The sequence below is a fragment of the Njordella calcicola genome (assembly GCF_056494125.1).
On record NZ_CM151396.1, the window covers coordinates 4,498,377 to 4,556,047 of the forward strand.

33 protein-coding genes (2 of these 33 cut by a window edge) are annotated in these 57,671 nt (G+C 53.5%); 10 read left to right on the forward strand and 23 right to left on the reverse strand.

Going from position 1 to position 57,671, the window contains the following annotated elements; all coding sequences use genetic code 11:
* The 5 genes from SH302x_RS17505 to SH302x_RS17525 all read right to left on the reverse strand — a co-directional run.
* Positions 1 to 9,916, reverse strand: the 5' portion of a protein-coding gene (locus SH302x_RS17505) for a PKD domain-containing protein (protein WP_479363729.1). 8,042 nt of this gene lie to the left of the window's left edge; 9,916 of the gene's 17,958 nt are visible here — the first part of the coding sequence; its start codon is at positions 9,914 to 9,916; its stop codon lies off the left edge, out of view.
* A gap of 202 nt (positions 9,917 to 10,118) precedes the next feature.
* On the reverse strand, positions 10,119 to 10,775 hold the full coding sequence (locus tag SH302x_RS17510) for a response regulator transcription factor (RefSeq protein WP_479363731.1): 657 nt from the start codon (positions 10,773 to 10,775) through the stop codon (positions 10,119 to 10,121).
* 124 nt (positions 10,776 to 10,899) lie between these two features.
* The gene (locus SH302x_RS17515) at positions 10,900 to 12,192 is read right to left on the reverse strand and encodes a serine/threonine protein kinase (RefSeq protein WP_479363733.1); all 1,293 of its coding nucleotides are present in this window, start codon (positions 12,190 to 12,192) and stop codon (positions 10,900 to 10,902) included.
* 620 nt (positions 12,193 to 12,812) lie between these two features.
* Positions 12,813 to 13,400, reverse strand: a complete 588-nt coding sequence (locus SH302x_RS17520; protein ID WP_479363734.1) for an RNA polymerase sigma factor — start codon at positions 13,398 to 13,400, stop codon at positions 12,813 to 12,815.
* 23 nt (positions 13,401 to 13,423) lie between these two features.
* Positions 13,424 to 14,641: a glycosyltransferase gene (locus SH302x_RS17525; RefSeq protein ID WP_479363735.1), complete on the reverse strand. Its 1,218-nt coding sequence runs from the start codon at positions 14,639 to 14,641 to the stop codon at positions 13,424 to 13,426.
* Positions 14,642 to 14,696: 55 nt separating this feature from the next.
* On the opposite strand from SH302x_RS17525, the gene SH302x_RS17530 reads away from it, so the two are divergent.
* Positions 14,697 to 17,336 carry a glycosyltransferase gene (locus SH302x_RS17530; protein ID WP_479363736.1) on the forward strand — a complete coding sequence of 880 codons (2,640 nt, stop codon included), beginning with the start codon at positions 14,697 to 14,699 and terminating at the stop codon, positions 17,334 to 17,336.
* Between the two features lie 198 nt (positions 17,337 to 17,534).
* A complete protein-coding gene (locus SH302x_RS17535) occupies positions 17,535 to 18,398 on the forward strand; it encodes a hypothetical protein (protein WP_479363737.1) in 864 nt (287 codons plus the stop codon).
* Positions 18,399 to 19,070: 672 nt separating this feature from the next.
* Here SH302x_RS17535 and SH302x_RS17540 read toward each other — a convergent pair.
* From SH302x_RS17540 to SH302x_RS17550, 3 genes are all read right to left on the reverse strand, one after another.
* Complete coding sequence (locus SH302x_RS17540) at positions 19,071 to 19,874, reverse strand: hypothetical protein (protein ID WP_479363739.1); 804 nt, start codon at positions 19,872 to 19,874, stop codon at positions 19,071 to 19,073.
* Between the two features lie 67 nt (positions 19,875 to 19,941).
* Positions 19,942 to 21,189 carry an LL-diaminopimelate aminotransferase gene (locus SH302x_RS17545; protein ID WP_479363741.1) on the reverse strand — a complete coding sequence of 416 codons (1,248 nt, stop codon included), beginning with the start codon at positions 21,187 to 21,189 and terminating at the stop codon, positions 19,942 to 19,944.
* 148 nt (positions 21,190 to 21,337) lie between these two features.
* Positions 21,338 to 22,366: an endonuclease/exonuclease/phosphatase family protein gene (locus tag SH302x_RS17550; RefSeq protein WP_479363742.1), complete on the reverse strand. Its 1,029-nt coding sequence runs from the start codon at positions 22,364 to 22,366 to the stop codon at positions 21,338 to 21,340.
* A 249-nt stretch (positions 22,367 to 22,615) separates the two neighbouring features.
* On the opposite strand from SH302x_RS17550, the gene SH302x_RS17555 reads away from it, so the two are divergent.
* Entirely contained in the window at positions 22,616 to 24,433 is a 1,818-nt protein-coding gene (locus tag SH302x_RS17555; protein ID WP_479363744.1) for a glycosyltransferase family 39 protein, read from the forward strand.
* Between the two features lie 151 nt (positions 24,434 to 24,584).
* On the opposite strand, the gene SH302x_RS17560 is transcribed toward SH302x_RS17555, so the two are convergent.
* A complete protein-coding gene (locus SH302x_RS17560; RefSeq protein WP_479363746.1) occupies positions 24,585 to 25,070 on the reverse strand; it encodes an ATP-dependent metallopeptidase FtsH/Yme1/Tma family protein in 486 nt (161 codons plus the stop codon).
* A 205-nt stretch (positions 25,071 to 25,275) separates the two neighbouring features.
* On the opposite strand from SH302x_RS17560, the gene SH302x_RS17565 reads away from it, so the two are divergent.
* On the forward strand, positions 25,276 to 25,611 hold the full coding sequence (locus SH302x_RS17565) for a DUF4870 domain-containing protein (RefSeq protein WP_479363748.1): 336 nt from the start codon (positions 25,276 to 25,278) through the stop codon (positions 25,609 to 25,611).
* A 213-nt stretch (positions 25,612 to 25,824) separates the two neighbouring features.
* A complete protein-coding gene (locus SH302x_RS17570) occupies positions 25,825 to 27,240 on the forward strand; it encodes a Gfo/Idh/MocA family protein (protein ID WP_479363749.1) in 1,416 nt (471 codons plus the stop codon).
* A 189-nt stretch (positions 27,241 to 27,429) separates the two neighbouring features.
* Here SH302x_RS17570 and SH302x_RS17575 read toward each other — a convergent pair whose 3' ends face one another.
* Genes SH302x_RS17575 through flgG form a run of 3 tightly spaced genes read right to left on the reverse strand, consistent with a single transcriptional unit; the run spans position 27,430 to position 30,252 of the window.
* Positions 27,430 to 28,257 (reverse strand): flagellar basal body L-ring protein FlgH, encoded by an 828-nt coding sequence (locus tag SH302x_RS17575; RefSeq protein ID WP_479363750.1) that lies wholly within the window; start codon positions 28,255 to 28,257, stop codon positions 27,430 to 27,432.
* A gap of 19 nt (positions 28,258 to 28,276) precedes the next feature.
* Positions 28,277 to 29,410 (reverse strand): flagellar basal body P-ring formation chaperone FlgA, encoded by a 1,134-nt coding sequence (flgA, locus tag SH302x_RS17580; RefSeq protein ID WP_479363751.1) that lies wholly within the window; start codon positions 29,408 to 29,410, stop codon positions 28,277 to 28,279.
* Positions 29,411 to 29,445: 35 nt separating this feature from the next.
* On the reverse strand, positions 29,446 to 30,252 hold the full coding sequence (flgG, locus tag SH302x_RS17585; protein ID WP_479363752.1) for a flagellar basal-body rod protein FlgG: 807 nt from the start codon (positions 30,250 to 30,252) through the stop codon (positions 29,446 to 29,448).
* Between the two features lie 178 nt (positions 30,253 to 30,430).
* On the opposite strand from flgG, the gene SH302x_RS17590 reads away from it, so the two are divergent.
* Positions 30,431 to 31,024 carry a hypothetical protein gene (locus tag SH302x_RS17590; protein WP_479363753.1) on the forward strand — a complete coding sequence of 198 codons (594 nt, stop codon included), beginning with the start codon at positions 30,431 to 30,433 and terminating at the stop codon, positions 31,022 to 31,024.
* A gap of 15 nt (positions 31,025 to 31,039) precedes the next feature.
* A complete protein-coding gene (locus tag SH302x_RS17595; RefSeq protein WP_479363755.1) occupies positions 31,040 to 32,008 on the forward strand; it encodes a hypothetical protein in 969 nt (322 codons plus the stop codon).
* Between the two features lie 233 nt (positions 32,009 to 32,241).
* Here SH302x_RS17595 and SH302x_RS17600 read toward each other — a convergent pair whose 3' ends face one another.
* Positions 32,242 to 35,079 (reverse strand): c-type cytochrome domain-containing protein, encoded by a 2,838-nt coding sequence (locus SH302x_RS17600; RefSeq protein WP_479363756.1) that lies wholly within the window; start codon positions 35,077 to 35,079, stop codon positions 32,242 to 32,244.
* A gap of 223 nt (positions 35,080 to 35,302) precedes the next feature.
* Between SH302x_RS17600 and SH302x_RS17605 the strand changes: the two genes are divergently transcribed.
* Entirely contained in the window at positions 35,303 to 36,019 is a 717-nt protein-coding gene (locus SH302x_RS17605; protein WP_479363758.1) for a hypothetical protein, read from the forward strand.
* Positions 36,020 to 36,276: 257 nt separating this feature from the next.
* On the opposite strand, the gene SH302x_RS17610 is transcribed toward SH302x_RS17605, so the two are convergent.
* From SH302x_RS17610 to SH302x_RS17620, 3 genes are all read right to left on the reverse strand, one after another.
* Positions 36,277 to 37,206, reverse strand: a complete 930-nt coding sequence (locus SH302x_RS17610) for a polysaccharide biosynthesis/export family protein (RefSeq protein WP_479363760.1) — start codon at positions 37,204 to 37,206, stop codon at positions 36,277 to 36,279.
* Positions 37,207 to 37,237: 31 nt separating this feature from the next.
* Positions 37,238 to 40,837 carry a translocation/assembly module TamB domain-containing protein gene (locus SH302x_RS17615; protein WP_479363761.1) on the reverse strand — a complete coding sequence of 1,200 codons (3,600 nt, stop codon included), beginning with the start codon at positions 40,835 to 40,837 and terminating at the stop codon, positions 37,238 to 37,240.
* An 881-nt stretch (positions 40,838 to 41,718) separates the two neighbouring features.
* Positions 41,719 to 43,395 carry a sigma-70 family RNA polymerase sigma factor gene (locus SH302x_RS17620; protein ID WP_479363762.1) on the reverse strand — a complete coding sequence of 559 codons (1,677 nt, stop codon included), beginning with the start codon at positions 43,393 to 43,395 and terminating at the stop codon, positions 41,719 to 41,721.
* An 813-nt stretch (positions 43,396 to 44,208) separates the two neighbouring features.
* Between SH302x_RS17620 and SH302x_RS17625 the strand changes: the two genes are divergently transcribed.
* Positions 44,209 to 45,633: a hypothetical protein gene (locus tag SH302x_RS17625; protein WP_479363763.1), complete on the forward strand. Its 1,425-nt coding sequence runs from the start codon at positions 44,209 to 44,211 to the stop codon at positions 45,631 to 45,633.
* A gap of 139 nt (positions 45,634 to 45,772) precedes the next feature.
* Here the strand turns inward: SH302x_RS17625 and SH302x_RS17630 are convergent, their stop codons facing one another.
* From SH302x_RS17630 to SH302x_RS17645, 4 genes are all read right to left on the reverse strand, one after another.
* Positions 45,773 to 48,100, reverse strand: a complete 2,328-nt coding sequence (locus SH302x_RS17630) for a VWA domain-containing protein (protein WP_479363764.1) — start codon at positions 48,098 to 48,100, stop codon at positions 45,773 to 45,775.
* On the reverse strand, positions 48,100 to 50,547 hold the full coding sequence (locus SH302x_RS17635) for a BatA domain-containing protein (RefSeq protein ID WP_479363765.1): 2,448 nt from the start codon (positions 50,545 to 50,547) through the stop codon (positions 48,100 to 48,102). Before SH302x_RS17635 ends, SH302x_RS17630 begins: the two co-directional genes overlap by 1 nt.
* A gap of 14 nt (positions 50,548 to 50,561) precedes the next feature.
* Positions 50,562 to 51,458, reverse strand: coding sequence for a DUF58 domain-containing protein (locus SH302x_RS17640; RefSeq protein WP_479363767.1), 897 nt, complete (start codon positions 51,456 to 51,458; stop codon positions 50,562 to 50,564).
* A 61-nt stretch (positions 51,459 to 51,519) separates the two neighbouring features.
* The gene (locus SH302x_RS17645; protein WP_479363769.1) at positions 51,520 to 52,209 is read right to left on the reverse strand and encodes a DUF6655 family protein; all 690 of its coding nucleotides are present in this window, start codon (positions 52,207 to 52,209) and stop codon (positions 51,520 to 51,522) included.
* Positions 52,210 to 52,455: 246 nt separating this feature from the next.
* Between SH302x_RS17645 and SH302x_RS17650 the strand changes: the two genes are divergently transcribed.
* On the forward strand, positions 52,456 to 56,232 hold the full coding sequence (locus SH302x_RS17650) for an AsmA family protein (protein ID WP_479363770.1): 3,777 nt from the start codon (positions 52,456 to 52,458) through the stop codon (positions 56,230 to 56,232).
* A gap of 35 nt (positions 56,233 to 56,267) precedes the next feature.
* On the opposite strand, the gene SH302x_RS17655 is transcribed toward SH302x_RS17650, so the two are convergent.
* The 3 genes from SH302x_RS17655 to SH302x_RS17665 all read right to left on the reverse strand — a co-directional run.
* Positions 56,268 to 56,951, reverse strand: coding sequence for a hypothetical protein (locus tag SH302x_RS17655; RefSeq protein ID WP_479363772.1), 684 nt, complete (start codon positions 56,949 to 56,951; stop codon positions 56,268 to 56,270).
* Entirely contained in the window at positions 56,939 to 57,100 is a 162-nt protein-coding gene (locus tag SH302x_RS17660) for a hypothetical protein (protein WP_479363774.1), read from the reverse strand. The genes SH302x_RS17655 and SH302x_RS17660 overlap by 13 nt, the downstream gene beginning before the upstream one ends.
* Before the next feature lie 86 nt (positions 57,101 to 57,186).
* A protein-coding gene (locus tag SH302x_RS17665; protein ID WP_479363776.1) for a phospholipase D-like domain-containing protein crosses the window boundary here: on the reverse strand, positions 57,187 to 57,671 show its 3' portion. 937 nt of this gene lie beyond the right edge of the window; the window shows 485 of its 1,422 coding nt (coding positions 938-1,422); the start codon falls outside the window, past its right edge; the stop codon is at positions 57,187 to 57,189.

The following is a 57,671-nucleotide window of genomic DNA, read 5'->3' on the forward strand; positions in this document are numbered from 1 at the left end:
TAGGATAATTCTGCAAACCGCTGGGTCCAATATCGCCGTCGCCACTGTCATTGGCGGTGACTCCATCGTTACCCAGATCGATGCCCAATCCAACGTTATCAAAGATCGCATTGCCGCGAATGGCCGCTCGACCGCTACCGGTCACAACCACCCCGGCGGAGTTGAACGCAATACGATTAGCTTGGTTAGCCGCCACGCCACCGACCACTGCCCAACCATTGGTAACACTGATCCCTGGCCCGCTATTGCCAAGATCAAACACGCCGGTAATGTCCGTGCCAATTCGATTGTTAAGGATTTCGTTGGAGTTTCCGCTACTGTGCAACACTCCACCAGTCGCATTACCGCTGATCAAATTCCCGCCATGGAGTACACTCAATCCGATTTGATTGCCCGCGGAGCTATTCTCGATGCTGATTCCGTAACCTTGATTGCCCATCGCCAAGGTGCCAGTCACATCTGTGCCGATGTAGTTGCCGGCAATGGTATTGCTAGTCGGGCTAATCCCGATGAAAGTTGAAAGACTGATCCCCGCTCCCGAATTGCCAGAGACTACATTCCGTTCAGATTCATCAGCAACGCCATCGCCGTTGGTTCCGATGATGTTAGATTGAACGCCGTTTTGCAGCAAAACGCCCTGTGCGGCCACGTTTGGGATAAGGCTGGTCCCTGTCGCATCAGTGCCAATCAGATTGCCATAAATCCAGTTATTGTCCGAGCCGACTTCACGTATCAAGACACCGCGTTGATTACCTGATATGACATTGTTGGAAGCGACATTTGATGCCGCCCCAAAGCCCAAAGTCAAGCCGTTCCCGCCATTTCCGATCGCAGACGTTCCTGCGGCATCTGTGCCAATAAAGTTGCCTTGAATTGTGTTTAGGGTAGCACCAGCGTTGCGAAGCTCAATACCTTGAATCCAGTTACCTGAAACGATGTTCCGAGAGCTCGAATCCACACCACCAATAACGTTACCTGCCCCCTGAATGAAAATCCCACGCCCTTGATTGGACAACGCTTGGTTTCCCTGTACGTTTACACCAACGTAATTACCCTGGACAACATTACTGTTTGAATCGATTTGGATACCTGAGCCTACATTACCGCTGATTAAGTTTCGATGACCAATCAAAGTCCCACCGATCACATTACTTGCAGCGCCAGTTCCAACAAATACCCCTGTACTACCATTGCCAATGGCAAGTGTTCCCGATATGTCCGTTCCCACATAGTTTCCGGAAATCGTATTGAGACTCGTACCGGTTCCCGACAGCGAGATACCGCTGGTCGTATTGCCGCTGACTACATTTCTTTCGTCTGCATTGGGACCGCCAATTGTATTACCAGTCGAACCACTGCTAATGTTGATTCCGAGTCCCGTGTTTGGAATTGCAAACTTGCCTGTTGGATCAAGTCCAACAATATTGCCTTGTACCAGATTGTTGTTGGATGGGCCTCCCGCACCGCCGAACTGTTGAATTGAGATTCCCAAGCTGGTATTTCCGGACACAACATTACCAATGGCAGTATTGCTTGTCGAAAAATCAACAAAGCCAATGCCGGCTACTTGATTGGGAACTGCGAACGTCCCGCTCGCATCCAAGCCAACCCAATTCCCTTGCGCCACGTTCTGCGTCACGTTGGCACCGGAAAACGCGATCCCCGCTAATGTATTGCCGCTGATATAATTCCGATGTTCAGGCAGTGGTCCACCAATAATATTCTGCTTAGCGGCATTCTGGATCAAGATCCCTGAGTTATCGTTGGTAATCGCCGCATTGCCCGCAGCATTCAAGCCGATAAAATTACCGATGACCGTATTGAATTGAGTCGCTGGACCACTCAACAAGACCCCTCTGGAAACGCCGGTATTCGAATTGCCGGAGATAACATTTCGGGCAGCAAGCGTTGTACCACCGATCGTGTTGTTGGTTGCTCCAGACAGCAACACAACTCCGCTCCCCCTGTTTCGAATGGCGGTACTGCCGGTAACATCGATACCGATGTAGTTGCCTGCAATGCGGTTTTCGGAAGTGCCAGCGCCACTTATCTCGATTCCATGGGAAATATTGCCTGAAATCAAATTACCTTCTACCGCATCGCCGACTCCATCACTATTCGTACCAATGATGTTTCTCGTTGAACCAGCTGCTATCAGTACTCCCCGGCTAGCGTTCCCCAACGCCTGCGTTCCCGTGATGTCCGTGCCAATGAAGTTCCCGGCGACGATGTTGTCTGATGGGACTGGACTACCGCTTTGCTGCCAAATCCAAACGCCAGATCCTAGGTTAGCTGAAATGATGTTGCGTTCGTGAAGATCTGATAATCCGTCAGCATTAGTGCCGATTCGGTTGAAACTGGCACCGTCTTTAATTTCGACTCCCATCCCACTATTCGGCAGCGGTAGAGTACCCGTGATGTCCGTTCCAACAAGATTTCCAGCAACCACGTTGTGATTGGAATTCACTCCATCAATCCATAATCCATTCCATCCATTGTTTCCAGAAATCAGATTTCCTTCGACCGCATCTCCAATTCCATCTCCATTGGTTCCAATCACGTTGTATTGTGAACCGGCCGAAATCAAGACACCACCCGATACAGTCCTACCATTGGCAACGGAGACTGTGCCGGTTATGTCTGTACCAATGAAATTGCCAGCAACCGTCGTATAAGTTGCATTCAACAACCACAAACCATAGTTGATATTCCCCGACAGGATATTTCGTTCAAGCTGATCACTGACACCGTCAGCGTTCGTCCCAATGCGATTGAAGGACGCGCCATCCTGAACCACAATACCATGATTGTTTTCGATGCTCTGCGTACCGGTAAGATCAGTGCCTATTAGATTCCCCGCCACGATATTGTTGTCCGTACCCGCGCCGAAAATCAAAACTCCGTTCTGGACATTAGCGGAGATCACGTTGCGTTCGCTCTGGTCTCCAATGCCATTTCCGTCTGTACCTACTCGGTTTTGACTTGCGCCTCCTGTAAATACGATCCCGGAGTGGCTGTTACCCATTGCGGTCGAGCCAGACACGTCGACTCCGATGTAGTTTCCGGCAATTACGTTGGAGTTGGTGCCGCTGCCGATTAAATACATGCCCGAATGTAAGTTACCAGAAATGACATTTCGCTCATTAGCGTTGTAGGCATCATTGCTTCCGTTTGTCCCAATGATGTTTCCGTTGGCACCAGCATTCATCCAAATGCCTGAATGACCATTTGGCAATGCGACCAGTCCCGTCACGTTGGTGCCAATGAAGTTTCCAGCGATGACATTACCAGTTGTACCTGCTCCAGAGAGCCACAATCCGTTCGTCCCGTTGCCGGAAATGATGTTTCGTTCCTGTGTATCATTGACTCCGTCTCCGTCTGTTCCAATGCGGTTTCCAGAAGCCCCTCCCGTAATCGCTATACCTTGCACTGCATTCGGAATCGCTGCTAAGCCAGTCGAATTGGTTCCAACAAAGTTTCCTTCAACTGCGTTGTTTGTGGAAAGCGAACCTGTAATCTCGATTCCAAAAGTACTGTGGCCACTAATTACATTTCGAGCCCCAGCAACATTCCCGCCTATAAGGTTGCCGTACGAGTTTTCGATCTTTACGCCAGCCCCAGCCGCTCCGAAATCGAGTGTACCTGTAATGTCGGTACCAATATAGTTACCTTGGATAGTGGTGTTATAGCCCGTGGGGAACGCACCGAACTGAATGACTAGGATGCCGTTCCCGGTACCACCAGCGATGATATTTCTTTCGGCGGCCAATAGTCCGCCGATACGATTGTCATGGGCGTCATTGCCAATGGCTATACCATGCAGTTGGCTGCCCAACAACGCGGTACCCAGCGGATTGGTTCCAATCAAATTCCCAGCAATCACATTGTCTTGAGCGCCTGGATCTGCGATCAAGATGCCACCTTGGTTGCCGCTGCCCACAACCACGTTCGCTTCCAACGCATCGGCGATTCCATCCGCGTTGGAACCGACCAGCGTGCGCTTGCTACCTGAAATTGAAATACCGTCCGCTCCATTGCCCAGCGCAGCATTCCCAGCAGCGTTCAACCCAACCCAATTGCCCGCGATCACATTATCATTGGAGTCACCTGCAATAAAAATTCCCGCCGAGCTATTGCCGGCCACCACATTGCGTTCGCCAGCATTGAAAGCGTCATTGGATCCGTCGGTTCCAATACGATTGAAGGCCGCTCCTCCGGCAATACGAATGCCGCGGCCTGGATTCACGAGGGACGCAGTTCCCGATGCGTTCAGGCCCGCGTAGTTTCCAGCGACCACGTTAAAGTTAGTACCAACGCCAAACAGATTGATGTTCGCCTCTTGGCTGATCGACCCGTTCCCAGAGACGACATTGCGTTCGGCGGCATCGTCGACACCATCTCCATCGGAACCAATGCGGTTGAACTGAGCTCCGCCATCAATAAATACACCGTAGTCTTGATTGGCGATGCGCAGATTCCCAGTGACATCTGTGCCAATGTAGTTGCCGACAACAACGTTATTGTCGGTGCCAGCACCCGAGATTTGCACGCCATAGGTCGTGTTACCGCTGATCAAATTCCGAGATGCGAGCGACGTACCACCGATGATGTTGTTCGAGGCCCCGTTATCGATCAAAACTCCTACATTGTTTGGAATCGCAGAAACACCGCTGGCATTCGTTCCAATAAAGTTACCCTCAACGGCGTTATTTGTTGTTCCAACGCCAAAGATAGCGATGCCTTGGCTCCGGCCGGAAATAACATTATTCCTGATTAATGCCCCTGATGTCGTATTGCCAACTAAGATGCCTCCTTGCCCTGCGGAGCCAACCTGTTGAGTACCAGTTCGATCGACACCGATATAATTGTTTTGTACAACAGCCCCATCGGCATTGTCTAAAAATATGTGACCTAAGTTGCCAGAAACAAGGTTTCGCAAATCGTCCGTTGAACCACCAATGAGAATGCCTGTACCGCTTGCACGGATGTCGTTGTAACCCAACCCGAGTGGTAGCGTACCTGTGATATCAGTTCCAATCATGTTGCCTTGAACAGTGGCGTTATTACTAACTCCGATAAGATTGAAGCCGCCGCCGCTACCAACAATGAGATTTCCGGCACCTTGTAATTCGCCGCTGGACCAATCGCTGGAACCGCCTATTGTCCAGTTCGATCCGGCAGATTGATGTATCGCTCGCTGGCCATTCACCAGGGCATCAGTGCCAGCCACATTCGTACCAATTCGATTTCCTTGTATCGTGACATTCACTGAGTCGTTCAAGGTAATTCCAGAGTGAACGTTACCAGAAATAACGTTGCCCTCTCCGGGCAGGCTACCACCAATAGTCAATGAGCCGCTCATGCCCGAACCGCCAATGCCCGCATCTGCGTTCGGCAGAGCGGCATTTCCGGTTATGTCAGTACCAATGAAATTGCCACGAATAATCGTACCGTTCGAATTCCCATCCACCGAAATTCCGTTTCCGTCGTTGAACCAGAATCCGATGTTTGTGGTCGCGGAAATCACGTTCCTTGCTGAGGCGGTTGAGCCGCCCACCACAGTATTATTGGAATCAGTGATCCAAATCCCGTTTGCTGAGTTCCCCAGCGCACTTAATCCATCCGCTGTCGTACCGATCAAGTTGCCTTGTATGTTTGTCGTGCCGGAGGATACCGAACTGATCGAAATGCCGTTGGTATTCCCAGATATCACGTTTCCATAGCCGACTACAGTTCCACCAATGGTTGTATTCGAAGCGGCGTTGACTTGAATACCATTGGCGTTTGGAATGGCCGTGCTTCCGGTCGAGTCCGTGCCAATGAAATTGCCACGCACCGAGTTGTTATTTGCAAAGAAACCAGCAATCTCAACTCCATTGCTTAGGTTACCTGAAATGATATTGCGGCCCAGCAACGTCCCGTCTCCAATCTGGTTGCCAACTCCTTCGCCGATATAAACACCTCTTTCGTTATTTCCCAAGGCGAATGTGCCCGTTGCATCCAACCCGATGATGTTTCCGACAACGACGTTATCCTCCGCGCCAGCATGGCCCATATGAATTCCGTGAAACTGATTGCTGCTGATGACGTTTCCACGAACGGTTGTTTCGCTGGAACCAGCGCTAATTTCAACCCCTGAGCCTTGATTGGCTAAAGATGCTAATCCTGACTGACTCACACCGATATAGTTTCCTTCGACAAGGTTACTTGCGGCAGCAAGCACTGATATCCCGCTAGCTAGGTTTCCACTAATGATGTTCCGATCGCTTGGGTTTGGCCCACCGATCGTATTGAAGTTACCTTGCAGCCGAATCCCTTGCAGCAAATTTCCTAATGCCAAAGTCCCGGTAACGTCGGTACCGATCAAATTCCCCAACACGGAATTGGATGCCCCAAGAATCCAGACGCCAATTCCATCATTGCCGCTAATCAGATTGCCAGCACCAGCCAAACTTCCGCCGATCGTATTGCCGGTCGCTGAAACACGGATGCCTTCTAAGTTAGGAATTGCGGTAATCCCTGCCACATCCGTTCCAATGAAGTTGCCGGCAACTGTATTTCCGACCGCGTTCACACCGCTGATCACGATACCGCGCTGGCCGTTGCCCGAGATAATGTTGCGTGCCAGCGGATCAGTGCCGCCGATGGTATTGCCTGCTGTCCGAATGTCGATTCCATCAAATTCATTACCCAGCGCTCCAGCGCCTGTCACGTCGACTCCGATGTAATTGCCAGCGATCAACGTCGAAGTCGGATCGGCTGTGAACGACTCGATCAACACTCCAGTGTCATTGCCTGAAATGACGTTGCCCGCGCCGGCGATGGCGCCACCAATGGTCGTTCCCACGGCAGAGATGATCTGAATACCAGTATCGTTGCCGCGATCCAGCAAGCCGGTGATATCGGTACCAATGAAGTTGCCCTGGATTGTGTTGGCGGTAGTGGTAGCGCCCGTAATTTGGATGCCTTCGTTGTTGCCGCTGATCACATTACGGGCACCAGGGGCGGTGCCACCGATTAAGTTATTCGAAGTTGTTATTTGAACTCCGAAACTGTTGCCCAAAATTGCATCACCGGCGGCGTCCAAGCCGATGATGTTGCCTTGCACTGTCGAAGCACCATTGACAAAGATATAGACGCCTTGTTGAGCGTTCGCGGAAATGAGATTGCCAGCCCCGGCGGTCGTTCCACCCACGGTTGTGCCAGGTGCGTTTCCAATAGCAATACCGGTATAGTTGCCGCGAGCCAGCGAACCGGTGATATCGGTGCCGATATAGTTGCCTTGAATCACCGTATTGAGATTCGATCCGCTGGCACTGAAGCCAATGCCCGCTTGGTTCGCAGCACCGAAGCCTGAAATGATGTTGCGAGCTTCTATCACACCGTCCACATTTCCATCCGCTCCGTCATCGCCACCGATTCGCGCACTGAGTCCGCCTTGCACGCGAATACCTTCGCCGGAAATGGTGATGTCGGTCGTCCCGTCGGCGGCAAGTCCAATGATGTTGCCGCGAATCAGCGTTGTATTGCCGGCCGAAGAAGCGAGTAGGATACCTCTGGAAGTTGTGCCGGCGATCACGTTCCCCGGGCCAGTTCCCGGCGTCGTCGTAAAACCACCGATCTGAGTGTTCGCGGCACCACTGGCGATGTTGATGCCGATAGCTCCGCCCAGTGGCAGTAGCCCAGTCACATCAGTCCCAATTCGATTCCCTTGAATGACAAAATCACTGGCATTGACGTCGATGTTGATTGCGTAGCCGGCAACCGTGTTGTCAACGATCTGCAAACCAGGACGCGAGCCAACGGTACTGGAGATGCCTGATGTTCCACCCGTGACGAGCTCATCTCCGGTAACGTTCAAACCGATGATGTTGCCTTGAATCAAGCCACCCGCCGCACCGTTGCTGCTGGTAATCTGAGAACTCGTATTGCCAGATATCAGGTTCCCTTGCCCCGCAAGCGGACCGCCGACGGTTCCGAAGGCACCGTTTTGGCTGAGCACTCCTCGCAGGTTGCCTCGAGCTTGCGTTCCGGTCGCATCGGTGCCGATAAAGTTGCCAACAATCAAAGAACCCGGCGCCGCATTCAATTGCACTCCGCTTCCCGTGTTACCGCTGATCACATTGCGACTGGCAACTGACGCTCCACCAACCGTGTTTTCTCCAACGAAGATATTGGTCAATTGCACTCCTACAGCGTTAGCAATTACCGTATCGCCATCTGCGGCCAGTCCGATGTAGTTGCCCGCGATCACATTGTTGATCGTGCCTGTACCAGAAAGTGCAATCCCATAACTATTTCCACTGGGGTTCGCGACGCTGCCGCCGATAATGTTTCGCTCTAGACTATCGGAAGTCCCGTTCGCATCCGTACCGATCCGCGTATTCGCTGTTCCTTCGCCCAACGAGATACCAGCTTGCCCACCAGCGATCGCCGCAGTACCTGCCGCATTGAGCCCGATGATGTTGCCAGCGATAATCGAATTGTCAGCTCCATCAATGCGAATGCCTATGTCGCTGTTACCCGAGATGATGTTTCGCTCGAGCGCATCGCTCACGCCGTCGCCGTCTGTACCGATGATAGTGCCCGTAACCAAGTTATCAAACAGCCAAATGCCATACTGCTGTGTCCCCACGGCCGCTGTACCACTTGGATTAAGACCAATGATGTTGCCCGCGATCGTGTTGTCTTCAGAGCCGCTTTGCAGATAAACGCCCACCGAGTTATTACTGCTAATGACGTTGCCTTCGTTGGCATCATTCACGCCATCGCCATCGGTACCGATAAAGTTGTTGTCGCCGATGTAGATCCAAACGCCGCCGCTGGCGTTCCCGCCGCTAGAACCGTCGGCTCGTACACCGATATAGTTCGATTGAATCCTGATATTGTTATTGTTGACAATGATCCCTGCAAACGACCAATCGACGATCGACAACCCTCGCACGATTGAGTTCGCAGCATTGATTTGGAGACCATTGGTCGGCGCGACAATGTTGCTTCCGTCCAGTTCAATCAACGGCGCCCCGCTGTAGCCAGGCTGTGTCCTGCCGTCAATAATGATCGTCTGGCTGATATCTGGCAGGGCACCCAGCGGTGCAATCACATGTGGCCCTGGACCACTGATTCCGAAAGTGATCACGTCGGGACCTGCACTTGAGTTCGCATCCTCGATCGCTTGGCGCAGCGATCCAGCGCCGCTATTGGCCACCGTTTCCACTTGACGCATGCCACTGATCGAAGTCAGCACCACATCGTTCCCCGTTCCACCGACATAACTGATCGTGAAGAAGTTGTTGTCGCCGATTTGAACCGTTGCGCCTTCTGGCAACCCCGCAAAATTGCCAACTACTGGATCGACCCCATCGTTGTTGATGATGATATAGCTTTCGCCGAACGAAAAGTCACTCCAGCGGATGACGTCCAAATCGCCCGCTAACGTCACTGTCCCAGTCACATTGACTTGGTCGTAATCTGTCCCAGGGTTCGCGCCTTGGCCGCCGATTTCAATCTCAAGCGTTGCCCCAAGAATGAGTTCGAAGTCGCCGGTGTTCAAGATACCAGGACTGTTTCCGGGACTAGCCCTACCGCCGCTTTGAATCGTGGTCGCGCCGACAATGGTGCCGGACCCCTTCAAGTTGGATCCCGAAGCGACAGTCACATTCGATGCCAACGTTCCGTTGACTACGAGCGTTCCTTCCTGACAGAAGCTTGACATATCATTGAGATGACCGACATCCGGCCCAACCGCCACAATATCGATTGCCAATAGTTTCCTAGCATCCAGCGGTTCGATCTGCAATGACCTCCAACTCTGGCGAAACAAACGTCGGAAGTTTCGTTGCCGACCGGCAGCCCTCAATCGTAATCGGCGAAGGTTTTCCAAAAGCGTGCGGCGGCGGGAGAGTTTTGGATACATGCGAGCGAACACTTGGTAGGTGGGAAGAACGAAGTCTGAGGGGCAACTTCAGAAATCAAGCCAAACGCTCCGCGGTTTTGACAATCCAACCGAAGTAGAGCATGAAGCGCAAACGCAACATGCGGTTTTCTGTAATCTGAGTCCAACTGTTCAGAAAGCCAACCCCCAATATTAGGGTAAGCTTGCATTTTTCATCTTGCGCTCACTTTAACTTCAAGAAACGCGCCGCTAACTCCGTCGCCGAGTTCACTTGATACTTCGAGTAGATGTTCTTGCAATAATCGTTGACAGTATGCGTGCTGATGCCCAAATCCGAAGCGATCTGCTTTCGTGTGTGTCCCCTTAGAATCAGGCTCAACACAGCGCGATGACGCCCCGACAACTCGGCACTCAATCGATCGGCATGTGAAATGCTCGCCTGCGGATGCAGCAAACCAATATGCTCTAACGCGGTGACGATTAAAGTCTGAGCATTTGAATCGCAGTTCTTATTTTCCGGTGCCCAAATCATCACCAGTTCCGCCCAGCGTTCCGGTTGCACTTGATGCACACACAGCAGCCATTCCCCCAGTCCCTGCTGCAACCAATCCTGCCCAACCGCGGAACCATTTGACCAGATTTGATCGTCCGACAAGTTCCATGAAGACGCGACTTTCAGCTTGCAGTCGTTGGGCAGTGGTGACAAAGTGCCGCGCATCGCAGCCCCAACAGGGCATTGGGTCAACAACCGCTCCATGCGCGAGCTGCTCGCTTCTGGCAAAACTAAACAGCGAGCCGATACCATGCCAGCTTCGTCAGGCGACCAGACTCCCGACCCACAACGCCACAACACCACGTTGGCCGCACACATGTCCACCATTGAATTCAGTAAGCTTCGACGCTGCTCTTCACATGGTAACTTGGCAAATTCAACCTTGGTTACCAGTGAAAGTAATCTCGAAGCACATGGATCGTTCACGGTACTCACAACTTTCTCGAAAGACTTATCGCATGGAAATACCATCAGGTTTCGTGAGCTTCATTGCTTGCAAGCTCGACTCGTGACATGTCGCAACACGATCGCTGGCCAATACCGCACCTTGCCCCCATTGGCTATCGATTACGCTGAAACTTCCGAACATCAGCGAAATCCGGAACAGCTTGCGCCACCACCGTGGTTTCGTTGGTTGGTTGTGCGGCGCAGCATCCGCGCTTCCTGCTTGCAATGTCTGCTGATATTTCTCAAGAATCACAATGGCGGCATCGATTGTCGCGAACCGGTCGCTGCGATCACTGGCCAGCATCCGTTGCAAAATCAGCAGCAAGTGAGTGGTAAGTTTCTTGCGTACTTCCAGCTCAAATGTTGGGCGTTGATCCTTGCTGGTCAAAACCGACCAAGGGTTTCTACAGTTTGGCGAGCGGCCGATGACCAAGTAGTAAAAAATGCAACCCAAGCTGTAGATGTCGGCTCGTTGATCGATCGCTTCTAACCCCAGCACTTGCTCTGGCGATGCAAACGAGCAACTGATCGGACTGAGCGGATCTTGCAGCGTGGCCGCATGTGCATAGCGTTCGCAGATGGCCGTTGCCAGCCCCAAACCCAACACGCGCACTACTCCTTGCTGGTCCAGCATGATGTTGGCAGGTTTCAGTTGCGCGTGCACGACGCAATGCGAATGAGCCAAACGCAGCCCATAAGCGACTTGCAAAATATACTCGCACGCGGTCTCAATCTGCATTGGCCCGTGGGTGGCGACCAGTTCCGCCAGCGAAACTCCTTCTATCCAATCGCTGGCCACAATCAGTACCCCGTCGACAATGTTGGCATCGCGAACCGCGACAATGCTAGGATGCGATAAAGCGGTTAAGGATAACACCTCTTGTTTGACCGCTCGCATCGAACCAGGCGCTGCATCTTCCACGGGTTCGATGATCTTCAGCGCGACGAAACTATTTTTCGATTTTCGAATCGCTTTAAAGACCGTGCCATTTCGGCTGGAGACCACGGGGAAGAGCACTTCATATTGGCTTTGAATTTTGATATTGCTCAGAAGCTCGTCGAACGAACGCCGCTGGCCCTTACCATCGCTGGCTCCTTTCAGAATCGATTCGGTCGACTCGCTACATGCCAGCTCTTCAAACGTGTCTGCACCGATGCTTTCCAGCAGGTTACAGCATTCGGGACATTGTTCGATATGTCGCTCGATGTCTTGGACGAGCCGAGGGTCAGCGAGCTTCCCGCGGATAAAATCACGCAGTTGGTCTAATTCCGGATGTACACAGTGCTCATTGCCCATTTTATAAGACTCAAGCTAGTTCATTGGATGAAGTTGAGTGTCATTGTTTGTCCTCTTCACCCTCCCGGTTCGGGAGGGTCGAAGTCGTAGGCCGGAACAAGCAAAGCCACTGCCAGTGCCGGAACTTCACCCTCCCGGTTCGGGAGGGTCGGCCGCGAGTTCCGCGAGCGTCCGGGGAGGGAGCATCATTTAAACGCCAACTCACCCGTTGATCTCGCATCGTTTTCGTTTAACCGTTAGCCGTAGGCGTACGCGATTCCTCTTCACCCTCCCGGTTCGGGAGGGTCGGCCGCGAGTTCCGCGAGCGTCCGGGGAGGGAGCATCATTTATAAATGCCAACTCACCCGTTGATCTCGCATCGTTTTCGTTTAACCGTTAGCCGTAGGCGTACGCGTTCCTCAGGGGGCCTGCCAGTGAACGCCTGCGCCTGCGAACTTACTTTGACTTGCTCCCCCCAAATGGCGGTACTACAAACAAAATTCCGCCTAAAGGCGGGACTACGAACCAGGACTTCTCGGAGCCACACGAGCTGCCCTGGTTCGGTTATTTCTTGCATTAAAAATACAGGGCAATCAAGTCCCCGGACCTTACAGATTAAATCTCAAACTTGCATAAAATATCTAAGAATCAGGAAAAATCTCTCGTGCCGCTTCGCGCAACCGCTTCAGAATTCGCGATTTCGTTGTCAAAACCGCCGGCACGGTCATGTTCAGGTCTTGGGCGACAACCGATGATGGCTTGCGCTCAATGGCAAAAGCGCGAAACGCAGCCCACGAACGAGGTTCGAAATCGCCTTCGATATAGCGCAGCAAACGCTGGAGCACAAAGCGATCGTGCTCGCGATCCCAAACCTGACTCAGCTCACTGGCACTGTCTTCCAGTTCCTTCAACCGCTCGTCGAACTGTTTGGGCCATCGAACCACGTTTCTTAAATAGCGGCGGCGCTCACGCAATCGGTTGACCACAATCCCGCGCAACCAAACGCGGAACGCTCCGGTGTGGCCATTGTGCCGAAAATGCGGCAACTGATGATAAAGAACTACGAGAACATCTTGAACAATATCATCCGCATCAGTCGCTTGAATCGACTCGGTCCGCAACCAAGCCAGCAGCCATGGTCTATAAATATCCAGAAGCTCTTGCCATGCATCTGCATCGCAAGGTTGCGTTTGAAATCTCGCTAGCAGACCCAATGGCGTGCTATCCATTCCGACCTCATAATCCCTGACACTCAGCTCGATGATCCGACCGCATGCTGTAATAACTGCCGAATCTTCTCGACAGCTTGTTGAATCTGATATCGTCTGACTACCGTTGCCCGTGCCGCTGTTGCAATTTCGGCTGACTTTTTTTGGTCATCCAGAACTTGCATGCAACGATCGACCCACTGCTGGACGTCAAAGAAATCGCACAGCCAACCGTTCACGCCATCTTGCACGACTTCGCGCACCGGAGCAGTATCACTGGCAATCACTTTACACTCGCAGCTTAACGCATTCAACAGAGACCAGCTTAGCACAAACGGTACAGTCCAGTACATATGGACATCAGAAATCGATAGCAAAGATACCAAATCGGAGGGGGGGACGCGGTCTACAAAATGGATCCGCGACAAGTCGGGGCGATATTTCTCGATCGCCCACTGCTTAAAGCTCTTCCCTTGCGTGAACCTTAAGTCGCCGCCATAAGCCACGCGGTCTTCTCCGACAACGATCACTGTGACATCGCTGCGTCGACGGCAAACTTGGTCGGCAACTTGCAAAAAAATATCGAATCCGCGAATCGACTCCAGACCACGACTGACATACGTCAGCACTTTGTGCCCCTCTGGAATCACAACGCTCTGACAGACACGATGCGACGAAGTTTGCTTGTGCCAAAACTGGGTATCGATCCCATCAAAGATCGTTTCAATCTTGCCTTGATACTCCAGCGGCAATTGCGACCGTTGAAAGTTAGTCGGCGAATAACCAACGTCGCAATTGTGCAAATCGAGCAAAATTTGAGCGTTCCGCCATCGCACTCGCAACAAATCTTGTTCGGGTGCCGGCGGCAAATCCCGACGAAAATCCATGTCACTGTGCTCAGCGTGATAAAAATATTCAAAGTAACCTACATGCGGCACGCGGGGATACAACTGACGCAACAGCAATGAGGACACAAACCCGCTGTGCGCCACGATCACGTCGGGGCGAATATCAGGTCGCGCTTTGAGCGATTCATACGCGGCTTGACTGCGCCAGGCTTGATTTTCAAAGCTTCGAATACCATAGTGAGTCTGCTGCGTGGCCCCACCCCTCGGCGAAAATGCGATATGCTGGATCTGGGCACAGTCTGGAATTTCCTTTTCACTTACAAATGTGCAACGGTCCTGGTACTGTTGGGCAAACTGCATCGCCAGTTGACCAAACTGAGCTGGAAAGTTCGTATGCAAGAACAGTACATGCATGGTGGTCAATGTTGGCAACGACGAATAGAACCGCAAATTTGCGCTTAGGTCGCTTATGTCGAAACAACCCATCGCGATTTATTACCATAGTGCGGCCTACTCGGAAACGAAAGCCCGATCGGTTGACAAACCGGTTGATTCACAACCCCAAGGACTGATGGGTCGCGAAGTCGCGGGAACTCAGTTCTTGTCGGCCCTCTTTCGCTACAGTTCTGCCGGTCGCATCGACGCGTTGCTAGCCAGCCACCAAGACCGCGCTTCCATCGCCAACTTCTGCGAAAACGCATTGCAGCACTGGCCAACACGCCGTCATGTCAGGCTCGTTCCGCCCGACGAACAAGCCGCTTGGATGCAACAACCCACGTCCCAAGTGCTCCATTTCCCCAACCCGCCAGACCCGCGGTGGGTCGTCAACCGCGGCGCGGACTCTCATCGATTTGCCTTCAGCGGGGTCACTCACACGTTGTGCACCGAGCGTGCGATCGCGACGTTGTGGAGCTTCCTGCATCTCCCTTGGCAACCCCACGACCGCCTCATTTGCACGTCAGCGGCAGTCAAACATATGATCCAAGCAACCTCCGAGGCGATGATTGAGCATGCTGCGGTTCAAATGCAGAAGTCTCTCCAGTGGACCTTGCCGCTGGAAACGATCCCGCTGGGCGTCGACACGCAGCTCTATCAACCGGCCACTTTAAATGATCGCCATACCGCGCGCCGGCGACTGGGCATTCCCGCCGAAGATATCGTGCTGCTGTTCGTTGGCCGTTTATCTCACCACTCCAAAGCTCACCCCGTGCCGATGTTCGCGGGTGCTCAAGCGGTTGCCCAAGCCACCGGCCGCCAACTTCATATCATCCTCTGCGGTTGGTTCAGCAACCAGGAAACGCGTGACGCATTCTTTGCCACTCAATCTCAAGTCGCCGGCGGCGTGCGGATGCACTTGTTCGATGGCCTAGATCCTTGGTGGCGTTTTCATGCAGCCGACGCTGCAGACATTTTTGTTTCATTGGCCGATAGCATTCAAGAGACCTTTGGGCTAACTCCACTGGAGGCAATGGCCTGCGGCTTGCCCGTCATCGCCAGCGATTGGAACGGCTATCGCGATCTGGTAGTGGACCAAGAGACCGGTTTTTTGGTCGACACTTGGCTGGTCCCAGGTGCGACTGGCAATGCCAGCGAACGTTTGATGACAACCGCGATCAACTATGACCACTTTCTTGCGTTGGCGAACCAGTCGGTGATTGTTTCCACCTCGAAGTTCACGCAAGTGCTGCTGCAACTGGTCCAATCGCCCGCTCTGCGACGCAAGCTGGGAAACGCCGGCCGCCAGCGAGCCTGTGCGATCTTTGAATGGAAACATATCATCGCGCGTTACGATCAACTGTGGCAGCAACAGCGTCAGCAGCTTGAATCCTCTCAGAAGGGGTCTGCAAATCGCCCTGCTCCACAAGTCGATCAGACGGATTGGCAGCGATGCGCCGATCACAATCACAGCGATATCCCCTACCCAGCAATCCACCGCGCGTTTGCAGGCTACCCTTCGCATGTCATGTCCGATGATTGTCTGCTGACGCGGTGCGATGATTTTTCCAATTGCTTTACTAGTAGAATCCATGATCGATTGTGCAACTACTGCATGGACTGGTTAGAACACGCCGATCGCATTCTGCACGTCATACAAAGTGTGGAAGCTTGCCACAGCTTCGCTCGCTGGCAGACAGTGCTGCAGCAAGCCCATGTCGCAAACGCTACCGCCCGATCCATCATCGCTTGGCTGGCCAAGTATGATTTGTTGCAACCAGCAGAACCTGATGCGAATCCCAACGATCGACTTTCCACGAACTCAGCAGCACGTGTTAACGTCAACATGGATAACGAAGTCACTTACGTGCTGACTTGTAAAGGTCGTCTCGACCAGTTGCAACGCTCGCTGCCTTCCATCGTAGGTCAACCGCACAGTCGCGTGATCGTTGTCGATTACGATTGCCCTCAACAAGCCGGGCGGTGGGTACAAGCGAACTTTCCGACCGTCCAAGTGATTCATATTCCTAACCGCCCTGAGTTCTTTCGTTCCGAGGCCAAGAACGCTGGTGGTTTCGCGGCGGTCACACCGTGGGTCTGCTTTTTGGATGCTGATATTGAGCTGTCGGATCAATTTGGCTCTTACGTTCAGGGTATGTTGAGCCCTAATGTTCTGATCCGTAATGCCGACGTCGGCGAAGGTACCGGTGGGACCTTCTGGTGTTCGACCGAAGCGTTTCGGCAGTGCGATGGCCACGATCTGGCGTTTCGTGGTTGGGGCGAAGAGGATGATGACTTGCTAGAAGCTCTGCGTTTTATCGGTTGTCGCCAGCTATTTTTTCCAGGCAACTTGGTCCGTCATATGGAACACGCTGACGATCGACGAATGGAGTTCCACGAGCACAAAGATCGCTCGCTGACCCACATGTATAATCGAGTCTATCGAGCGATCAAATGGGATCTGGCTCGCCTGGCGGGTGAAGTCCCACCCCTGCACCGCCGTCGCCAATTGTACGAACAAGTGATCCAAGCGATCGATGGTTGTATAGTAAGTAAGAACGCAACGCTTGAGTTTAATCTCGGCGAAATGTTATGGCGTCCGCTGCAGATGGATTGCAATCGCTTCCTACGTTACCGGCTCAGCGAAAGCGGCTCGGCGCATGCCGTCCGGTAAATCAATTCCCTGCCATGACGGCTTTTTATATTCCGCAGTAACCATTCACGCATGGATCATGCAAGCTACAAATCCACTGCCAATTAGCCGCAGGGCGATAGCCCCGATTATTAACCGCAGGGCGATAGCCCCGGTTATTAGCCGCAGGGCGATAGCCCCGGTTATCAGACGCCCCAACATGATGACAATGAGAACACCATGCAACGTATCCTGGTAACCATTCCACACTATTTTGGCCCGTCGCAAATTCCAACCACGCATGGCTCCAATCGAACGGATCGAAACGCCCGCGCGACCATCGTTCGTCGTACGATCATGACACTGCATCAAACGTTTGGACAAGAACAAGCGATGATGCAATTGGCTCGAAGACGAACAGAAGCTGCCAATCAAGAATTGCGTTATCAAGTCACCGTCAAACTTTGTACCGATGGCACACGGCATGTCCTGGACGATTTGAAGATCTCGACGCGTTACTATGAGCACGTTGCACTGGCGGTCCAAGGCCCGCAGCTTGGCTTTGCCTGCCATGATATACTGCTGGCCTGCCGGTCCGAATATGATTGGTTCGTATATCTTGAAGACGATTTGCTGGTCCAGGACCCCATTCTTTTTCAAAAGCTAGCTTGGTTCCAACAGTTCGCTGGTCCAAGAGCAGTTCTGCAACCTAATCGTTTTGAACGGGCCGACCATACAGCCGCCTTAAAGGCTTACATCGATGGCGATCTTTCACCGGAAGCAACTGCCAGCTACCAAGATGTCGCACAAGAGCCCGAGATCTCGGCGGATTGCATGGGCATGCACTTGCGATTCCAGCGACCACTGAATCCGCATTCTGGCTGCTTCTTTTTGACGAAATCGCAAATGCAACACTGGTATGATCAGCACGCTCGCATTCAGCGCGATGGTGAGTTTATTGGTCCTTTGGAGTCCGCTGCATCGTTGCGTCTGATGCAACTGTTTCGAGTCTATAAACCTGCGATTGAGAACGCAGCGCTGGCTGAAGTCGAGCATCAATCGGTTCAGTTTATTTCGCAACTGCGACCTGCAAATAGTGAGTAGGCCGGTAACGAGGTCGCTGTTCGTTCTTGCCGGAACTGCGCAAGGCCGATCGATCAATGTATGAGTGGGTTAGTGAGGATGATGAAGATAAAGCGACCGAAGTTCCGGCGTTGTAGGTGGCTTTGCTTGTTACCGGCCTACAGCGAGTCGTTTAACTGGTAGCCACTCACTTGGCGCCCCGCCGGGATGAACTCGAGCGGGAGCAAAACTCTGTCGAACAGCCGATGACGAAAACGCGTACGCCTGCGGCTGACGGTTAAACGAAAACGATGCGAGATCAACGGGTGAGTTGGCGTTTGTAAATGATGCTCCCTCCCCGGACGCTCGCGGAACTCGCGGCCGACCCTCCCGCGGGAGGGTGAAGAAGAAAACGCGTACGCCTGCGGCTGACGGTTAAACGAAAACGATGCGAGATCAACGGGTGAGTTGGCGTTTAAATGATGCTCCCTCCCCGGATGCTCGCGGAACTCGCGGCCGACCCTCCCGAACCGGGAGGGTGAAAGGGAATCGCGTACGCCTGCGGCTGACGGTTAAACGAAGACGATGCGAGATCAACGGGTGAGTTGGCGTTTAAATGATGCTCCCTCCCCGGACGCTCGCGGAACTCGCGGCCGACCCTCCCGAACCGGGAGGGTGAAGTTCCGGCAGTGGGTGGCTTTGCTTGTTACCGGCCTACCACGAAGAGAACTCGTCCAATATTTCATGGACAGATTTAGCGGAGGCCTGCTTGCCAGTAAGAAACTCAAACATCGCACTCAGCCGATAACACTCGTAATCTACCCGCGATAGCCACGGCAAACCTTCGATCAGTTCCGCATTCTTCTGCGGCTCGCTTAAGTCCACCGCCAATGCGCAAGAGTTTAACGAACCACGCAACAAGCTTACATCCAACGGCGTCAACGTCCGATCCACGATGAATATTCGACTGATAATCGGCTGATCCAACAAGCTGTGTCGGCCTACGCGGCGATACTCGGTCAGCGTATCAACATTCCCCTCGTCCGCCCCCGCAATCGCCGCTTCACTGGAAACGACGGCCACTCGTTCGACCAAATCCGTGTTCGCTAAACGCAACAAATCGAACATAGGCGTTCCGGTGTAAAGCAAAATATTACCATCGATTTGCCGATCCTTGAGTAAGGTCGCGATCGCCATACCATCGATATTATCAGCCAGCCAGCTTGCCTGCACACGCTTTGCGACATTGATAAAGCCCGATCGCAAAACCGCTTCGGAATAGGTCTCAAACACCACGCCGGAGTTCAGCGCAACATCCTGCAGGAACATCAAGCCATCGAAGTTCATCGCACGCACGCCTTCGACAGCGGTATTCAATTTCGCCGCTACAACCTCGGCCGTGAAAAACCGAAGATCGACTTGAGCTGCTTCAGCCAGTCGTTCCATGACGAATTGAGTCGGATTCCCAGTGACACACTGGCCGAGGCAACAAGCGATATGTTCAACAAGTTTGTTCATCCCAACTGAGTTCCATCCCAGGTTAGAAGTTTTATCAACAACCGTTTACGGCATCCATTTGGAGCAACTAAAAAACCAGCTTCTCGACACTCAAGCGTCGCACAGTTTCGGCAATCATCGCATCCTCAGCCGCTTCGTCTTCCGCCACAAAGGTAACGGAGAAACGCAAGAACGCTCCTGCGTCATCCCAAGGCACTGTCACAATCGAATGCTCAGTAATCAAGTACTGCGATGCAGCTTCCGCGTTTGCAAAAGTGGTTCCATCGGCCAAGCCCTTGGGGGCCGCCGTATATAAAAAGTAACTGCCGCCAGGTACATCGCAATCAAATCCAACGCTGCGGAGCGCCGCTACCAATTTTTCCAAACGACGATGATACTTGGCACGAATCCCATGCGGAATGGCCGGGGTATCCAGCGCCGTCACGGCCGCCTTTTGAATCGCCATGAACTGGCCACTGTCGCAGTTGTCTTTAACGTCGGAAAATGCAGATACAATCCGCTCGTTGCCGCACACCCATCCGATGCGCCAACCGATCATGTCAAAGCCTTTGCTCAATGAGTGCACTTCGACGCCAACATCCATCGCCCCGTCCACTTCCAAGAAGCTGAACGGCTCGCAATCAAAGCTCAGCATGATGTGAGCAGCATCTTGGACAACAACAAACTCGTGCTCTTTAGCCAGCTCGATCACTTGCTTGTAAAAATCGCGAGTGGCAGTCTTACCCGTTGGGCTGTTTGGGTAGTTTAACACCAACAGCTTGGTTCGCTTCCAAATGTCAGCAGGTACGCTATCAAAGTCAGGATAGAAATCGTTCTCTTTCAACAGCGGCAAACGGTGCACTTCACCACCGTAGTATTTGGTGTGTGTCCCCGCCACCGGATAGCCCGGCACCGTCATCATCGTGATGTCGCCCGGGTTGATAAAACAAGCGGGCAACATCGACAGAGCCGTCTTGCTGCCGATACAATGGTTGACTTGTTTGACGGGGTCCAACGTTACGCCAAAATTGCGATCCATGAATCGAGCGGCCGCTTGCTTGAATTCCGCAATGCCGTTATCCGCATAGCCTCGGTTTGCCGGTTGGTCGATCTCCAGTTTCATCTGTCGGCGGACGATTTCCGAGGCCATGTCGTCGTTTTCGCCGATACCAAAATCCAGCAACACACGGTCGGGATAATCGGCCAACGCCTTACGTTTCGCTCGTTTGATCTTTTCGAACTTGTAGATCTCGGTCCCTTTGCCATAGGAAATACCACCGATGCGGTCGGCAAAGAGCTTTTGGAAGTAAGGGTCAGCAATGGTAGCAGTCGACATATCAGTGAATTGTGTGGAAATCTAAGTGGAATAAAACAGCGGTCCACAATTGACCGGAAACTCGATTAAAACCGCAACCGCCAAATCCGACAAGCCAAAGCGGCAGTTTTCTGGTCACATCGCTCGCCCCGGGGACCGAATTCGCAGTTTACCTGAACTCAAATTCCGCCACCACCGGATAATGATCGCTGATATCCCGTTCTGCGATATCTTTGGTCCAACGGCTGTCCCAGTGGTCTTCATCGATCCCTTTTCCGACAATCGTCAAATCAGGGCGTACATCAGCCGATTTAAACACAAGGTCAATGCGATCGGGAGCATCTTCCAACAGCGATTTGGAAACAAAGATGCGATCAAACTGCTTGTCCAGGATCAAATGCGTTTTGCGTTTGGCATTTGGCACATACTGATGCAAATCATAAAGATCATCTTCGAGCTCGGGCGTGTGTTTGCCCATCAGCAGATCGACGCCGTCATCCTCTTCCATGGCATTGCCATACCGGCTTTCCAAATTGAAGTCCCCAAGGAGAATAACGTTCTCGCCTCTGGCAATCGCCGACTGCAGCCACGAGTGAGCGAGTCTCGCTTGTTTGCGACGCGGCTCTGCTGCTTCTGCCGTGGCGCGCAGGTGAGCTGTCATCAGCAGCAGCGATTCGACATGCCCGCTCTTGGTCTGCCATTCAAATCGAGCGATCAGGTGCTTGGATAAATTGTAGAATTCTTGGCTTTGGAACATGGCCTTGGTCTGTTCACGCCGCGAATACTCGACCAATCCGCTTTGGTAGATCACAGCCACATCTTGCTCGGTCCCCATATCGAAACCGTCGATAAAGGCGACGCGGTAAGTCTGCCTGTGTTTATTGCGCAGCACTTGCGTCAGCGCGAGGACTACATTGCGGTCCTCAACCTCTTGCAATGCCAGAATGGTAGGATTCAGCTTTGCAATCGAGTTTGCAACGGCGTTCAGTTTCCATTCCCAAGCAGCACGGTCGGGAGCCCCCTGCTCTTTGGCGATCTTGCTTTGGTTGTTGTCCGGATTGTCGTCAAAGAACCATTCGACATTCCAAGTAGCGATGGTGATACGATCAGGAGCTTCATCCGCTTGAGCAAATCCAGTAGATGCGAAGCCACCGGACAGCAACACGACGAACAAATAAATTTTTAGTAGCGATCTCAACACATGATTCCATACAGCGAAAGTTATCGGCATTCGTTCACAATCGAACGGAGTGCAAACGGGTCGAGCTCTATTCTCGTTAGATTAACCGTCAGCCGCAAGTCGTAAGCCCGCCTCGCTTAAACGCGTTGGGCATCGCCCCGCGTTTTGTTGCAATAGCGGTGAAAACGCGGCCCGATGGTCACGCGGTTAAACCATGCGTGCTGCTGCGGAGGTTCGCTTTTCATGTTACTCTAGTAATCTCACTTCATGTACCGCAACCTCTTCCTTGTAACGCCTCGCATGCTCGCTCGCCGAACTCACCAAATCCTGTGGCTTGTGGCCGCGATCGCGCTGCTGTTTGCCGCCCTTCCACAGGTCCACTTAAGCCTGCTCAATAGGATCGCCCCCAGCCCCCACTGGTCGACTTTCGCAGGCGGTCTGCCATACGCTTTTGCATTTTATGCACTACTCTGCTTGGCTGCAGCGAGCCTCTCGCATTCCGGCCTGATGCAAGCTCGCAGTGTACCAACCTTGTTGCTAGATCAGTTTCGCAGCACTTGGGATCAAACCTACCAAGCGACCGTCAGTGTTGGACGATGGTTGATTTGCCCCAAGCATATCTTGGTTTGGCTCATGCCAACGCTTGTTGGATTCGCGCTTCGCTATGTGTACTTGCACGAGCCGATGCGTTATGACGAAGCGTACTCGGTAAACCAGTATATCGATCAGTCATTCATCTACCTGTTCCACTACAGCGACCCCAACAATCATGTCCTGCATACATGGCTGGTCAAGCTATCGGTGATGGCCTTTGGGATTCACGAATGGTCAGTGCGATTGCCGGCACTGCTCGCAGGGATCGCGGCGATTCCATTGCTGACGTTCGTTGCCAGCAGACGCAGTCGTCGAACTGGCTTGCTGGCCGGCTTGCTGTTGGCTGTTTGGCCTTACCATATATTCTTCAGCGTCAATGCTCGCGGTTATACGTTGCAAGCGTTGCTGCTGCTTGCGATTGCCAGCCTGCTAATCCTCGCTCGGCCGGAAAGACGACGCTGGTTGCAAGCCATCAGTGCGCTGGCGGCGCTTTCGCTATTAACGATTCCAACCAGCATCTATGCAATTGTCGGCGCGGGCTTGTTTTGCATCATCGAAGCTTGGCTCGATCGCCGCAGCGTTCGTGGGACGTTGGCAGGGTTTGTCGTGCCGACTTGTGCTACGACAGCTTTGTTGACCGGCTTGCTTTATAGCCCTGTTGTCGCAGCCTCTGGAGGCCCTGGAGCGTTGCTGACCAATCGGTTTGTTCAGCCACTGACGTACGCTGAGTTTGGCGCTGCCCTGCCTCGTCATCTGTCCGGTACTTGGCGAGCGTATGTCATGGATATTTCCATCCCAATGCAAGTACTGCTTGTAGTCTCGATCGTGGCAACCAGCGTTTTGGCTTGGAATCGAAGGGCTCATCCGTCTCTGTTGCGAAGTGTGTTGTTGACAGCATGTGTGATGTTCAATGCTATTGGCCTATTGGCTCTGCAGCGAGTCGTCCCTTACCCGCGCACTTGGTTGTACATGCTCCCGTTGATCGCGTTGCTAGCCTCTTACACCCCCGAATTGCTTTGGGTTCGAGACACACGTGCTGGCGAAAATGAGGATGCAGATGCCTTGGGGGGGGGCGTCGATGGTTGGCAACGAAGTGCTCGGATTTTGCAATCGGCTTGGAGTATCGTCCTGGTGATTCAGGTTTTCGTGCTCATGCTGGTTCGCCCGATCGCCGGTTATGACGAGACGGGTCGATTTGCGGACGCATCGGCGATTGCTCGATATTGCGTGGAGCAACGGATGGCTCGAGCGGAGCTGGATATGAGCGTACCGGAGGGAGCGCCGTTCGATTATTATTATCGGAGGTGGTTAAGCCGGCTTGGGTCGGAGGTATCAGACGTCGGTTTAGCCGCAACGGATGGTTCGACAGAAGTAAGGTTTTGGATTGTGGATCGCACGGTGCGAGACGTTGAGTCGTTGACATCGCAGTCGGTAGTGTTAGTGAAGCGTATCGGGACGGCAGAGTTGTATGAGCGTAACAAAGGTCGCTAAAATGTAGGCCGGCAACAAGCAAAGCCATCGCCAAGCCGGAACTACAGGCGCTTTACCTCGATCAACGACAATAACCCAATCGGAGCTTAATCGATCGGCTTTGCGCAGTTCCGGCAAGAACAACAGCGACCTTGTTACCGGCCTACATTTTCTAACCCATGATCCAGCGGCGAACTACGTCATGGACTTCGTCACCGTCAATCGTTTCGTGAGCGAGCAGCAAATCGGCCACTTCGCTGATCGCTTGCCAACAACGATCTTGTTGCATCATTTCATACAAGGCAGCACATAACGCTTCAAGTAACCGCAAGCGTGCTTGTGGACTCGCGGCCATCGCTTCGGATAAACGGAACGCTGCCTGCCAATCGTCCGCCCACTGCGGGACAGCGGCCGGATGCAATCGCTCGTTGCGCCATATCATTTCAGCCACTGGCCCCGCCAACAGCACTTGGATCTGGAACTCCGCGGTCTTTGCCGCGGGCAATCCGGTGCGATGCCAAGCGACCGCGACGTGGCCCGCTTGCTCAGGACTGTTCAGCCAATCACGCAAAATAGTCGCCTCCACGATTACGCCGCCCAACAAGCAAGCCATGATGGCGTGTCCTGACTCGTGATATGCCGAAAGTTCTTCTTCCATTATCCAAGATTCCGTTGTGGCGAGCGAATTCGGTTATAATAGTTGGACAATGCTACCTACATGTATGGCACTGTGCCTATCCGAAAAGCGGCCTGACCCTTTAGGATGCCTGCCGATGCAAATGGTGATTTTGATTCCCGGAGAAGGGCCCCCCCTTGCTCGGATTTTAATACAACGAACACGACCTCAATCGGGAGACCTGACAATGAGTTTGAACACGAACAATTGGGCCATGCTGATTCACCTGTCGGTTTTGCTCGGCTTCTGTGTCCCCATACTTGGGTTAGCGGTCCCGATCGTGCTGTGGCAGTTGAAAAAGGCGGAGATGCCCGAGCTGGACGCTCATGGCAAAATGGTAGCCAACTTCATCATTTCCATGGTGATCTACTCCGTCGTTGCGATAGTTCTCTCCTTTGCGTTCATCGGTATTTTGTTATTCCCGATTCTGGGTTTAATCGGAGTGATTTTTCCAATCATTGGTGGTATCAAAGCGAACGACGGCGTGCTGTGGAATTATCCACTGACATTGAAGCTTGTTTAACGTTGCTGGCCGACAAGGCTCGACGTTTCTGAGCGGTTGTGTCATTTTACGGCCAGCGGTGGTTTTTCTTGCAAATGGTAGGCTACCAGTGCCACCTTGGTTGGCTACAATGAGGGAATCTGTCACGCAAGTGCCCTCGATGTCCAATTCTGTTGGAGTTTGGCCGAGGCTGCAGCTATGAACTTTTACCATTCATCAACTAAGGAATACGACATGTCGCTCAACGACTTTTCGTCTACATCTCGAAGGCCTACCAGTATTTCTCGACGCGCGTTTGTCGGTGCCTCGGCGGCCGCTGGTTTGGCAACTCCGATTATTTTGCCTCGATTGGCGTCCGCTCAAGGCAGCAACGACAAACTGACGGTTGCATCCATTGGAGTCGGCGGTCGTGGCAGTGATATTGCGAATCAAGCCTCTCAGATTGGCAAGATGGTCGCTTGCTGCGACGTAGACAGCCGAAACGCGGCGAACTTTGCAACCTCTCGCAAAGAGAAAGGTGATGACGTTCGCACTTATACCGACTACCGCGAGATGTTGGAAAAAGAGAAGGATGTCGACGCGGTCACGATTGGTACGCCAGACCATTGGCACGTGAAGATTGCGATTGAAGCTTTGCAAGCTGGCAAGCACGTGTACTGCGAAAAACCACTGACGTTGACCATTGAGGAAGGCGCTTTAGTCAAAGAAGCCGCCAAGAAGTACGGCAAGACCTTCCAAGTTGGTACGCAACAACGCAGCGAGTTCAATAGGAATTTCTTGACCGCAGTTGCGATGGTGCATTTGGGGCGATTGGGCGGTAACTTGAAGGCCGTGAGTTCTGTGGGACGTGCGGCGTCGCGAAGCCCCAATCGAGATGCTCCATTTGGGCCATTCCCAACTCAGACACCGCCAGAGTTTTTAAACTGGGATATGTGGCAAGGGCCAGCTCAAGCGACCGATTTCGTTTCGGAGCGAGTGGGTTGGAACTTCCGCTGGTGGTTCGAGTACTCGGGTGGTCAAGTGACCGACTGGGGCGTTCATCACACGGACATCGCATTTTGGGCGTTGGCGGGTGCTGACGGACAAGCGATAGCGGCCGAGGGGACTGCTGGCTGGATGGGTGTTGAACAAGAGCAAGTGTTGGCGTTCTTGTCTGGCAAAGCGCCGATCACAAGTTTGCCACAAGCCTGGAACGTCGCTTATTCGTTCGATGTCGATATCGCTCTTTCGACTGGCAACACCATCAAACTGGTCAGTGGTCAGAATGAATTAGTGATTGAAGGCGATGCTGGGAAGATTCGCGTGAACCGCGGCAACTTGACTGGCAAGCCTGTCGAGGACATGAAGAACGATGAAGCATCGATGAAGGAAGTTGAAGAGAAGATGGCTCAATTGTACGGTGGCGAGCTGCCGAAGCGCAATTTGGGTCACATGCAAAACTTCTTTGATTGTATTGCGTCGGGTAAGCAACCTGTGGCGAACGTTGACGATCATGTGCGAGCTGTGAACGCTTGCCATTTGGCGAACATTGCTTTGGTTGCGAATCGCAAAGTTGAATTTGATCCTGCTACCAACACGATCAAGAACGACGAAGAAGCCAACGCGATGGTCGCTCGTAAGCGTCGCAGCGAGTACGACATCACGGTGTGATAGTCGCGCGAGCGTCTTGAGATAAACCCTCCTTCGGGAGGGTTGTGGGCCGGTAACAAGGTCACTCTCGTTTGTAGTCCCGCCTTCAGGCGGAATGGTAGACAAACTTCCGCCTAAAGGCGGTACTACAAACACGACGGCGGCTTTGCTTGTTCCCGTCTAAGGGGCTGTCGTTTAACCGTTGCGTTTCTAAAACGGTTTGAACTTGCCAAACAATCGCGATACCCATCCACGGGAATATCCCTCGCGAACATGGCCCACTTCGTTCTTTTCAATCTGCAGTTCCGATATCGCACGACTTAATACAATGTTGTCCGGGCCAACGTCTTCCGGTCGACAGATACCACTTAATGCCAACTCCCAAGTGTTATCGTTGTCTTTGATCTGCTTGCGAGCGGATAAGACCAACAGACCATTGGGCCGAATGTCCGCTATTTCCGCCGCGATGTTGAACGTCACCGACTCGCGCGTTCGCAAGTTCGAATCCGCGCGGTACACTTCGTTGTTCTGACCCGCAATGCGAGGATCGCCATCAGCTTGCTCTGCTGGCTTCAGGGTCGTTAGCCCTTCCAGCTTCACCCAATCGGTCAATAGCATGTCCAACGTCACGTTCTTGCGCGACTGCATCGTTCCCATTTGCTGAGTTTGAGCGGTCTCGTCAACTCGAATGTTGATCAAATCATGGATACGCAAAATGCGAGGCGGAGGCACCGGCGTGTAGATCCAAGAGGCCGAAGCAAAGTCTTGACCGGTGGGGCCATGTTGCGGTAATTGTGAGTATGCGGGCATGCCCGCGATCACTTGACCGCCGTTCTGAGGCATAATGCTGCCAGGAGGCAGGTTCGTAGGCGCTTGCAATTGGACTCGTGCACCGGCTGGTTGGACGGGATTCAGGCTTCCGTCCAGCGCCCCAGGATTCGCATACAGGCTTGAACGCTGTGCCCAGCATGGCGAAGACAGCAGCAGTGCTGCGGCAACGAACGCGGCCAGCGTTGGTGAAGTTTGCTTTAGGATCATAGTTTTCTGTTTCTGAGTTTCAGTTGCTGATAACGCTCACGACGCCAGGGCCCGTGATACGCGCGGTGACTTTGGAACGTTGAGGAAGTACTTCCACGACAATCAGATCATTCAATCCGCCGCCCTGCAGCGCTTTAGCGTTTGTTTTGACCATCAAACCAGCCGCACTCACTTGGATCTCTACTTCCTCGTTCTGATTGACCAGCCGCGGCGAACCGATATGACTCATCTCGATCGCTTGTCCGGTAGCCAAAGTTCGCTTGAGTTGCTTGCCAACCAAATCCTGCATCGCTGTAAAGCAGACGCTGGGGTCGGTGCGCGACGATTTGGCCAGAACGACCAGCTTCAAATCGGATTCGGAAAGGATATGATCGCGAGCCAAGCTGCGAGTGGTCGCGAAGACTCGCAAAGGCAGTTCGACGCGAGCGCCCACTTCGACCATAACCACTTCATCGCGCTGCCGCGTCTGCAAAACGAAGCGTTGATTGCCCAGCCACGGCGGCTGGCCGCCAGTGACCGCGATGATGCTGTTGCGGTTTCGCAAAAACCCGATGCCTTCTGGCGGCAGGTCCACCGCCAGCTCGTAATCAAAATCGCTGTCGCTAACCGTGCGCAAGTATGCCTGAATCGCACTGATGGCGTTTCGTTCAGACAACGATAAGCTTTGGTTGGACTGAAGCACAGGGACTGCTGTTGGCACCGCGGCCACTGCAGATGCAGGGACGATGGCCGATCCCGTTTCAGTGGCTGCCATTGGCCTTGCCGCTGCGATTTCTGCCACGCGACGTAGTCGGCATTCTGCACTGCCATTCCAAGTAATCGCTTTGGGATCGATGCCTTTGTATTGCAGCAGCGTTTCAATCGTTTCGCGAGACCAAAGCTGCTCGGACTGCGTAGCCGGCGAAGGCGACAGTACCACTTCTAACAACTGTTGGGAGACGCCACGGGAATGACGCAAGTCGATCAAATCTCCTAATCGGACCAGGTTGGTCGCAACACTGGCAGAATCTTTTAGCGTCAGTTCCAACAAAGTTGGAGGGGCATAGGAGTTCTGCGCATGCAGCGTTGGGGCCAGGCCTGCGGAGCACAGCCACAGCAAGATGAAGAAAAGCTGCTGCTGGAGCGCACGATCGTGAGTTGTTGGCGATGGCATAGACATTCGCATGATAAATTTCCAGAGACGATCGGCTAGTAACGTCGCAAGTTTGCGATCTGCTGCATAACTTGGTCGCCTGCCTGGATGGCTTGCGAATTTAGTTCGAAACCGCGTTGCGTCGTAATCAAGTCGATCAACTCTTTGACAGGTTCGACGTTCGACGCTTCCAGGGAGCTTTGCCGCAAGATCCCAAAGCCTTCTTGTCCCGGCTGCCCTTGCAGGGGGGGGCCGGAGGCATCGGTGGCGGAGTACATGTTCTCGCCTTCTTTCAGCAGACCGTCTGGGTTGACGAAGTTTGCTAACTGCAGATCCCCTTGCTGTTGCAGATTGATTTCGCCCGCCAATCGTACGAAGACTTGGCCGTTGGGGTTGATCACAATGTCGGTCGCTTCTTGCGGAATCGTGATCGGCGGTTCTAAAAGTCGACCTGTCTGCGCCGAACCTATGACCAGTTGCCCGTTCGCGTTGATGTCGAGGTTACCGGCACGAGTGTAGAAGACTTGTTGTGTCGAAGGGTCAGTGACCTGCAAAAATCCGCGGCCTTCGATCGCCACGTCCAGATTGCGGCCAGTGTCTTGCAGCGTGCCTTGGCGAAAGTCGGATTGGGTCGACTGCACACGGGCCCCCAGACCGACGGCGACGCCGGTAGGGGTCGGATTTTGTTGCGCGTCCAAGATACCCGGCATAACGTGGTTACGGTACAGCAGATCTTCGAAGTTCGCGCGATCGCGTTTGAATGCCGTCGTATTGATGTTAGCTAAATTGTTGGCGATGACATCCAGCTTGGTCTGCATCGCATCCATGCCAGTGGCAGCGGTGTACAATGACTGTACGCTCATCCTAACGTTCCTTTCGAAGCCCAGTAGACCTTGTCGATGCTTGGGTTATTACGCTTTTCTACGTGTGGCCGCTAGGGCGATATCGACCTGATTTACAAATGTCAATCTGGGTAAGCCGTTCGATCTATCGTCGCCGTCGTCTGTTTGCTAGCCTCCGGGAACTATGCAAGATTTTACTGTGCAACGATGTACCAAACGCTGTCGCAAGTCGAACCGACCGCTCGCCCCAGGTGAATGGTTTTATTCAGTCATTGAGCAACGCAATGCGAACACCATTCGTTACGACATCGCCTTGAGCCAGTGGACTGGCCAGCCAGAAAACGCTATCGCGTGGTGGAAGTCTCGCATGCCAGAAGCGAAACTTGCCCAGCGAAAGCCGACTTCTAACGCCGTGCTGCTGCAGCGATTAGCCGAATTTTGCGATGACCCAATGCAGCAAACGTTAGCGTATCTGCTGGCTATGTTGCTGGTTCGACGCAAGGTCCTGGAGTACAGTTCGATCGAGAACGCCATTCACAATGACGTTTTGGGCGAGATTGCGGAAGAAGGCATCCTGCTGCGAACTCAATCCGATGGCACTGAGTTCCGGGTCTTCGAGCTAGATGGCTCCATATCGACCGACGAACTGGAAACGTATCAGCAAGCGCTGCAAGAGTTGCTGGTCACGCAAATCGACGACGTCGATCCAGATGCTGCTCCGCTGACGAACGAAGCTGATGAAGCTGATGATTTAAACATGGATGAAGAACAGTCCACAAGGACCCAGACATGACGCAAGGATGCCAGCGTGATCAACAACGATAACTCCACCCATCAGTCGCTCCAACGCTGGCTAATAATAGGTTTTTGTGCGATGCTGGTGGTCAGTTCAAGCGGTGCATCCTGTTTACCTCGCAATCGATCGGCCTTAAGCGAATTTCAGCCGCCGATTCTTTGGGAGACGCCGCCCAGCTTGCAACAAATTGCGGATGTATTGAACCGTACGAACCAAGTCCAACAACTGCAGTCATCAGCCGTTACCGTTCGTATGCAAGGCTTACCAGCTCTCTCAACCTCATTGCTCTGGCGGCGCGATCGTGACTTTCGTATGCAAGGCAGCGTCACGCGTCTGACCGGCGTTGATTTCGATATTGGTAGCAACCAAGAGATCTTCTGGATGTCATCGCGTCACGATATGTCACCGACACTATATTACGCGCGGCATGACCAGTTCGAATCGCAGCTCAATCGCCAAGTGCTTCCAGTTTCGCCGCTGTGGGTCATGGAGGCGTTGGGGTTTGTCAGTTTGAATCCAAGTTTCGTGACCGAGCCGCCGCAAGTGGGCCCGGATGGCTTATTGCGAGTGAATTCTATCGTGCCGTCTCCTGCCGGTAACTATTATCGCACGCTGCATGTGGATTCGCGTCAGGGCATCATCCGCGAGGTTCTGTTGCGTGATCCTAACGGTCGGTTACTTGCCAAAGCTCAGTTGTCTCAGCATCAATACTACGCAGCCATTGACACTTCATTGCCGCACAAGTCGGTTGTTGAATTTATTCCGGTGGGCAGCGAGCCGATGACGTTGCAAATTGAAATTGGTTTTTATCGCTTGAACGAAAATGCTGACGTCGACGCCTCGAAATTCGCGAATCCTCAGACCAATGGTTTTCAGGTCATTGATTTAGCGAGCTTGAACATGGGGTTGAATCCCAACGCGGCCGCTCCAGCCTATCAGCCCAACGTACCTGTTGCGCCAGCCTATCGCGGTGTACCGTAAGCATGCGGTGATCTGATCGACGTTGATCGTATTCGTAGGCCGGAACAAGCAAGGCCAATACCTAGCGCCGGAACTTCGGTCGCTTATTATGAGTAGAGTCAATAACCCAAGCGACATTGATCGATTGGCTTTGCGCAGTTCCGGCAAGAATGAGAGCGACCTTGTTGCCGGCCTACGTGACTTGACAACACGCGGGGCCAAGCCCGCGCGGTACTACGAACGAGGCGACTGCTTTATGGAACGACTCGCAATAACACGGGTTGGCTTGTTTCGTTTTGACCGTTCTTGTTTCGGATGTGAATCGGACGCGTTTGGGCCTGCACCCAAGGGGCTGCGGTAATAAAAAACTGGCGATTGGTCTGCCCGGCAGGAAGCAACAGACCGCTGAGCCCAATGTTGCTGATGATGATCCCGTGCGGAAAGTTACGATTGGAGTCTTCGGTTCCAAACGAATACTCGACATCGTTGCTACCACCTTCCAATACCACGTTGGCTGTGATCGTTTCCCCTGGGCGAATCACCAGTTCCCTTAGCGAATCGGACGCGTGATCGCCGCCGGATGCGACCAAACGCGGCGCGATCAACGACTGCTTCTTGATGTCGATCGCGATCGGCTGGTCCATTGCGACGCGGACTTCTTCTCCCTGGATCTTCGCTGTACCAGAAACGATGATGGACAACTTCTCGGGTAGCTGATCGACCAACGTTGGGTCCAGATTGCGATCCAAGTAAATCGTGGCCACCGCGCTGATTTGTTCGCGTTCCACAAACAATGGCTGGCTGTACGTAATCCCTTCAGGCAGTCCGTCGAGGTTCAATGCGATGGGGCCGTCAAAGTTGTCATACCGTTGGACATTGATTTGCACTTCCGTCCCGCTGCCCAAGTGCAGTGGCTTGCTGGCACTGGCGGACAGCTCGAACCGCGGCGCTGGCTCGCGCACTTCTAGCTGATAACGGAAGTCCTCGCCCTCCATGCCACGCGCGTCACGGATTCGAACGACGTAGTCGCCCGAAACGGGAGCCGTAAAGTACAACTGGCTGTCTTTGTCCAACATCCGATACGCATCATCATCATTCTCAAAGTAGATTGGAAAGACAGGCAGACCGTTGGGGGCTGGCGACTGTCCTGGCAACAGTTCGCGCACGATATACGCTGGCTCATTCAACGCGTGCGTCGATGCTGTAGTGTCGAAGTAAGTCCAACGGTTGCCGCTGCCAGGGTAGACCAGAAAACCAGAATCAGGCCCACGTGGATAAAGCCACAGCTTATTGACTTCGCCGCTGGCATAAATCAGCTCGTTCAGCTCCATGTCTTCCCAGCGATGCAAGCGGTAGTCGTCGGATTGCGTCGAGTTTTTGCCGCGAAACGTGAAATAGGTTTCACGAACCGCTTGCAGAAGTGTCCGCAACACAGGCTGGCCATCGGCAGTCAGGATCTCGATGCGACTATCCAGTGGTGAACCCGACTTTCGCGCAATCACAGTAAAGACCCATTGCTGGCCCTGCTGAGCGGAAAAGCGAAAGTAGTCGTTGTCCGCTTGCTCGGTCGCCGAAGACTCATTATCGAACTCTGCATTGCCAATTACGCCATTGATTAGCACTGGCAGCGTGACTACCTGGGCGGTATGCGGCGAGTGGTTTGGTTCTCGCTCTTGAAGCTGCTCTGTCGGTTTGCGCTGCTTGCTGACAACGGTATCAACCGACATCACGACATCCACCGTAGGAACTGACGCAGCTTGGCTGGCTGGTTCGGCCAAACGGACGGTCTGCCCATTGCTCAGAGAGACTAGTAGCGTCTTGTCCGCAGCGTGGCGGTTCAGCGACAAGGGCATCGCATCTAACTGACCTACGACGCCCAGTGGCATCAGGTCGCGCGTTTGCCATAGTTTGACTAATCGATCGTTACCAGCAGAAGCGATCGTTTCGCCGTTGGCATCGAAGCGAATTTGCATAACAGCCGCTTCGTGAGCGAATACGGCCAGAAGCATGGGATTCACTTCCGGCTTATCGCGATCGATAATCTTCCACGCTCGGATGCGTCGATCGCTGCCAGCGGCGTAGACGCGATCGCCTTGCGGCGTGAACCGGCAAGTATACTGTTCGCCTTCGCATTGACTGAAAGTATCCAAGCGCGTGCGCGTTGAAACATGCCACAGTTTAATAGTCTCGTCGGCCGACGCGCTGCAGAGCAGTTTACCAGCGGGATCAAAGTCTAGATCGTAGATCGCGCCATTATGCCCGCTCAGCTTGCCCACCATTTGGCGAGTCGTTGGGTCCCACAGCAAAATATCTCGGTCGTAGCCGCCGGTCGCTAGCACGCTGCCGTCGGAGCTCATAGTCGCCGCGTAGATTACATCGTTGTGAGCGTCCCACTGCCAGCTTATCTCGCCGGTAGAGACATTCGCAATGGTGACTTGACCGCCCACGCCGGGTACACCTGCCGCGATCACTACATCATTCCTGCCCGCTTGTCTTATGGAAGTCACGCGACCAACGATGCCTTCGATGCGATGCAGTAGTTCGCCGCTAGTCGATTGGACTTCCGCATATCCGTCGAACCCCAAGACGATGACGCCGCCGCTTTGGTCCGTGGTCAAACAATACGTCGATCGCTTGGTCTCTTTTGTGTTCTTGTTGGAAAACGGTTGAACGCGAGTGCGCAAATCCATGCTTTCGTTAGAGCCTATCGCACCAGCTAACACCCAGCGTGTGATGGTTTCAATTTCTTGAGGGGTGGGTTGCGGCTGATCCTCTGGTGGCATTTTGGGTTCGACCGAACCATCGATCAGGCCGATCAATTTGCTGTGTTTTAGGTTCTGGGGATCGATTACAGCGCCTTGTTCGCTGCCACGCAAGATGCCGTCGTACGAATCGACGCGAAAGCCAGCTTCGGATTCTGTCGCGTTGTGGCAGCCGCTGCAATATTTGGTGAAGAGAGGCGCGACCTGCTGCTGGAAATCATCGCCACGAAGGCTCGGGTATGGTAAAGCGAAACCGAGGATGACAAATGCGTAGGTTGCGAAACGAAAAATGCGGTGCGCATTTACCTGATGTATGGAGCATGTAAACATGGCGGCGGGGAGAGTTTTATGCAAGTTGGGAGGTGGGCGGGTCGGAGGGAGGACCGTTAGCCAGATTATAGCAGAAGGTGGGCTGGAAATGGCGGCTTGCGGCAAGTGCTAGCCATTTCATCGCATGGCAACCTGGGGCAGATACGCAAAAAGGGTAAAATGATCGCTGCAAAATTCCTTACGTGGGGTTGTGCCAGATTTTGCGAAGCGTTACTACCAATGTATGAATCTTCCCGCAAGAAAAACACTTGAAATCGAACTCCATGACAGTCGCAGTCGGCGATGGTTCTTGGGTTGCGCCTTGGTGCCGCTGGCTGTTGCCAGCGTTGGGTGCAGTCGATCCATGTTAAGCTCTTCGCCGGTCATCGACTTCAGCCACCGCTCCAAAAGCTCGACGGAGATCGTTTATCCCAATCCCATGCAATTGGGTAACATGGACACCGAGTTCTTGTGGACGCAGATTATCGATACCGTAGATGACTATTTCGACATCAAGAAAGAAACCCGCGTTCGGCGCGATCTGGACCAATGGTCCGATGGCTTTGTAGAGACCTTTCCGCAGAATGGTGCGTCAATCTTGGAACCATGGCGAAAGGACTCTTCGCCCGGTTTTGAGAAGTTGCAGAGCACTTTTCAAACTATTCGCCGCACAGCGTTCGTGAAGGTCACTCCACACTCTGGTGGTTATGAGATTGGGATTGAAGTGATCAAGGAGTTGGAGGATGTGGATCGTTCTCAAAGCTCTGGCGAAGGTTCCGCTTCGCTTCGTCATGATGGTGGCACAGCTCGCGTGGATCAGCAGCTCTTAAGTTTGCCGTTGACGATTGGTTGGATCAGGCAGGAAAACGATCGTCTGCTGGAGCAGCGGATACTGAAAGAGATCGCCGGTCGCACGACGAATGTCGCCCCGCCAAAGCGCAAGTGGTTGCATAAGAACTAGCTCGCGGACCTGCTGAGGTATAATACCGCAGGCCGCTAGAGGCGGTACTACTGAAGTAGGACTCCCGCCTTATTGAACGGCCTGGCGGTTAGGATTTGTCCCGAAATAACTTCCCGATATGAACCGGCTTTTCTAGTTTAACCGCGTGCCCAGCGGGCCGCGTTTGTCGCTCTACAAGCGCGGGGCGATGCCCACGCGGTTAAACGAAAATACGGAAGTTATATCGGGACCGTTCTTTAAGCGAGTTACTAGTACAACTACTTCAAGTGGTACTCACGACAATGCGGACAACCTTTGTCACTGCTGAATCGAAACGTCTGCTTGATGTCTTCCCAAATCGTCATGCTCGGAACGTAAATGCGATCGCCCGGCAACAACTGATAGTTCGTGCTAACATCTCCCATTTGAATGATCTGCTGATAACAAACAGGCAGAATAATGCGTTCCGCGCCGTCGGGCTGTGGTCGCGTCAAAATGATCTTATGATCGTCCGCTCGATCCGATAAACCACCTGCGGCTATGATTGCATCCAAAACCGTCTCTCTACCATTCAACGAATAACAACCCGGTGCATTGACGTCCCCCATCACATAGTACGCGCCACTATCGCGGCTCACCATCCGGACCGCTACGCCATAATCGACTTCATCAAGCTCCGCCGACTGAGCCTCGCCGCGGAAGGATGCCAATTGGAACTGCCGCTCTCGTTTAGCAGTCTCGAAACTGGTCACGATAAATTGCACTTCATCTTGGATCTCCTGAGTGGACTTCCCGACCGCCACAATTCGACCGTAACTGCCCAAATCGATGGTACCATCTTGCTGGACCGTCTGATCGCTAGGAAATCGTACCGGACAGTTGAAGTCGTTCGGCTCGATCACCAACACATCGCCCGCTTCCATGCGATGCGACGGTAATGACGTTTTGCTCAACTCCGTCGGCACGCCTACGGGATGCCCGTTGGTCTGCCGCATTTTCTTGGCGGAAGTTAGCAGGTAATGAGAACCGGACGAGATCGGCAACCCCAATGACGAAGCGGTCCTGCATCCACTCGCACAAAACGCGGCGAACATCAACAGCAAGATGGCGGCCGGCAGCGTCGCTGCCAGTCCTGAGGAACCGACCAAACGATTTCGAAAGTGCACGTAGGTAGGTTGTTTTGCGGGCTTGTTGCTATGTAACATCATTCGTCCATGATTCCAATTAGTGCGAACATCCTCAACGCCGCCGCGATTGATTTTGTTGCGATGCCATATTTGTCACCGGAGTCCCAAGACTCGTTTGTAAGAAAAATTGAATTGCATTCTGCGTCAAGAGCTTGGCCGGTTGCAGCTTCAGCGTTGGCTTGCTCGCTGTACCACCAATGCTGACGTTCACCACCCGATCCTTGAGCGCCTCGTTGGCCCGCGCAATCATCGCGACTGGAGCGGGCGCAGCACTCATGAGCGGCGAATTGCTGAGCAACAGCAGTTGGTCCATCGGACCCGCTTTCTGTGTGCTTACAATCGCATCGACGTTCAGCCTTCCGTCCATTGTCGAACTGCCTTCCGCGAGAATCTGCAGATTGCTCTGCCAAAGCGCTAGCTGCTCAAGTTTAATAACGCCACCACCAAAATGTCCAAACAGATATCCGCCGTCGTCTTGTTGGCGCGAGCCATTGATACTGGGCAACTCAATGACCTGAGGAAGTTGATCCAGCACCGGCAACTCCATCGCTTTGATCTTCTTCAAATTGACGTGGAAGTCGCCCGTCGTCTGTTCGATGCGCGTCGCTCGCTTGGCGTTCACGGTCACTTGCCCATCGATAATCCCAAGCCCGATTGATTTGCCTTTAATAAGCTTGGATGTATCGATGCGTTCAAACTTCGCAACCGAATGCATGGTCATCGTTCGAGCATACTCGCCTTGGCTGGACAGGGCCACTGAGCCACCGCCCATTTCGACCGAACCACCACGACACTGCCACTGACAGATCTTTGACTGCAAGCCATACTTCCAGTCGATTGGGAATCGAGCATGACCGACAATCAACCCGGCAGCGTTCACATGATCGATGGCCAAGTTCGCTTGGCCGGACAGAGTTTGGTCTACGCGGCCGCGGATCGCGAGGTTCGCCGTACCATTGACGGGCAGCGAAGTGAACGGATTGGTCGCACGGCGAAGGTTCGCATTTCGAAGATTGAATTGGAAGTTGCCGCGAGGTACACCCTGTAAACTTATGTCCGCTCGAGCAGAAAGCTGTCCGTCCGCAATTCTGCCATCGATCTGCTTCAGCAACATGCGATCGCTGCGCAAGGCAACTTCGGCACTAATTCGGTCCGATAACTTCGAACGATTGAAACTCAAGTCCTCAGCAGAAAACCGAGCGATCGCCAGTAGATCATCGGCCGCTACACTACGATCGCGAACCACGCTCGCTCGTAATAGTCCGCTAATGGGCAAGTCGCGATTGCGAATCTTTGCGGCTTTCACCAACTGGTCCAGCCCAACGCGTGACAAACTCGCTTCGACAAAGATTGGCACCTTCTCGGCAGCCGGCTTGTCCAATTGCAAATAATCCCACAACTGCATCAAGCTGGTTCGCGCTGTCACATCCAAATCACCATTGCAAACTTTGCCGACCAGCCTTGAATGGACCAGCCCATCTTCGATCGCGATGTCGCCTCGCGTTAGCAAACATGCGGCGTCGTGGATCGAGGTGCCATGCGTCCGCAAGAAACCGCGACCGCTGAGCGACTGGAGGTTCGCAATTGAATCCACTTGTATGCGACCCGAAATCGTACCGGTTGCTGGCACGGCGACGCGTGCTGCAGCCAAGATACGTGCCAATCGTATCGCGTTGAATTCACCAGACAGTACCGTCTTGGTCCAATCCAACTCGTGCATGTCGGCCTTCAACGCATACTGGCCGCCCAGGAAGTCAGCGGATTGACTGGAAAGCTGCAGGCCATCACGATCAGCTTGCCATTGGAGTCGGCCTTGACCAACGCGAGTGTGAGCGTAATGCACATCGACGACTTCGATATCCCCTGCGGCGTTAAAATCAAGCGGACTGCCCTTTAATTGCACTTGGCCAGTCACCTCTGCGCGACCTGTCAGCGGCAGAGGTCGCTGCGAATAGCGATTAATCACTTGCGCTACATCCGCCAGCAGGACTTGTTGCCCAGCAGCAAACGCTTGAACATTGATCGTCGGATAAATCGGGCCAGCAGCATGCCAAGCGATGCGAGCGTTCCGCCATTGAGTTTGGACTTCCGGTATCGTGAGCTGGCCATTTACCACCGAGCATTCAAGATTTAGGTCGCTGAGATGTTCACTGGCAATCAGTAAGTCCCGGGCTGTCAAGCGAGCCGCGGCGGACCACAGGTCAGGCTCATTCGCTTGGTAGGTCGGAACCTGCGATTGGAATTGCAAAGCGAATCGCCCGTCGTAGGCATCAGGATTGAGCTCTGCGATTCTGGCAAGGCATTTGGGGGTCAGCAAAGTGACGTTGCCCGAGGATGTCAAAACACCGTTGGGCTTCAGGTCCGCTTGGACATCCATCGCTGCTTCAGCGACTTGGCCCAAGTGCTCGTCCACGAGAATCGCCGAACCGGTGTGCAGCCTTGCGATTCCGTTGCTGGCGGTCGCGGTCACAAGCGTGTCTGCAAGTCGCAATCGGCAAACGCTGACGTCCTTGAATTGGACCGCCGCAGTCGCTTGATATGTTTCAGGCTGTTGGTAAGACTCAAGCGGTAGCCGCAGTTGAGCTTCGTAAGCGATCTGCCCTGTTGCATCAGGACAACGAACTCGCTTGGCAACGTCGCTGATCAGAAACCCATCGCTGCGAACTGCCGTCGCCAGTATGCCTGTCAGTGACGAGGCAGCTTGAGCTTGATAAATTGCATCCAGGTGCACGTTGGCTTGGATGTCGCTGGATGGTATGCCGTCAAAGTTCAACTGTGAAACGGTCGTCGACGCGTCGCTGATGACGGAGATCTGCTGCGGCGACCATACGATCTGTGATTGGCCGCTCGCATTTGCGATCGCATGCCATGCGGGTAAGTCATTTAGGCTAGTGAGGACATCTTGCAATCGATGTAACTGCAAGTCGCTTGCGCGCAGAGCGAGCGTCGCTTGAGCAGTAGCGTCTTGCCAGTCGACGTCGGCTTCCAGTTCAATCGTTCCATCCAACGGATCGCATTGCATTTGCAAAGAAGCTTTGCTGCGGTGCTGCTGGAGTCGCAGGCTGGCGGCGCGGAGCAGCAGTCCTGCATGCTGATGCGTGATAGGACCCGCTTGAGCTTGCAGATCGAGTTCGAAGTCCTGTGGGTCTAATGAGTTCGCTGGATGTTGGACTTCGACCGACAACTGCCCGGACCATGTCACCAGGGCGTCGCGGATCAATTCGGGGACCAACGGGATGGCGGCGATCTGGCAAGTGCTCGCTTCCACTGTGTGACAGCTTAAACGTGTTGTACCGGCCAGCGTGACGGCGTCCAGCAGCGAATGGAATCGAACTTCCCCGCCCAGCAGTTGAGGAATCAGAGCGTCTAGCCGGATCTGTTGATCGCACTGCAAGTTCACTTGAATGTCCGCGATGCGGAAGGCGGGCTTACCCTGCTGGTGTACCACAAAAGCGGCAGACGCGAACCGCAAATGATCGAGCGGTATGGACAAGCTTTCGGACTGCTGGCCAGGAGATTCGCTGGCTGGAAACACGGACAGCAATTTACCGTCGGCGTCGAATCGCACATGCAAAGCGGGCTGGTCGACAATGATTGCTGCCAGCCATTTGCCGCTTCGCCAACCGGTCCACAACGAAGGCTTGATGTACACGCGCCGGATCGTCAGTTGGGGGCTGCCTGGAACACCGGGATCGTCAACGACAATTTCACCGGCTGATATCCAATGCCAGCCTAACGAGACGGTTTGGACGGTTACTGACGTGTTTAGAATAAAGCTTGCAAAGTATTGGACCGTTTTGCCAGCGATCCAATTTCCGAAGAGGATGGTCAGGAGAGCGCATACGAAAGCTGACCGGCAGAAAAGCAGGAAAAATCGTTTTCGTGGACGAGTCTGGCTGGCACCCAAAGTTTACTGACCCCGCGTTTGTAGAGCTTGGATTTGCGGTGGGTTTTACCAGTGGTCAGTAGTCGAGTAGCCCTATCTGAGTCAATGTTAATCTGCCAATAGTTTCGCATTGAAGAGCGCAAAGCGTAGGCCGGTAACCAGGTGAGCCAACGCCACGTTCGTAGTCCCGCCTTTAGGCATTGGTATCTACACAAGTATGGGTGACGCTGAAGCAGATGTTAGCTTGTTTTGCTACGTGAATCCGCAGGGTTTCGTTTAACCGCGTTGGGCATCGCCCCCCGTTTGTTGTGCCTTTAGCAGCATCGCGGCCCGTTGGGCACGCGGTTAAACGACACTTGACCCGTTTCGCCTGCGAATCAAACGTAAAGATGTGTAGATACCAATGGCCTTCAGGCGGAATAGTGCTCTGCGTTCGTAGTCCCGCCTTCAGGCGGAATAGTGCTCCGCGTTCGTAGTCCCGCCTTCAGGCGGAATAGCACTGTTAGGATCGATTCCTCCGAAAAGCGGCACGACGAACGGTCGCGACCCTGTTACGGCACAGCGGAGTGTGCCTACTACCTTGTATTACGGCACACGGAGTGTGCCTACTACCTTGTATTACGGCACACGGAGTGTGCCTACTACGCTTAATCTGGCAACTCAACGTGCTCGCGGTTGGCTACCTGACGCAGCTTGGTCAAAGCTCGCGTTTCCAACTGGCGGATTCGCTCCTTGGTCACGCCTAACGTCTCGCCAACTTCCTTCAAGGTCAACGGCTTCTGCTGATAATCCAAACCAAAGCGGCGGATAATCACCTCCTGCTCTCGCTGGTCTAAATGATGCAAAATACGGTTGATCTGCGTCTTCCGCTGCTGCAATGCCAATTCGGCTGCCAACTGGTTTTCGCGATTGTCTTCTTGAACCGCAAACGCCTCGTCACTACTGGTCCGGAAGCGATCACGATGCTTGAACTCATCGGGAATCGATCGAGCGAAATTCTTCATGATCGCCCAACTGGCATACGTGCTGAACTTGTTGCCGCGAGCAAAATCGAACTTCTCCACAGCCCGAATCAACGAGATGTTGCCATCGCTGATCAAACCAAAGAAGTCTTCGCCAATCCCCGCATGTCGCTTGGCAATCGACACCACCAAACGCAAGTTTGCTTGAACCAACGCGTTTTTTACTTCAACCGCTCGGTCATACAAATTCTCGATCGCCGTCATCAATTCAGGTTTCGGATCACGAGCATCCAATCGCTTTCGCTTCCGCGATGCAAGGTACTTCAGGTAATTCATCTTGCGGAACAAGTGATACTCTTGCTCTCGCGTCAGCAACTGCACTTCATACAGCGACGCTAAGTACAACGGCAGCCCGGATGGTGGACGCAGTCGACGTTGTGGCTCGTCGGCGACCGGGAAATCGCCCAAGACTTCTTGAGCCAACGACTTGCTCTTGCTGACCTTCGCAAACATCTCGTTGTCGATAAAGTCCAACGGCAGTTCCATAATCCGTTGAGCTCTCTGCTGCTTGATGATCGCATGCACGGTCGATCGATGGCGATTGTAACGTCGCGAAAGCGTCAAAACGCTTACGCCGCGTTGATATTGGTCGTATATCGATCGCAGCTCTTCTTCGGTCAACAATTCGCGGTGGTCCGGGAAAACGGCAAGTGCAGGATTCTCGCGATCGAAGTTTCGCAACGTGTATCGAATCGCTTCTGCACTGCGGCCAGTCCCTTCCGAAATGCGTCGCGCTACTTCGGCCAACGTCGCACCTTGACTAGCGATCTTGCGAGCGCGATCAATGATCTCCGCTTTTTCGTCCGGCGTGATCTGACTGAATTTCTCACCACGATCGACGCGAGCGCGGTTCGTCTTGATAAACCGCTCCACACTGCTGTTCAGAAAACCAACTCGTTTTCTTCCCTCATGCAAAAAGCGTCGCGATACCAAACCACGATCTCGCCATCGCGCAATTGTCTTGGTCGACACCTTAAACATCTTGCTCAGGTCTTCCACCGTATGAACCGGTTCAGGAATCTCGTCAGTGCGAATGTCCATCGAGTCCGTGATGTCTTCAATAAAGAGTCGCAAATCATGAGCCGCATCCTCTCCGCTGACCGTCATCCGCGCTGCTTGGTCGGGTCGCACTTTGGTGATGCGGTAGAAGATAAAGTCGAACGGATACGACTTTTCTGCAACGATTTCCGCCAATAGCTTCTCGGCGCGATCCGCTTGCTCCAAACGCTTTTCCCGCGGCGCGAAACGAACCTGCTGGTCTCGCAATTCACGGACGGCGGCAATTCGATAATCTTGACTCATGATAAACTCCCTTTGGCGAGTACGTGTCGTCTAATCCGTGCGATTCCCGATCGCTACGACCAACCTCGCTATTTGGGGGCACGCCACAACATCATGTCGAGGCAAATACCTGCTTGATCGCAAAACATGTTGCAGCCAAGCCACGCGATGACCAACAAATCAGCGCATCCGCCTTAACCGCATCGGCTACCTGTGTTGATAACTGGGTTGCGGTCTGCCAAGGTTGATGTTGTATGATTCGTCGTGGCTATTGACTCGTTAGGTCCTCCGATCCAACGATCTCGCAATAACCGTAAATTTTTTTGACATTGCGTACTATCAAGTATAGACGAAAGATGTCAAAAAAAGTTCACTCATGCTTGCCTTGAATGCAATTTGTACGCCAATGCTCGCTATTGGCAACGCCTGCGAAGCTTATCCGGACAATTTGCCCTTAACCGAGCGGTAACCTGGGCAATATCGTGGTTTAATGGGAAAACAGACGACATGGTGAAGTTTGCAAGTTCCCGAGTTTAACTCTCCAATTCCTTGGAATTTTATTGCATGCTTACAAAGTAGGCAGTTATCGCTCCATTTTAAGACGCTTCGTATCAAAACGTGTTGAAGTCCGCACAGGAAAGTGTCCTGTACAGGATTGAAAAAACTAATGAGAGAAGCTGGCCAATCTACGTCAGCTACGAACACTCGGCAAACTTTGCAGATCAGCCAAACTTCAACGACGGTAGCGATGATACTGCCTTCCACTGGCGATCTTTGACGATGACATCGCATGTCCACCTTCACGATTCGATCCAAACGATTGCTTGAATTGCCATGCTCCAAAACTCGAACAACCGTCGCCAATTTCTCCTGCACAGCTTTGTGGCCACCAGTGCTCTGGCCGCATCGAACCTAACCAACCGATCCGCCCACGCTCAGTCGCGCTTGATTTCAGCAGAGAAGAAACCAACAACTGCGGTTGGCGGCGAGGAAGTTCGCACACGCGTCAAATCGGTCCTCGAAGTCCGCGGCGAAGTTCGGCTGAAGAACAACCGTGAAGCGGCGGTGGATACTGTCCGACGCGCACCGCTGGAATCCAAAACAACATTGCAATACGAAGAACTGCTGGCGGTCAACTCCGATAGCTCGCTGGCCGCCCTGAAGTTCCAGATCGCTGAGTCAAGTAGTACCATTGAAAAGCATGCCACCGACTTGGTCTTGCGCGAACAATCAACGACCATGATTCGCTGGACCAATTTGAACGAGTCGAACTCGCATACCGCCGGCGTCCAGCAACCGCTGACCGAGACCGAACGCAAACTGGCGGAAAGCCCCGTCGTGACAATGTTCTTGGACAAACTGATCCCTACCAAAGGTCTCTTGATCGGGGAAAAGACGAAGCTGCAGCCCAATGATGTCGCTCGCTTGCTGAATCTAGATGCGGTGCAAAGTGGTACGTTGACGGTTGTCATCGTGGATCGCAAAGACAATCTTGACCAGCTTGAAATCACCGGTGAACTGTCCGCATCGGTCAACGCCGTGCCGACCAAGATCAACGTTACGGGAAAAGCAACCGTGGACCGCGACCAAGACCTAGTCACTTATCTTGCCGCGGCGGTTACCGAGGAGCGTGAAATCGGTTATGCCGAGCCTGGCTTCCAAGTCACCGCACGATTGCGTTTGATTCGCGAGAAAATCAGTGGCGCTGGATCGCTCGAACCGCTCTCAAGCTACACATCGATCTTCCAGCAACGCCAAGAGCGCTTGCTGCAATTGTACGAATCCAAAGATGGTGGCTACCGCTTTTTCGCGGAAGCGGATTGGGTTATCTACAAAGATAGCGAGATCGACGCCATGCTGAGGCTGGTTCGGGACAACCGATCGCTGGGGCAATGCAACATCGTGAATCTGGCGGACATGGAACCTGGTAAGCAACTGACCATCGCCGCATTCAAACAGGATGTGCAACGCATCTTGGGCAAGTCCTTTGGACGGCTTATTGAGGAATCGGAACGCGTCACAGACAACAAGCTGCGTTTGATGCGCGTGGTCGCTGGCGGTCAAATTGAAGGTGTCGAGGTGGTGTGGGTAAACATGTTGATCAGCAACGATGAAGGCCGCCACGTGTCCGTTGTCTTTACGACGAACGTCGAACGGATGGGGGACTTGAACTCCGCGGACATTCAGTTGGCTGACACCTTTGAGTTCACCAAGCGTCTGAAGTCGGCTGAAGAGTTGGCTGAATCCAAAGCGGAGTAGTCTTTAGAGTATTAGGCACACTCCGCTGTGCCGTCAAAGTGGCAGGCACACTCCGTGGGCCGTCAAAGTGGCAGGCACACTCCGTGGGCCGTAACGAAAATCGTTTGCATTCGGCACTCGGAGAGTGCCTGCTACTGTGCTACGCCAACGACCACTTCTTACGCAACGACCACTGCAGCGTCAGCAAGAACACAACCAACAGAAACACAACCCAACTATCAATCGCACCCTCACCTAAATGGTGCGATTCCACTAACGTCACACTTTGATTGATCGCTTGCTGTCGCAGCAACTCGATCAGCGAATCGATCTGCTCTGGCGGTATCACACGACCACCGGCTCGCTCGTTCAGCTCCGCAAGTTGGTTCATCAATTGCCAGTCAGGAGCACCGCGAATCAACTCGATCGCATCGTCAATCACGTCGAACGGCAAACGATCTTCATACACGCGGCCATCGGGACCTGTCACCGTCGCAACCAGATCATATCGGTTCGCTTCAAACAACCCAGGCAGAGTTCCGCCGACGCTTGCGAGATCTTTTTGAGTTGGATTTACGACTCGGGCCGAAGCGCCGGCTTGCTCGATCGCCACCTTGATATCCTGCGGAATCGCTTGGCCAGGCTCCGAACCAGTCCACTCGACGCGATAGCCAACCGCATTACCGGCCCGAATCCGTCGTTTATCCATAATCACTTTTAAACCTGGCTCGCGCTCTTGAGACTGCATGGCCCACAAGATCGCTTGTCGCCAAAACCTGCGATGAACCTCCGCTTTGCCGCCGCGCAGCCACAGATATGACGTATCGAACGTGATCATCAAAACCCGGCCGCGATCGTAACTGTTGGAGACAATCAACGGCTTGCCATTCTGCGTTTCCGCTAGGACTTGAACGCCTGGTTGAGGCGACAAGTCGCCGACGCGGTTGGCCCCTAACATCGCAGGCAACGTGGCCCAAGCTTTCACCAACTGCTCGTCGCTCACTTGGCCAGGAGCGCCAATTTCAAAGATCGGGTGGCGTGCTCGCAGCCTGACATTGATCGGCCCAGGATGATGTAAGTCCGCGATCGGGTCAGCGAAGGTCTGTCGCGGAAAGCCCGCAATGCTCACAGGCAACAGCGATGCTAGCGGTGTCGAATCGTAGCCACCAGGGCCGTAGGCATGAAAGCCGCCCAGCGTGATCAGTCCCGCACCTCGGCCAACACGATCGATTAAAGCTGCCAGCGTCTTATTGCCAAGCGCTGCGGAATCGACATCGCCCAGGATGATGCAGTCGTAAGTGTCATCTTCCAGGAAGCTGGCCAAGCTGTCGACCGGCCAGCGATCGCGAGTATTTCGCAAGAGCGGGAAATGGTCGACTTGCAGATCGTCGCTATCAGCCAGCGCACGCGCGATGAACTTTCTTTCCGGGCGTGGTTCTCCTTCGACATACAAGACGCGCGAGCCCGCTTCGCGCACATTCAAAAAGCACGTCTGCGAATTATTCATCAACGTCGCTTCGCCCTCGATCGGTTCGGCTCGGATTAAAATCTCATACGCCCCTTTGCTGGGGGCAACGATTGGAAAGCTAATCGGCAGCGTTTGTTCGGTTCGCGTGGGCGTCAGCGTTTGCTGGACGGTGGACACTTGCGAGCCCGCTTTGTCCTTGAGCGTCGCGGTGACCGTTAGCTCTCGATTGCCCAGCCCAACTGTCTTCAACAATCCTCGTACATTAATCACATTCTTGGCAAACGCGTCGACTTGTTCTGGCACTGTATCCACCCATTGGTCCAAGCTTTCGCTGCTGCCAGACCGCGGCCCGACACCCACCAGATACAACGCGATATTCGATTCGGTTAGTTGTCGCACGACCTGTCTGACGTTAGTGCCCGTTTCATCCGCCGTTTGAATAGCGTCGCTGATCCAGATGATCGATTGCAAAGGGGGTTCAGTCGACGCATCAATCGCCGCCTTCATCGGTCCGGCCAGATCCGTCAGCGAACCGGTGGGCGATTTTTCCAACTGAGCGACCGCGGCCTGAAACAACTCGTTGAGCGCTTTTTTGGACCGATCCAACGCCTCCACTTCGCTCTTGGGTACGTTCAGTTTGGAATCAAAGGTGAACAGTTTAAGCGATGTACCTTCGGGCAGACTGGAGCTCGATTGTCCGATCCGCTCCGTAATCTGTTTGGCCAGTTCCCATCGCGAACGTGTGCTGACTCCTGACGGCAACTGCATACTCATCGAGCGATCGAGCATGACAGCGATGGAGCTTTCCGGTGCCGCTTGCCGAGTAAAGCTGACGCCAGGCCTCAGCAGCGCCAGTGCGATCAGCACTAGCAGCGATATGCGTATGGTTGCCAGAACAAATCGCTGCGCCGAAGTCAACTGTCCACGTTCGCGCAAAAAAATCAACGTAACGACGAGAGCGCAAACGATGCCGCCGACAAGCAGCCAGAGATTGAACTGGGGCTGGACCGAGAACTCCATTAAGCACGCCCCATCGCTAATTTCCAGTTTCGCGGGGCGTAGAAATTCTGAGCCATCGCCTGTTCGGCCAGGAATAGCCCGGCCAGCACCAGAAACAGGAACGGCCCCAAGTCGCGACCATATCGGCCTTGGCCAATCGATTGTTGCAAGCCTTCCTTATCGCTGGCAACCAAGTAATTGCCATCACCCAGCATCGCATTCAACTGGGACTTTTCCATCCGCACCAGCGACGTGGCTCCAGCGGCCAAATGGACAGCGAAGCCTCGGACGTTGGCGGAGTTCGATGAGTACTCACGCAACCGATAATGCCCCGGTGTATTGGTAAAGCCATAGAGAATCGATTGCCCATCAACTTTGATTTGTTCGTCGCTGCCATCGGGATGAAACAGTTCGAATCGATTCGGCAATCGCGAGTTTTTCCACTCTAAAAAAGCGGTTTCGCCGACTGTGAAATTACGTCGCAGTTCACTGGTCGCTTGCAGATAACGACCGGTGCCCAGCATGGTACCGAAGGCGACCCATGCGTCAGGCGAGGTCGTCAATACGTTCCAAGGCCCATAGCCCGCTTTCTCCAAATCGGGAATGGGCGAGGCGAACGTAAGGATACGGCCGTTGCCTCGCACTTCCTCAATGATCGCCGGTAAACCACTGACCGTGAACCTTGCCAATGGCCGCGCCGCTGAACGCAGATCTTCGATATCCCAGTGCCGGTAGACCGCATAGCGGCCCCAAGGAATGGTGGCGACTTCCTTGCCAAATTCCAACCAGATACCATGCAGCGGTTCCATGTTCTCGATATACACGTCGCGTTGTGGCCGCCGCGTAATTCGCTTTAATGTACCTGGAAGCAAAGCTGCCAGGCCTTCCACGGCTGCTGCTGGATTGTCCTTGCCACGTCGCTCGAGAGCTTGTGCGGCGCGAACATCAATGGCACTTCCAAGATTTAATACCAAGCCCCCCCCGTCATCCACGAACTTGGCTAACCTCGCGAGCGTTTCAGCCGGTAACGCCAGCGGCGGATTATGCAAAGCGACCACCGCATATTCCGCGAGGTCTTGATTGGCAAGCCGATCGAGAGAAAGCACATCGGCATTGCTGCCCGTCGGATCGAGCATTAAAGAAAGCAAGATCGCTTCGTCAGACAGCCCTGCGACTGCGCCCCCCGTTTCGCTGGCCTTAGGTTTTTGAGTGTCAACGACCAGCGCTTTGCCAGATTCAACCCCTTCGATCGTAAAAGCATAGCTTCCATCGACCGCTAGCGGATCCACTGTTCCCAATCGCAAATGGTAGTTGTTGGTCCCCTGCGGCAGGTTGCTGACCTGGAACGAGAACGCAGCGGTGTCGCCGCGCCCTTGGCTGTCGACCAGTTTACGATCGATGACTTTCGTCCGTGGCGTGACCAGTTTGCCGTCTTCGATGCGCGGCAGCCCAGGCTCGTTCTGTTCGGCCAGTAGTTCCAGAACCACTTGTTGCGCCGGAGAGTTCTTGGCCGATTGGACCATCGCGTCGATTTGGATGGTCGCTCCCACGGACGCAACGTCTTGGCTGACACGGACTTGATCGATTCCCCAATTGGTGTGTTCGGCGGTGCCGACGTCGACAATCTGCAGCAAGATCGGCTCGCCATCGCTGAGCATGGCTTGGATGGCCGAATCGCTGCCGGACCAAGCGGGACTGGATAGATCAGTGATGACGTAGATCTCATGCCGATCGAAATCCGAACTGCGAACCAACTCAATCGCTCGACGAATCCGATCGACCAGATCAACCGTCGCCCCTTGGACACGCAAGCGCTCAATGCTGTTTTCTGCAGCGGAGTGCCCCAACTGCAAGCGATCGCTGAAGGCGCCGGTCAGCACGCCAATCATGCTTTGCTCATCCAATCGGCCCACGATCCAGCGAGCGAAATCTTTTGCTTTCTCCAATCGCGATTCGTTTTGAAAGCGATAGTCCATCGTCGGTGACGTATCGATGATCAATGCCGCGGCAACCGGTCCAGAATTCGATTGCATCGGAACATTAGGACCACCGGCCAGTACCAGACTGCTCCAAACAGCGACCGTGGTCAGTAATAACGAAGCGATCAGCAGCGTTGTATATCGCACAGCCTTGGTCGCTCGTCTGGCAAACGCAAAGGCGCTAGCCACCAAGGCGAACACGCCGAAAAGTCCCAACACGCCGATGGAAATCCAGCTCGCAAAGCTCGCTTGATGCACACGCGGCGAGGCCAGCGCTAACGCGAATAGCAGCACCATCGCGATTCGCAGCAGCAGCAGCAACCAACGTTTGACGGACCAACCGCGTGCCGAAGCGATGCGTGTGGTTTGTACAAACTGCAACGCAGGGAACAAGACCGATTTAGGCTGGCGGCGACCACTGAAGTGAATCAAGACTGGAATCAGCGCAAAGGCGGTTCCGGCAATCAGCGACATATGTAAGAAACTCATCTCGCTCCTTTGCCTTAAAACCGCTGACGGCGACTGAGCAAGTATTCAAGCAACGCTTTGTCGTAAGGCATCGAGGTATCCAGCGGCACGTAGTCGATTTTCGATTCGCTGCACTTTTTGTCCATTTGCGTACGGAAGTCCTCGATCGCTTTTCGATAGTCTGCCGCAATCTCTTCGGCTTGAACCGACATTCTTTGGTTCGTTTCTGGGTCGATCAATTCTACGACGCCCTCAAACGGGAAGTGCACTTCCGCTTCATCCAGCACATGGAACACGATGACGTCATGCCCCCCCCCTCGCAGACGACGCAGGGCTTCAATCGTCGCCGGTACATCTCCAAGAAAGTCGCTCATCAACATAATCAGCGACTTGTGCCGCAACATCGCCAGTAGATTGTGAACGGCTTTGGGGAAATCCGAGACACCGGACGCTTTCAGTTTCGATAAATGAGCCAGAATGGTTGCGACTTGCGAGCGACGCGAGCGAGGTGCGGCTCGGGCAATCAGTTTTTCGTTGTACGTCATCAAGCCGACGGGATCTTGCTGCGAATTCATCAGATAGGCAAGCGCAGCGGCCAGACAAATCGAATAATCGAATTTGGTCAGTTGTTGCCGATGCGTATAGTCCATCGAGCGACTGACATCCATGACCAAGTAGCCCGTCAAATTCGTCTCGGATTCAAACTTTTTGACGTAATAGCGATCGGTCTTTGCATAGACCAACCAATCGATACCTTTCGGGTCATCCCCAGGGGCGTAGCGTCGATGTTCCGAGAATTCGACACTGAATCCTTGCAGCGGGCTGGCATGCAAGCCTTGCAAAAATCCGCGCACTATCATTTTCGCGCGCAGATCAAGCCGTTTGATCTGCGATGCAACTTCAGGCTTCAGGTATTGTTCAACTGCCGTCATGACACGCTACCAAGAGGGAATTCCAATAAGTAGCGTATTCTATCATACTTCGCCGTTGAGACTACTTCTGATAACCTGCGGTCTGTGCAGGGATTTTTTCATTGCCGTTGCCAGACATCCAACCTGTGGGGACCACCGATTCAGAATGACCGGTGTGTTTTTCCAACTGCTGGACTACGGAACCGGACATGACGGGCCCAGCGCCCATAGCCGACCAGAACTGATGGTCGCTGCGTGCCAACGTATAACCAGAATTGATCACGGTTTGCTTGGTCCTAGCGTCTGTGGCAACGACGACCAGTTTTGCAGTCCCCATCGCTCGTTTCTTTTCATAGACGGTCACCTTCGGAACACTGCCCATCAAGCCCAAAGGGACTTCCGGAGTGCCGACGGTCATGTCAGTGCGGTCAGTACCAACCCCTCCCGAGGCGACTTCGAGGATTACATCGGCATCGTCGCCTTTATCGACCAGTTTGCAACCATGGTTCAGCAGGCGAGAGTGCAGGCCCACGATGACATAGTTCTTGTCAATGCAGTCCAAGTAGTCTGTTTTGACAAAGACGTTCGCGCCAGCGATCGGTCGAAAGTCGATGCGATTTAACGATTCATCGACGGCCGAACTGATCAGCAGTTGTTCGATGCCTGTGCGGGCGGTATCGGATTCCTTCACCGACGCGCATCCGCTGCTGGCGACCAGTAGCAGCAACATGATAAGGAAGTGTTGATTCAACTTTGGATTGCTATGGCTCATCGTCTCAATTTCGCTTTGAGTGGGTAAACATATGTTCGTGAAACAGGACAAGCGATACTGAATTGGTACAAGCAACGTCAAGAGGATTTCCACAGTTCGCGGTATTTTCCTGTACGTTTGACACCTGCCGGATAGCCGTTGACTTCGACCTTCAAAATTTCGTATGGTCCCGCGAGGATTGGCATAGAGTTTTCCGCTGAACCGATGTTAGATCGCAGCACAGTAGAGGCGAGCAAGGAGTGACCCATGGCACGTTCGAAGGATTCGAGCGACGAGGCGTTCAGTAAAGTACGTTCAAATGGTCGGACCAGAAAGCGCAGATTTGGCAAGCTGCGAATGCTGGGGTTTGGTCTGTTGTTGATCGTCGTTGGCGCTCTGGTTGCCATTCCTTATGTCGCTTCCAACGCGGGGATCGTCACAAAGCTTGCCAATCGCTTTGCTGGCATCGAACCTTTAAAAGTTCAGATCGGCGAAGTGCGTATTGGTTGGTTTTCACCGTTTCGCGCCGCAGGCATTCGTGTAATGGATGAACGCGGTGTCGAAGTGCTGAAGGTCGGTGAAATCGAAACTCAACTATCGATTTGGAACCTTGCGACGAACTACAGCGATCTGAGAAACATCTACGTTCGGCAAACGCGACTTGCTATCGATGTCCAGCCCAACACAACTAGCTTGGAAGAAGCGCTGCAGCCTCTACTGGCGAAATGGGCAACGCCCGTGGAAGTGATCGAAGAGCCCACGCCCGGAGCGGCCGTTACAGAATTCCAAGGTACCATCCAAATTGAAGACGCGGTCGTCATGGCTCGCGATAGCGTCTCAGGAGCTCAATGGGAATTCAGCATCGGCAACGCGGTGGTGCCAATGCCTACTGCAAAAAAACCGGTCCCAGCCATCTCGCTGGTTGGTCGTATTGCGGAAATTGACCAAGGCGGCAACGTCGTACTGCGATCCACTGGCCAATTCCAAGCGAGTATCGATGCGGTCGAAAACAATAATTCCATGCTGAGTGTTTCTAACGAATCGAAAACACAACGCATGCACTTGAAGTTAACCACCAGTGGCCTGCCGCTAGAATGGATCAGCTTGGTGAAACGTCGCTTGCCAAGTTTGCCGATCGATCAAGTGTCCGGAGCGGCAACAATTCAAGCTGACGTGGATGTCGACTCCATCCAGAGCATGGCGGCTAAGATTTCAACTGCTCAAGTCGACAATTTGAAAATCGACTCGCGCGATCTGCTGGGGCAAAGGGGAGCTACGCTTAACCAAGTGCGTTTGGTAGGCAACTTCTATTTGAATGGCAATACCATCCGGGCAGAACAAGTACAACTGACCAGCGATGTCGGCTTTCTGCGTGCTTCGGCTCGATCGTCGCTGACACCCACCACTCCAACGCTGCTGCGACCTTGGATTGATGACGCGGAGTTTGCCATCGATGGCGAGATCGATCTGTCACGCTTGACGCAAGTCGCCCCCGATGTCATCGTCATGCGCGACAACGCAAAACTGACTTCGGGCAAAGCGACCTTGTCGGTTCGCCAATCGCCCTCGAGCACTTCTAGCGCGATGCCCAATGTGGTTGCGAATCTGCGACTGGGTGCCTTGCAAGCGGAATTCCAAGGTTCGAAACTGCAATGGGACGATGCGCTGCAAATCGAAGCTCAAGTGCTGCCCAATGCAAATTCCGAGAACGGTTCAGCGGAATTCCAAGTCAACTGCGTAGCGGAGTTCTGTGAGATCACGGGCAAAGGAACATTAACGCAAGGCCAGATGACCGCCAGCATGGATCTCGACAAATTGGAAAAACGCGTCTCGCAATGGATTGAGCTGCCAACTGAATCGCTTGCGGGATCTGCCAATGCAAACATCGTTTGGCAACAACAAGGACAAGACCGCGTGGTCGCCACCGCACAAGTCACCTCAAGTCCACTTTCGATCGTCTTGCCAAGTGGTCGTTTGGATGAACCAGCGTGGAAGGGCGAAGCCACCGCGACACTTCGTATCGATGGTATGGAAGTGATCCAAATCGATCGAGCTTCTGCGAAACTGAAATCCGACTCCGAAGTGATCGACATCGCACTGAATTCTCCACTGCGAATCGCAGAACTGCCTGCGGGTTCGCCTGCGGTGCCACCCACGAAATCGACTGCAATGATCAAATTGGACTTGAAGTCATGTTCCAATCGCTCGTTGGTCTTTTCCGGTTTTGACCCCGGCGTTGCAATGAGCGGCTTTTGTGACCTGCAAGTGGAAGGGATTGTCGATAATATGCAGCCAATCATCCAATCGGCAACTTACGACATCACCGGCTTACGCATCCAAGGCGACGGTTACTCGGTCAACGAGAATCGTATCCAAGGTAAATTCCGAGGCCAAGTCAATGCGATGGATATCGTTCAAACGCGTGTCGAAGAACTGGTGGTCCAAGCGGAATCGTTTGCCCTTTCCGCTCGCGATGCCGCGGCTACCGAAGCTGGCTATTTGCGCAATGGCCAAGTGGCTTTCCGCATCGATCCAACGCGATTGATGAAGTCGCTGCAGTTCGACGATGCACAATCCGCTTCCACAATGCTCTACAGTGGCGATGTCACCGGACAAATGCAATGGTTGCTGAACGCAGAAAAGATTGACTGGCAATTAATGCTAGATGGCAAGAACATTTCCATAGACCAGTTACCCACCAGCGCCGTCGCGCCGACTTTGGTCAGTACCACCAGCGTGCCTAATACTGCGATGAGTACTAATCTCTGGAAAGAACCGCAGGTCAAAGCCGATGTCCGAGGCACTTACAAGATTACCGATGGCTCGGTCGTAATCCCTTCGGCAGCAATCCAAAGCGAATGGATGGCGTTCGCCGGATCGACTAACTATTCGACCGCAAACAACGAAACCTTGGTGAAATGCAATGGCCATTTAACCTACGATATGCGTTCCGTCATGAACAAGATGAGGCCTTGGGTCGGCAACTATGTGAATGCAACAGGGCAAAAAACCGAGCCGATTGAGTTCGTGTGGCGCAGCAGCAACAACTCAAGCGGCTCGTGGACCGATGCACTGTCGGCAACGACAAAAGTAAGCTGGGATCAAGGTGATGTGGTGGGCGTGGTCTTGGGGCCCGCGTCGGTGCCAATGTCGATTCGCAATGGTATCTTCACTACATCGACCGAAATTCCTGTGTCACAAGGGACCGTGCGTTGGGACCTGAGCAGTAATCTGGCGACCGAGCCGCTGATGATTGTTCAGAAACCGCAAGTGGTACTGGATCGAGTCGCCATCACTCCGCAGATGTGCGAGAGCTGGCTGAAATACGTTGCGCCGATCCTTTCGAATGTGGCGGCGATTCAAGGCCAGTTGAGCCTGGAAATTGAGCGAGCCGAAATCATGCCATTAGATCTTATGAATCAAACTGTCATAGGCAAGCTGTATGTCCATGGCGCAACCGTCGGCCCCGGTCCGCTTTCAGATCAGTTGATTGGCATTGCTCGTCAAGTCCGAGCGATGCGCAAGGGGGCCGCCTTGGATGTGGCCACGATCAATGATGACCTATGGGTACAGATGCCCGAGCAGAAGATTGCTTTTACCGTCGACCGCGGGATGATTTCGCATAAGGACTTGCAGTTGAACATTGGCGAAGTCATCGTCAAAACGTCTGGCGGCGCGCGACTCGATGGTCAACTGCAGATGGTTGCCAGCGTACCGATCCAAGCCGATTGGGTGAACGAGAATCAGTACTTAGCATCCTTGGCAGGCCAAACGATTGACCTGCCGATAGGAGGCACATTGCAGAAACCACAAGTGGATTTCACTCGCATGGGAGCGATCACGCAGCAGTTGGTATCTGCTGCGGCGCAGAAGGCGCTGCAGAAACAAGTTGATCGCGGCTTTAATAAGCTCCTTGGCCCGATTCAAAACCAGCTTGAACCGTTGCAACAACAGATCCAGTCGATCCCGAATCAGTTGCCGCAGTTACCACAGTTGCCGCAATTCCCCAACTTTGGCATTCCCGGTTTCGGCGGTACCAATTAAGCGGTGAAGCGAAACGCTGCGGACTTACCTAACAGCTAGTTGCGACGGCCGCCTGGGCCTTGTGGTCGCAGCGGCGATTGGTCGATTTCTAACGCGGCGCCTTTCAGCTCCTCAAGCTTCGATTTCTGCGCGTCAGTCAACACCGCCATCAATGCGGCGTTCGCTTCGCTTGTGAGCTTTGCAGTTGCTTCGCGACGATCCTCAGGACTCATGCCTTGCCAATCCCCCATCGCTTCGCGGCGTGCAGCTTGGCTGGCATCGCTTGCGGCCTTCAGAGCAGCAGCTTGCTCTGCAGTTACGCCCAAGGCCTCCGAGATCTGAGCGTCGAGAATCGCTGATGCACCGTTGACTTGAACGAACAAACCATGAATCCGCATCGCTTGCGCTTCATCCATCTTGGCCATCAGTTCCGCATCGAGCTCCGAATTTACTTTCGCAAGTTCCGCTCGCATGGACTGAGGGTTTCCACCATCCGCTAACGCAGCTCGCTTGTCGCGCTGCTTTGCCAGCAGGTCGGTCGCCAACTTCTTCTGCTCGTCCGTCAGCTTCAGTTCGGATTGGACCTCAGACAAAGTTGCCAGTTCAAATCGAGCTCGCACCTGTTGGCCGCCACGACCGCCACCACCAAAGCCGCCTCGCTGCGCTAAGGCAAAATCGGAAAGAGCCACGAATGCAAGTAGACTGCAGATTGGCATCGCCAAATACTTCAAAGAACGCATATCAAATACCCTTGAGAGAAACCTAGAAATCGAAACGCAGCGCCGGTCGACAGAATCCGATAGGTCGCCGCTGGCGAGAATGGGGTCGGTGCAACTCGAGCAAGCCCTTGCAGCGAAACATCGGGCATCTCGCCTTTATCGTGACTCATTCTTCCTCAAAGCCGCCCGAATTGCAATTAGGCGCACCTTAGAATGTAGCGCAATTGCTGCAATCGCGTTCGAATTGTGCCGAAATCTACAGCGAACTGCGAAAGATCGGAACCAGAAGTTGCCGCACTCGCATCTGCGATCGCTTGAAGGCAGATGCGTCTCCCGCAACTACCGACGGTAGACCAAGTCGATTTTGTTGGACCGGTTGACTTTGCTGCATGCGATGCGTGACCGCCTCTTTGACAACGTGGCACACGCGAGCATCTTGGATCAAAATGCCGAACTCTAAGTTCAATCGATCGGACCGCGCGTCCATGTTATAGCTGCCCAAGAGCACGGTATGGTCATCGACCAAAATCGACTTGCAATGCAATGTGTCGTTGCCCATATACTCGACCAAACAGACACCCATGCGTTGGAACTCACGTTTGTCGTTTTGATAAGCGGCATAGGGCGCCGTGCGATCGGTCGACGCCAGCGAATTGGTTAGCAGCGTCACTTTCACACCACGCTCGATCGCTCGTTGGATTGAATCCTTTACAGGCCGCTCCAAAACCGGATACGGGCTTT

Coding starts and splice junctions, on each gene's coding strand:
- SH302x_RS17510 (WP_479363731.1), bottom strand. CDS start 10,775: ATGGTGGACATGTGTGCGGCCAACGTGGTGTTGTGGCGTTGTGGGTCG.
- SH302x_RS17515 (WP_479363733.1), bottom strand. CDS start 12,192: ATGGGCAATGAGCACTGTGTACATCCGGAATTAGACCAACTGCGTGAT.
- SH302x_RS17520 (WP_479363734.1), bottom strand. CDS start 13,400: ATGGATAGCACGCCATTGGGTCTGCTAGCGAGATTTCAAACGCAACCT.
- SH302x_RS17525 (WP_479363735.1), bottom strand. CDS start 14,641: ATGCATGTACTGTTCTTGCATACGAACTTTCCAGCTCAGTTTGGTCAA.
- SH302x_RS17530 (WP_479363736.1), top strand. CDS start 14,697: ATGTCGAAACAACCCATCGCGATTTATTACCATAGTGCGGCCTACTCG.
- SH302x_RS17535 (WP_479363737.1), top strand. CDS start 17,535: ATGCAACGTATCCTGGTAACCATTCCACACTATTTTGGCCCGTCGCAA.
- SH302x_RS17540 (WP_479363739.1), bottom strand. CDS start 19,874: ATGAACAAACTTGTTGAACATATCGCTTGTTGCCTCGGCCAGTGTGTC.
- SH302x_RS17545 (WP_479363741.1), bottom strand. CDS start 21,189: ATGTCGACTGCTACCATTGCTGACCCTTACTTCCAAAAGCTCTTTGCC.
- SH302x_RS17555 (WP_479363744.1), top strand. CDS start 22,616: ATGTACCGCAACCTCTTCCTTGTAACGCCTCGCATGCTCGCTCGCCGA.
- SH302x_RS17560 (WP_479363746.1), bottom strand. CDS start 25,070: ATGGAAGAAGAACTTTCGGCATATCACGAGTCAGGACACGCCATCATG.
- SH302x_RS17565 (WP_479363748.1), top strand. CDS start 25,276: ATGAGTTTGAACACGAACAATTGGGCCATGCTGATTCACCTGTCGGTT.
- SH302x_RS17570 (WP_479363749.1), top strand. CDS start 25,825: ATGTCGCTCAACGACTTTTCGTCTACATCTCGAAGGCCTACCAGTATT.
- SH302x_RS17575 (WP_479363750.1), bottom strand. CDS start 28,257: ATGATCCTAAAGCAAACTTCACCAACGCTGGCCGCGTTCGTTGCCGCA.
- flgA (WP_479363751.1), bottom strand. CDS start 29,410: ATGCCATCGCCAACAACTCACGATCGTGCGCTCCAGCAGCAGCTTTTC.
- flgG (WP_479363752.1), bottom strand. CDS start 30,252: ATGAGCGTACAGTCATTGTACACCGCTGCCACTGGCATGGATGCGATG.
- SH302x_RS17600 (WP_479363756.1), bottom strand. CDS start 35,079: ATGTTTACATGCTCCATACATCAGGTAAATGCGCACCGCATTTTTCGT.
- SH302x_RS17605 (WP_479363758.1), top strand. CDS start 35,303: ATGAATCTTCCCGCAAGAAAAACACTTGAAATCGAACTCCATGACAGT.
- SH302x_RS17610 (WP_479363760.1), bottom strand. CDS start 37,206: ATGATGTTACATAGCAACAAGCCCGCAAAACAACCTACCTACGTGCAC.
- SH302x_RS17620 (WP_479363762.1), bottom strand. CDS start 43,395: ATGAGTCAAGATTATCGAATTGCCGCCGTCCGTGAATTGCGAGACCAG.
- SH302x_RS17625 (WP_479363763.1), top strand. CDS start 44,209: ATGCTCCAAAACTCGAACAACCGTCGCCAATTTCTCCTGCACAGCTTT.
- SH302x_RS17630 (WP_479363764.1), bottom strand. CDS start 48,100: ATGGAGTTCTCGGTCCAGCCCCAGTTCAATCTCTGGCTGCTTGTCGGC.
- SH302x_RS17635 (WP_479363765.1), bottom strand. CDS start 50,547: ATGAGTTTCTTACATATGTCGCTGATTGCCGGAACCGCCTTTGCGCTG.
- SH302x_RS17640 (WP_479363767.1), bottom strand. CDS start 51,458: ATGACGGCAGTTGAACAATACCTGAAGCCTGAAGTTGCATCGCAGATC.
- SH302x_RS17645 (WP_479363769.1), bottom strand. CDS start 52,209: ATGAGCCATAGCAATCCAAAGTTGAATCAACACTTCCTTATCATGTTG.
- SH302x_RS17650 (WP_479363770.1), top strand. CDS start 52,456: ATGGCACGTTCGAAGGATTCGAGCGACGAGGCGTTCAGTAAAGTACGT.
- SH302x_RS17655 (WP_479363772.1), bottom strand. CDS start 56,951: ATGCGTTCTTTGAAGTATTTGGCGATGCCAATCTGCAGTCTACTTGCA.
- SH302x_RS17660 (WP_479363774.1), bottom strand. CDS start 57,100: ATGAGTCACGATAAAGGCGAGATGCCCGATGTTTCGCTGCAAGGGCTT.